The 57671-nt window shown below is 54.6% G+C and carries 53 protein-coding genes and 1 tRNA gene (1 of these 54 running past the window's edge); 38 read left to right on the top strand and 16 right to left on the bottom strand.

Annotated elements, in window-relative coordinates:
* Window positions 1-173: 173 nt before the first annotated feature.
* The 6 genes from groL to sigG all read right to left on the bottom strand — a co-directional run bounded on the left by groL (window position 174) and on the right by sigG (window position 6783).
* A complete protein-coding gene (groL, locus tag B5F35_RS01995; RefSeq protein WP_087237573.1) occupies window positions 174-1802 on the bottom strand; it encodes a chaperonin GroEL in 1629 nt (542 codons plus the stop codon).
* A 48-nt stretch (window positions 1803-1850) separates the two neighbouring features.
* Window positions 1851-2135, bottom strand: coding sequence for a co-chaperone GroES (locus tag B5F35_RS02000; protein ID WP_087237575.1), 285 nt, complete (start codon window positions 2133-2135; stop codon window positions 1851-1853).
* 279 nt (window positions 2136-2414) lie between these two features.
* Window positions 2415-2942 (bottom strand): HD domain-containing protein, encoded by a 528-nt coding sequence (locus B5F35_RS02005; RefSeq protein WP_242969361.1) that lies wholly within the window; start codon window positions 2940-2942, stop codon window positions 2415-2417.
* 137 nt (window positions 2943-3079) lie between these two features.
* Window positions 3080-4396 carry an alpha-amylase family glycosyl hydrolase gene (locus tag B5F35_RS02010; protein ID WP_087237577.1) on the bottom strand — a complete coding sequence of 439 codons (1317 nt, stop codon included), beginning with the start codon at window positions 4394-4396 and terminating at the stop codon, window positions 3080-3082.
* An 81-nt stretch (window positions 4397-4477) separates the two neighbouring features.
* Window positions 4478-5809, bottom strand: coding sequence for a CCA tRNA nucleotidyltransferase (locus B5F35_RS02015; RefSeq protein WP_087237579.1), 1332 nt, complete (start codon window positions 5807-5809; stop codon window positions 4478-4480).
* 191 nt (window positions 5810-6000) lie between these two features.
* Window positions 6001-6783 (bottom strand): RNA polymerase sporulation sigma factor SigG, encoded by a 783-nt coding sequence (gene sigG / locus B5F35_RS02020; RefSeq protein ID WP_087237581.1) that lies wholly within the window; start codon window positions 6781-6783, stop codon window positions 6001-6003.
* 143 nt (window positions 6784-6926) lie between these two features.
* Here sigG and B5F35_RS02025 point away from each other — a divergent pair, with 143 nt between their 5' ends.
* From B5F35_RS02025 to tsf, 3 genes are all read left to right on the top strand, one after another.
* A complete protein-coding gene (locus B5F35_RS02025) occupies window positions 6927-7220 on the top strand; it encodes a YlmC/YmxH family sporulation protein (RefSeq protein ID WP_087237847.1) in 294 nt (97 codons plus the stop codon).
* A gap of 212 nt (window positions 7221-7432) precedes the next feature.
* Entirely contained in the window at window positions 7433-8176 is a 744-nt protein-coding gene (rpsB, locus tag B5F35_RS02030) for a 30S ribosomal protein S2 (RefSeq protein WP_087237583.1), read from the top strand.
* Between the two features lie 88 nt (window positions 8177-8264).
* Window positions 8265-9173, top strand: coding sequence for a translation elongation factor Ts (tsf, locus tag B5F35_RS02035; RefSeq protein ID WP_087237585.1), 909 nt, complete (start codon window positions 8265-8267; stop codon window positions 9171-9173).
* Window positions 9174-9274: 101 nt separating this feature from the next.
* Here the strand turns inward: tsf and B5F35_RS02040 are convergent, their stop codons facing one another.
* Complete coding sequence (locus B5F35_RS02040; protein WP_087237587.1) at window positions 9275-10192, bottom strand: SufB/SufD family protein; 918 nt, start codon at window positions 10190-10192, stop codon at window positions 9275-9277.
* Entirely contained in the window at window positions 10189-10923 is a 735-nt protein-coding gene (locus tag B5F35_RS02045) for an ABC transporter ATP-binding protein (protein WP_087237589.1), read from the bottom strand. The genes B5F35_RS02040 and B5F35_RS02045 overlap by 4 nt, the downstream gene beginning before the upstream one ends.
* Before the next feature lie 196 nt (window positions 10924-11119).
* Here B5F35_RS02045 and B5F35_RS02050 point away from each other — a divergent pair, with 196 nt between their 5' ends.
* From B5F35_RS02050 to B5F35_RS18975, 14 genes are all read left to right on the top strand, one after another.
* A complete protein-coding gene (locus tag B5F35_RS02050; protein ID WP_087237591.1) occupies window positions 11120-11908 on the top strand; it encodes an ADP-ribosylglycohydrolase family protein in 789 nt (262 codons plus the stop codon).
* Window positions 11909-11921: 13 nt separating this feature from the next.
* Entirely contained in the window at window positions 11922-12434 is a 513-nt protein-coding gene (locus B5F35_RS02055) for a hypothetical protein (RefSeq protein WP_087237593.1), read from the top strand.
* Window positions 12435-12446: 12 nt separating this feature from the next.
* Window positions 12447-13142, top strand: a complete 696-nt coding sequence (ispD, locus tag B5F35_RS02060; RefSeq protein ID WP_087237595.1) for a 2-C-methyl-D-erythritol 4-phosphate cytidylyltransferase — start codon at window positions 12447-12449, stop codon at window positions 13140-13142.
* Window positions 13139-13615, top strand: coding sequence for a 2-C-methyl-D-erythritol 2,4-cyclodiphosphate synthase (gene ispF / locus B5F35_RS02065; RefSeq protein ID WP_087237597.1), 477 nt, complete (start codon window positions 13139-13141; stop codon window positions 13613-13615). The genes ispD and ispF overlap by 4 nt, the downstream gene beginning before the upstream one ends.
* Window positions 13616-13727: 112 nt before the next feature.
* The gene (locus B5F35_RS02070) at window positions 13728-13949 is read left to right on the top strand and encodes a putative Se/S carrier protein (RefSeq protein WP_087237599.1); all 222 of its coding nucleotides are present in this window, start codon (window positions 13728-13730) and stop codon (window positions 13947-13949) included.
* Window positions 13946-15115 (top strand): aminotransferase class V-fold PLP-dependent enzyme, encoded by a 1170-nt coding sequence (locus tag B5F35_RS02075; RefSeq protein ID WP_087237601.1) that lies wholly within the window; start codon window positions 13946-13948, stop codon window positions 15113-15115. The genes B5F35_RS02070 and B5F35_RS02075 overlap by 4 nt, the downstream gene beginning before the upstream one ends.
* A gap of 180 nt (window positions 15116-15295) precedes the next feature.
* Window positions 15296-16201, top strand: a complete 906-nt coding sequence (gene cdaA / locus B5F35_RS02080; RefSeq protein WP_087237603.1) for a diadenylate cyclase CdaA — start codon at window positions 15296-15298, stop codon at window positions 16199-16201.
* Window positions 16194-17486, top strand: a complete 1293-nt coding sequence (locus tag B5F35_RS02085; protein WP_087237605.1) for a CdaR family protein — start codon at window positions 16194-16196, stop codon at window positions 17484-17486. The genes cdaA and B5F35_RS02085 overlap by 8 nt, the downstream gene beginning before the upstream one ends.
* Window positions 17487-17672: 186 nt before the next feature.
* Window positions 17673-19712 (top strand): single-stranded-DNA-specific exonuclease RecJ, encoded by a 2040-nt coding sequence (recJ, locus tag B5F35_RS02090; RefSeq protein ID WP_087237849.1) that lies wholly within the window; start codon window positions 17673-17675, stop codon window positions 19710-19712.
* A gap of 10 nt (window positions 19713-19722) precedes the next feature.
* Window positions 19723-21954: a RelA/SpoT family protein gene (locus B5F35_RS02095; protein ID WP_242969362.1), complete on the top strand. Its 2232-nt coding sequence runs from the start codon at window positions 19723-19725 to the stop codon at window positions 21952-21954.
* Window positions 21955-21973: 19 nt separating this feature from the next.
* Complete coding sequence (locus B5F35_RS02100; protein ID WP_087237607.1) at window positions 21974-22597, top strand: MBL fold metallo-hydrolase; 624 nt, start codon at window positions 21974-21976, stop codon at window positions 22595-22597.
* A gap of 169 nt (window positions 22598-22766) precedes the next feature.
* The gene (hemZ, locus tag B5F35_RS02105; RefSeq protein WP_087237609.1) at window positions 22767-24251 is read left to right on the top strand and encodes a coproporphyrinogen dehydrogenase HemZ; all 1485 of its coding nucleotides are present in this window, start codon (window positions 22767-22769) and stop codon (window positions 24249-24251) included.
* Complete coding sequence (locus B5F35_RS02110; RefSeq protein WP_087237611.1) at window positions 24214-25158, top strand: uridine kinase family protein; 945 nt, start codon at window positions 24214-24216, stop codon at window positions 25156-25158. Before hemZ ends, B5F35_RS02110 begins: the two co-directional genes overlap by 38 nt.
* Before the next feature lie 90 nt (window positions 25159-25248).
* A complete protein-coding gene (locus B5F35_RS18975) occupies window positions 25249-25704 on the top strand; it encodes a zinc ribbon domain-containing protein (protein ID WP_206423993.1) in 456 nt (151 codons plus the stop codon).
* 83 nt (window positions 25705-25787) lie between these two features.
* Here the strand turns inward: B5F35_RS18975 and B5F35_RS02120 are convergent, their stop codons facing one another.
* From B5F35_RS02120 to B5F35_RS02140, 5 genes are all read right to left on the bottom strand, one after another.
* Window positions 25788-26219: an ACT domain-containing protein gene (locus tag B5F35_RS02120; RefSeq protein WP_087237613.1), complete on the bottom strand. Its 432-nt coding sequence runs from the start codon at window positions 26217-26219 to the stop codon at window positions 25788-25790.
* Between the two features lie 82 nt (window positions 26220-26301).
* On the bottom strand, window positions 26302-27606 hold the full coding sequence (locus tag B5F35_RS02125) for a phenylacetate--CoA ligase family protein (RefSeq protein WP_087237615.1): 1305 nt from the start codon (window positions 27604-27606) through the stop codon (window positions 26302-26304).
* A gap of 30 nt (window positions 27607-27636) precedes the next feature.
* Window positions 27637-28218 carry an indolepyruvate oxidoreductase subunit beta gene (locus tag B5F35_RS02130; protein ID WP_087237617.1) on the bottom strand — a complete coding sequence of 194 codons (582 nt, stop codon included), beginning with the start codon at window positions 28216-28218 and terminating at the stop codon, window positions 27637-27639.
* Window positions 28215-29957 (bottom strand): indolepyruvate ferredoxin oxidoreductase subunit alpha, encoded by a 1743-nt coding sequence (gene iorA, locus B5F35_RS02135; RefSeq protein ID WP_087237619.1) that lies wholly within the window; start codon window positions 29955-29957, stop codon window positions 28215-28217. The genes B5F35_RS02130 and iorA overlap by 4 nt, the downstream gene beginning before the upstream one ends.
* A gap of 35 nt (window positions 29958-29992) precedes the next feature.
* Window positions 29993-31306 (bottom strand): phenylacetate--CoA ligase family protein, encoded by a 1314-nt coding sequence (locus tag B5F35_RS02140; RefSeq protein ID WP_087237621.1) that lies wholly within the window; start codon window positions 31304-31306, stop codon window positions 29993-29995.
* 376 nt (window positions 31307-31682) lie between these two features.
* Between B5F35_RS02140 and murD the strand changes: the two genes are divergently transcribed.
* From murD to B5F35_RS02205, 13 genes are all read left to right on the top strand, one after another.
* The gene (murD, locus tag B5F35_RS02145) at window positions 31683-33092 is read left to right on the top strand and encodes a UDP-N-acetylmuramoyl-L-alanine--D-glutamate ligase (RefSeq protein ID WP_087237623.1); all 1410 of its coding nucleotides are present in this window, start codon (window positions 31683-31685) and stop codon (window positions 33090-33092) included.
* Window positions 33093-33125: 33 nt separating this feature from the next.
* Window positions 33126-34127, top strand: coding sequence for a zinc-binding metallopeptidase family protein (locus B5F35_RS02150; protein ID WP_087237625.1), 1002 nt, complete (start codon window positions 33126-33128; stop codon window positions 34125-34127).
* Complete coding sequence (locus tag B5F35_RS02155; RefSeq protein WP_087237627.1) at window positions 34124-35152, top strand: M42 family metallopeptidase; 1029 nt, start codon at window positions 34124-34126, stop codon at window positions 35150-35152. Before B5F35_RS02150 ends, B5F35_RS02155 begins: the two co-directional genes overlap by 4 nt.
* A gap of 49 nt (window positions 35153-35201) precedes the next feature.
* Entirely contained in the window at window positions 35202-35942 is a 741-nt protein-coding gene (locus B5F35_RS02160) for a GNAT family N-acetyltransferase (RefSeq protein ID WP_162611300.1), read from the top strand.
* Window positions 35943-36007: 65 nt separating this feature from the next.
* Window positions 36008-37282, top strand: a complete 1275-nt coding sequence (locus B5F35_RS02165; RefSeq protein WP_087237631.1) for a methionine gamma-lyase family protein — start codon at window positions 36008-36010, stop codon at window positions 37280-37282.
* A 76-nt stretch (window positions 37283-37358) separates the two neighbouring features.
* A tRNA-Leu gene (locus tag B5F35_RS02170) sits at window positions 37359-37441 on the top strand.
* A gap of 243 nt (window positions 37442-37684) precedes the next feature.
* Window positions 37685-38623: a DUF1848 domain-containing protein gene (locus tag B5F35_RS02175; protein WP_087237633.1), complete on the top strand. Its 939-nt coding sequence runs from the start codon at window positions 37685-37687 to the stop codon at window positions 38621-38623.
* Window positions 38624-38845: 222 nt separating this feature from the next.
* Complete coding sequence (locus tag B5F35_RS02180) at window positions 38846-39706, top strand: metallophosphoesterase (RefSeq protein WP_242969363.1); 861 nt, start codon at window positions 38846-38848, stop codon at window positions 39704-39706.
* Window positions 39707-39987: 281 nt separating this feature from the next.
* Window positions 39988-41691, top strand: a complete 1704-nt coding sequence (locus tag B5F35_RS02185; RefSeq protein WP_442856418.1) for an ABC transporter ATP-binding protein/permease — start codon at window positions 39988-39990, stop codon at window positions 41689-41691.
* Window positions 41688-43328, top strand: coding sequence for an amino acid ABC transporter ATP-binding/permease protein (locus B5F35_RS02190; protein WP_206423994.1), 1641 nt, complete (start codon window positions 41688-41690; stop codon window positions 43326-43328). Before B5F35_RS02185 ends, B5F35_RS02190 begins: the two co-directional genes overlap by 4 nt.
* Before the next feature lie 83 nt (window positions 43329-43411).
* Window positions 43412-43741 (top strand): nitrous oxide-stimulated promoter family protein, encoded by a 330-nt coding sequence (locus tag B5F35_RS02195; RefSeq protein WP_087237639.1) that lies wholly within the window; start codon window positions 43412-43414, stop codon window positions 43739-43741.
* Window positions 43738-44136, top strand: coding sequence for a YbaN family protein (locus B5F35_RS02200; protein ID WP_087237641.1), 399 nt, complete (start codon window positions 43738-43740; stop codon window positions 44134-44136). Before B5F35_RS02195 ends, B5F35_RS02200 begins: the two co-directional genes overlap by 4 nt.
* Entirely contained in the window at window positions 44133-44528 is a 396-nt protein-coding gene (locus B5F35_RS02205) for a heme transporter CcmB (RefSeq protein WP_242969364.1), read from the top strand. The genes B5F35_RS02200 and B5F35_RS02205 overlap by 4 nt, the downstream gene beginning before the upstream one ends.
* A 30-nt stretch (window positions 44529-44558) precedes the next feature.
* Here the strand turns inward: B5F35_RS02205 and B5F35_RS02210 are convergent, their stop codons facing one another.
* Window positions 44559-45236 carry a Crp/Fnr family transcriptional regulator gene (locus tag B5F35_RS02210; protein WP_087237643.1) on the bottom strand — a complete coding sequence of 226 codons (678 nt, stop codon included), beginning with the start codon at window positions 45234-45236 and terminating at the stop codon, window positions 44559-44561.
* A 174-nt stretch (window positions 45237-45410) separates the two neighbouring features.
* Between B5F35_RS02210 and B5F35_RS02215 the strand changes: the two genes are divergently transcribed.
* Complete coding sequence (locus B5F35_RS02215; protein ID WP_087237644.1) at window positions 45411-45743, top strand: cupin domain-containing protein; 333 nt, start codon at window positions 45411-45413, stop codon at window positions 45741-45743.
* Between the two features lie 42 nt (window positions 45744-45785).
* A complete protein-coding gene (hcp, locus tag B5F35_RS02220; RefSeq protein ID WP_087237646.1) occupies window positions 45786-47426 on the top strand; it encodes a hydroxylamine reductase in 1641 nt (546 codons plus the stop codon).
* A gap of 240 nt (window positions 47427-47666) precedes the next feature.
* On the opposite strand, the gene B5F35_RS02225 is transcribed toward hcp, so the two are convergent.
* Both B5F35_RS02225 and B5F35_RS02230 read right to left on the bottom strand, forming a co-directional pair.
* On the bottom strand, window positions 47667-48419 hold the full coding sequence (locus tag B5F35_RS02225) for an IclR family transcriptional regulator (protein ID WP_087237647.1): 753 nt from the start codon (window positions 48417-48419) through the stop codon (window positions 47667-47669).
* A 109-nt stretch (window positions 48420-48528) separates the two neighbouring features.
* The gene (locus B5F35_RS02230; RefSeq protein WP_162611301.1) at window positions 48529-49551 is read right to left on the bottom strand and encodes an aldose epimerase family protein; all 1023 of its coding nucleotides are present in this window, start codon (window positions 49549-49551) and stop codon (window positions 48529-48531) included.
* A gap of 176 nt (window positions 49552-49727) precedes the next feature.
* On the opposite strand from B5F35_RS02230, the gene B5F35_RS02235 reads away from it, so the two are divergent.
* The 6 genes from B5F35_RS02235 to B5F35_RS02260 form a co-directional block, all read left to right on the top strand.
* The gene (locus B5F35_RS02235; RefSeq protein WP_087237651.1) at window positions 49728-50762 is read left to right on the top strand and encodes a zinc-dependent alcohol dehydrogenase; all 1035 of its coding nucleotides are present in this window, start codon (window positions 49728-49730) and stop codon (window positions 50760-50762) included.
* Between the two features lie 165 nt (window positions 50763-50927).
* The gene (locus tag B5F35_RS02240; RefSeq protein WP_140401124.1) at window positions 50928-52613 is read left to right on the top strand and encodes a sensor histidine kinase; all 1686 of its coding nucleotides are present in this window, start codon (window positions 50928-50930) and stop codon (window positions 52611-52613) included.
* Window positions 52607-53977 (top strand): response regulator transcription factor, encoded by a 1371-nt coding sequence (locus tag B5F35_RS02245; RefSeq protein ID WP_162611302.1) that lies wholly within the window; start codon window positions 52607-52609, stop codon window positions 53975-53977. Before B5F35_RS02240 ends, B5F35_RS02245 begins: the two co-directional genes overlap by 7 nt.
* Window positions 53978-54189: 212 nt before the next feature.
* Window positions 54190-55461, top strand: a complete 1272-nt coding sequence (locus B5F35_RS02250) for an extracellular solute-binding protein (protein ID WP_087237657.1) — start codon at window positions 54190-54192, stop codon at window positions 55459-55461.
* 121 nt (window positions 55462-55582) lie between these two features.
* Window positions 55583-56857: an MFS transporter gene (locus B5F35_RS02255; protein ID WP_087237659.1), complete on the top strand. Its 1275-nt coding sequence runs from the start codon at window positions 55583-55585 to the stop codon at window positions 56855-56857.
* A gap of 234 nt (window positions 56858-57091) precedes the next feature.
* Window positions 57092-57671: the 5' portion of a DMT family transporter gene (locus B5F35_RS02260; protein WP_087237661.1), read on the top strand. It continues 341 nt past the right edge of the window; only the first 580 of its 921 coding nucleotides appear in the window; the start codon lies at window positions 57092-57094; the stop codon falls past the right edge of the window.

Raw genomic sequence — 57671 nt, forward strand, 5'->3', positions numbered from 1 at the left:
TCTGCATTCTTTACCAGCATTTTTATCACCCCAAACTCATTATACCGCATTTTCTCCCTTTATACGAGAAAAAGGCCACCAATCGGTGACCTTTTTCGACAGGCTGAGGACCGATACTTTCACAAGTATCGGTCCTTTTTATCTTATTTTATTGCTTGTTCCAAGCTTTTCGCTTAGTACATGCCGCCCATGTCCGGAGCAGCCGGAGCAGCCGGAGGAGTGGGCTCCTTCTTGTCAGCGACAAGGCTCTCGGTGGTCAGAACCATCTGAGCAACGGAAGCAGCGTTCTGCAGAGCGGAACGGGTTACCTTCGTCGGGTCCACAACACCGAAGGAAATCATATCGCCATACTCCTTGGTCAAAGCGTTGTAGCCATAGCCAAGCTTATCCGCATTCTTGATGTTCTCCACGATAACGGAGCCTTCGACGCCCGCGTTCGCGGCGATCTGGCGGATGGGCTCCTCCAGAGCCTTGAGCACGATCTGCACGCCGGTCTTTTCGTCGCCCTCGACGCTGCTCAGCAGCTTCTCCACCTCAGGCAGGGTGTTGATGAGCGCGACGCCGCCGCCGGGAACAATGCCCTCTTCGACAGCAGCCTTCGTGGCAGCCAGAGCGTCCTCAATGCGCAGCTTCTTTTCCTTCATCTCGACCTCGGTAGCAGCGCCAACCTTAATGACGGCAACACCGCCGGCCAGCTTTGCAAGACGCTCCTGGAGCTTCTCGCGGTCGAAATCGGAGGTAGTGGTCTCAATCTGGTTGCGGATCTGGCCGACGCGGGACTTGATCTCCTCGCTGTCGCCGTAACCGCCGACAATGATGGTGTTCTCCTTGTCCACCTTCACCTGACGGGCATGGCCCAGCTGGCTCATGTCGGTGTCCTTCAGCTCAAGGCCGAGGTCAGAGGAGATTACCTGGCCGCCAGTCAGAACAGCGATATCCTGAAGCATCTCCTTGCGGCGATCGCCGAAACCGGGAGCCTTGACGGCAACGCAGTTGAAGGTGCCGCGCAGCTTGTTCAGAATCAGGGTGGTCAGAGCCTCGCCCTCAACATCCTCAGCAATGATGACGAGCTTCTTGCCGGACTGGACAATCTTCTCCAGCAGCGGCAGGATCTCCTGGATATTGGAAATCTTCTTATCGGTGATCAGGATGTAAGCGTCGTCCATGACAGCTTCCATCTTGTCGGTGTCGGTCGCCATGTAGGGGCTGATATAGCCGCGGTCGAACATCATGCCTTCGACAACCTCGGAGTATGTCTCGGAGGTCTTGCTCTCCTCAACGGTGATGACGCCGTCAGCGGTAACCTTCTCCATCGCCTCAGCGATCAGCTTGCCGATCTCCTCGTTGGAAGCGGAAACAGTCGCAACGCGGGCGATATCCTCGGAGCAGGTAACCTTCTTGGAGTGGTCATGCAGAGCCTTGACGGAAGCGTCAACAGCCTTCTGGATGCCCTGACGGACGACCATCGGGTTCGCACCAGCGGTGACGTTCTTCATGCCCTCACGGACGATGGCCTGAGCCAGCAGGGTAGCGGTCGTGGTGCCGTCGCCTGCGACGTCGTTCGTCTTGACGGAAACCTCTTTGACGAGCTGCGCGCCCATGTTCTCAAAGGGATCGTCGAGCTCGATTTCCTTGGCAATGGTCACACCGTCGTTCGTGATGAGCGGAGCGCCGAACTTCTTGTCCAGCACAACGTTGCGGCCCTTGGGGCCCAGGGTGATTTTAACGGTATCAGCGAGCTGGTTCACGCCGCTCATAAGAGCCTTTCTGGCGTCCTCGCCATAGATAATCTGCTTAGCCATGATACATTCCTCCAATTACAGATGATAATCGTTGTTTACCAGTGTGGTTTATTCCACAACCGCGAGAATATCGCTCTGGCGAACGATGGTGTATTCCTCGCCGTCGATCTTGACCTCGGTGCCGGAATATTTGCTGGTGATCACACGATCGCCGACCTTCACGTTCATCACGACTTCCTTGCCGTCCACAACGCCGCCGGGGCCAACCGCGATAACGTCGGCAATCTGGGGCTTCTCTTTTGCGGAGCCGGCCAGCACGATGCCGCTCTTGGTGGTCTCCTCAGCTTCCTCCATCTTGATCAGAACTCTGTCGCTCAAAGGTTTAACCGTCATTTCAAGATTCCTCCTTAGAAATATAACAGTTGAGAATTTACTTTATCAGTTAGCACTCTTTCTTTCTGAGTGCTAAGACTATTTTAGCCACTGTCCGCGCAAAAATCAAGAGGTTTTTGAAGAATTCTTCTGATTTCACAAAATATTTACAAATCGCCAGGATACCGGCGAAACGAAAAAGCCTGCGGCGGAAACAGCGCCAGGAAAGGGAAGTCAAGGAGAAAACAAAAAGGATCCGCTCCCTCACAAGGGAACGGATCCTTACCTAACGAAAGATTTTCAGCCCTCACGCAGTTCAGAACCGGGCCGGAACAGGTGCACCGCCCGGCTTAGACGGGATTCCATATGCATGGCGTGATAGAGGTGGAAAAATTCCGCCACGGCACAGATTTTGTCTGCGGTGCTGACCACAAGCGATTCCCGGTAGCGGGGATAGCTGCGAAGCGTGAGCGGCCACATGTGCTTGGCGATAATATCCTTTTCCATGTCGCTGAGCTCACACAGCTGGGAAGCGTTGCGCAGAGCCGCCTGCGGGTGGGTGAAGCCGTGCAGGCCGCTGTGGCTTCCCTTTACACGCCAGTCATACAGGAACAGATCGTGAAGCAGGCCGCCGCGTGCCGCCGCCGTAAAATCCAGGTGGAAAAAGCGGCACATCCGAAAGCTCAGATATGCGACAAAGATGGAATGGAACAGGCAGCTGATATCTTCGACATGCTGCGGCACACTGTCCATGGATAACACCTCGGGTGTACCAATCAGGTCGGAGATGCAGGCGAAAAATTCATCGGATTGCTTTAATGGAAGCATGGATCGCAGCTTCTCTCCTTTTCATCAGAATTCCGGAAGATACTTTCCTCCGGACTATTTCTATCCTATCACCGAATTGTGAATAATTCGTGAATAACAGGAGAGAAAGGCGGCGGAAATTCCTGACAGAAAGCGCCTTATTCCGTCAGCCAGAAATAGGCGCTGTAGGGCGGCAGCTCGCTTCCGCCGCCAAAATCATGCGCTTTGCCGGAAATGAGGTCGACCGCGCGTCCGGCGTTTGCGTTAAAGTGCGCTGTATATGGCGCACTGTCCGCGTTCACCGCCACCAGAACGCGCTCGCCGTCGCAGGAGCGCTCAAAGATCAGCTGGCGGTTTGTCATAACGAGGATGGTGAAATCACCGTTGCACAAAGCTTTGCTGCCGGTCCGTGCTCCGGCAAGCTTGCCGATCCATTCTGTCAGTTCATTTTCCTGCGGAGCGTCAAAGCAGGGGCGCAGCGCGTCGTCGCCATCCTCCTTGCGGCCCTGAGCGCCCCACTCGCTGCCGTAGTAGACGCAGGGAATCCCGGGCATGCCGAACAGCAGCGCATAAAGGGGAGGAAGGTGCTCTTTCTGTGTCAGAATGGTGGCCGCGCGGGTCACGTCGTGGTTGTCAACAAAGCTCAGAAGATGCTTGCCGCGATAGAGGCACCATTGCTCCTTTCCAAACTGACGCTGAAGCGAATGGCCGATTTCAAACAGGTTCATCGAGTTCAGGCTGGAATACAGGCCCTTGCGGCATTCGTAGTTTGTAGCGCTGTGGCACATGCCGTCGTTCATAATCTGGTTGTAATCGCCGCCAATCATTTCTCCCACCAGGAAGAAATCCTTTTTCAGGCCGTCGCAGAAGGAGCGCAGGCGGGAAAGGAAACCGCGATCGAGGCAGTAGGCCACATCGAGACGCAGGCCGTCAATGTCAAATTCACGCACCCAGCCTTCAATGCAGGAGAAAATGTGGCGCACCACATCCTCATTGTTCAGGTTCAGCTTGACAAGCTCAAAATGTCCTTCCCAGCCCTCGTACCAAAGGCCGTCATTATAGCCGTTGTTCCCGCCGAAGTTGATATGGAACCAGTCCCGGTAGGGGGAGGATTCCCGGTTTTTCAGCACATCCTGGAAGGCCCAGAAGCCGCGCCCCACATGGTTGAACACGCCGTCGAGCACAACGCGGATGCCGTTCTTATGCAGCTTGGCGCACAGGGCGGCAAAGCTTTCGTTGGTGCCCAGGCGGCGGTCGATTACGCGGTAATCGCGCGTATCGTAGCCATGGCGATCGCTCTCGAAGATGGGGCAGAAATAAACCGCGTTCATACCCAGATTGAGCAGGTGCGGGATCCACTCCGCAAAACGTGAAAGACCAGGCTCTGCCGGTGCGGAGCTGCCATCGTTGTCTTTCGGCGCGCCGCAGAAGCCAAGCGGATAAATCTGATAAAAATTGCTTTCATATGCCCACATGGATAAGTTCCTCCTCCAAAATTTGGTATATAAAAATCCGGCGGCAAAAAACCTTGCGTTTGCACGGCCTGTGCCGGATGCTCAGCCGGACAGTTGAGAAGCAAGCCGGACGGCGAGAGCTATCAGCGCATCATGGTCGTTGGGGCAATCTCCGTCAATCACCGCGTCAAGCAGGCGGTGCAGCAGCTTCCCCAAAGCGGGGCCCTGCGCGTAGGCGGCAAGATCGCGTCCGTTGACGGCCAGCTGGTCGAGGGACCAGCACTGCCCTTCGCGTTCGATGCGTTCCAGATCCTCCTCCGCCTGATCCAGAATGGGGAGACGGCGGAAGGCGGGGGAGGCGTGCGCCAGCGTGTCCGCGCGGTTGACATCCAGCAGCTTTCGGTAAAGCGGTACGCCCAGCCGGTTGAGCCAGCGGCGGACATTGGCTTCCCCGCAGGCAACGGAAAAATCATGATAGCGCACCAGAGATGATACATGCTCCGTCGTCTGACGGCTCAGGCGCAGGCGCTCGCAGACGCGCTTCGCAATCGCGGCCCCCGCTTCCTGATGGCCCCGAAAATGGCAGCCGCCGTTGGCATCAACACTTTTGCACAAAGGTTTCCCGATATCGTGCAGCAGAACGGCCAGCCGCAGCTCAGGATCGTTCGCTGTATGTTCCAGAGCGTGAAGCGTATGCTCCCAGACGTCGTATTGATGGTATGGACTGTGCTGATCCAGCCCGGCCAATGGGGCGAGCTCCGGCAGAAAGACTTCAAACACCGGACGGTACCGGCGAAGAATGTCCGGAGCGTCTCTGCCGCAGAGCAGCCGGATAAATTCCTCTCCGATTCGTTCCGCTGCAATGTTTCCAAGCAGATCGCGGCACTCCAGAACAGCGGCGGCGGTTGCTTCCTCAAGAGAAAAAGAGAGGCAGGAGGCAAAGCGAAGCGCCCGCAGAATCCGCAGGCTGTCCTCCTCGAATCGATCCTTAGGCGGCCCCACACAGCGGATCCGGCGCAGAGACAGATCGCGCTCACCATCAAAAAGATCAATTAATTCCCGGTTCCATGCCATCGCGTTGATGGTAAAATCGCGTCTTGCCAAATCTTCCCGCAGGCTTCTGGAGAAGTGTACAGCTTCCGGCCGGCGGTGGTCGGCGTATGGGCCATCCACCCGGAAGGTGGTGATTTCCAGCGGAAGGCCGGGAAAGAGGACCAGAATGGTCCCGTGTTTTTCTCCCTGGCGGACGAGGGGGAGAGAAGAAAAGAGACGGGCGGTCTCCTCCGGCAGGGCGGAGGTGGTAATATCCCAGTCGTGCGGGGTAAGCCCCAGAAGGCTGTCGCGCACACACCCACCCACTAGATATGCTTCAAAGCCTGCGCGCTGCAGTGTTTGCAGCGCTTCTTCAGCTTGTGCCGGGATCTGTAGCTCCATCTGTCTCCACCTCCTTGATCTGGAATGACAGCCGGCTGCTTCCTTACCTCCTTTCACCGCGTGATTTTCCGACAGGATTGCTAAAATTATCAGAAAAAAGAGGAATATCAGCGGGGAGAAAGGAAAAAATAACCAACAAACCTTTCTCAGTATATCGGATTATACAGAAAAGTGCAAGGGCTTCTTTTGTTTCACAGCTCCCGTTTGATTTTTTCCAGCGCACCTTTTTCCAAACGCGACACCTGCGCCTGGCTGATGTGGATTTCCGAAGCAACCTCCATCTGCGTTTTTCCCTGGAAAAAGCGCATGGTCAGAATTTTCTTTTCCCGATCGTTGAGATCGTTAATCGCTTCCCGCAGAGCGATCTCCTCCAGCCAGTCGCTGTCACCTCCGCGGTTGTCTCCCACCTGATCCATCACATAAATGGTATCGCCGCCGTCGTTGAATACAGGTTCATAAAGGGAAACAGGCTCAACAATGGATTCCAGAGCGAGCACCACGTCCTCACGAGGCAGATCCAGCTCCTTGGCGATCTGTTCGATCGTAGGCTCCCGGTTGTCACGTGATTGCAGCTTCTCCTTGACCTGCATCGCTTTATAGGCCGTATCGCGCAGGGAACGGCTGACGCGGATGCTGTTGTTGTCCCGCAGGTAGCGCCGGATTTCCCCGATGATCATGGGAACGCCGTAGGTGGAAAATTTCACCTGCAAATCCGGATTGAAGTTATCGATGGCCTTCATCAGGCCGATACAGCCTACCTGGAACAGATCGTCGAGGTTTTCGCCCCGGTTGGTAAAGCGCTGGATCACACTCAGCACCAGCTTGAGGTTGCCGTTAATCATTTCCTCACGGGCCTGCTCACGTTCAGCCGGCGTTCCGTGACGGATTTTTTGCAGCAGGGTTCTTTTTTCCGCCTCCGTCAGCACTTTGAGACGGGAGGTGTTGACCCCGCAGATTTCCACTTTATTATACATGGCCGTTTCCCCCTTCTTCCTTTTCAGTATTGCCGCTTTTTTCCGGCCGCATACAAAAAGGGAAAAAATTAGAAGCAGGCAAAAAAGCGCGGGCGGATGAATATATTAAGGAAAAGAGTATGGAGGAAAAGGAGGAAGGCTGTATGACATGCAGAATCGCGGAGCTGCGCCGCAAGGAAGTGATCAGTGTGAAGGACGGGACAAGAATCGGATCGGTCTGCGATGCGGAAATGGACATCGAAAGCGCCCGTCTGACGTCAATCGTGGTGTACGGCAGGCCAAAGCTGTTCGGCCTGCTGGGACGGGAGGAGGACATCGTGATCCGCTGGCCGGATATCCAGGTGGTGGGTGAGGATACGATCCTGGTCAATTATCAGGAAAGAGTTCGTGTCCGGCGCAAAAGGGGTCTGTTGTCCATTTTGTTCGGAGACGAGTAGACAACAGAAGAGATTCGCGCCGTCTCTTGTGACGTCTGACGGAAAAAAAGGGGAAATTTGAGCAAAATAGGGTAGTTTGTTTCTTGCAATCCCAAAACCTTTATGCTATAATAGTTCGCGCAAAACACACGCCGACCCCGGCGAACCGGTGCCCGCAAGGGTTCTGCGCCAACAGGAGGAGCGGCGGAGGAACAACCAAGGAGGAATAAAAAATGGCAGTAGTATCTATGAAGCAGCTTCTGGAAGCCGGCGTCCATTTCGGCCACCAGACCAGAAGATGGAACCCGAAGATGGCGGAGTACATCTTCACCGAGCGCAACGGTATCTACATCATCGATCTGCAGAAGACCGTGCGCAAGCTCGAAGACGCTTACAATTTTGTGCGTCAGCTCTCCATGGAGGGCAAGAGCGTCCTGTTTGTCGGCACGAAGAAGCAGGCTCAGGATTCCGTTCGTGACGAGGCGCAGCGCGCCGGTGCCTACTATGTGAACGCCCGCTGGCTCGGCGGTATGCTCACCAACTTCCGCACCATCCGCCGCCGCATCGACCGTCTGAACCAGCTCAAGACCATGGAGTCCGACGGCACGTTTGATATGCTCCCGAAGAAGGAAGTCGTCAAGCTGAACCTTGAGATTGAGAAGCTCGAGAAGTTCCTGGGCGGCATCAAGGAGATGAAGCAGCTCCCCGGCGCTCTGTTCATCGTGGATCCCCGCAAGGAGCGCATCGCTGTGGCTGAGGCCAAGAAGCTGGGTATCCCGATCGTCGCTATCGTCGACACCAACTGCGATCCGGACGAGATCGATTATGTTATCCCGGGCAACGACGACGCTATCCGCGCTGTCAAGCTGATCTCCGGCACGATTGCCAACGCAATTGTCGAGGGCAAGGAAGGCCAGATGGGCGCCGCTGAGGCGGAGGCCAAGGAGAATGAGACCGACGAGGCTGCCGCCGAATAAGCGCAACCAAAACGAAGGTACGGCACGGCACGCCAGCATCCCTGGCGTGCTGTGCTTGGTTATAGACTGATAAATTGGAGGAATTAACATGGCATTTACAGCAAAGGACGTCGCGGCCCTGCGTGAGAAGACCGGCTGCGGCATGATGGATTGCAAAAAGGCACTGACCGCTTCCAACGGCGACATGGACGCCGCAGTGGACTATCTGCGCGAAAAGGGCCTTGCTGCCGCTACCAAGAAGGCTGGCCGCATCGCTGCCGAGGGTATGGCTTATGCTTATGTTGACGGAAACGTGGGCGTTGCCATTGAGGTGAACGCGGAGACCGACTTCGTGGCCAAGAACGCTGATTTCCAGGCTTTTGTCAAGACGGTTGCGGAGACGGTTGCCTCTGTGAACCCGGCTGATATGGACGCGCTTCTCGCGGCTCAGGCTGCCGGCCAGTCCGTCAGCGTGGAGGATCTGCGCAAGGAGAAGGTTCTGACCATCGGTGAGAACATCAAGATCCGCCGCTTCCAGCGCTATGAGGGCGCTGTCACCGCCTATATCCACATGGGCGGCAAGATTGCCGTTCTGGTGCGCTTCGACACCTCCGCGGAGATTGCCGCGAAGGCTGAATTCCAGGAGTATGCGAAGAACATCGCGATGCAGATCGCCGCTGTCAACCCGCTCTACCTCAACAGCAGCGTGGTTCCGGCCGACGTGATCGAGCACGAGCGCAAGATCGCGACCGAGCAGGCTTCCACCAGCGGCAAGCCCGCCAACGTCATCGAGAAGATGGTCGACGGCAAGATCAAGAAGTATTTCAAGGAAGTCTGCCTGGTGGAGCAGGAGTATGTCAAGGACAGCAAGCTCTCCATCCAGCAGTACACGGATTCCGTCGCCAAGGAGCTGGGCGGTTCCATCCAGATCGCCGAGTATGTCCGCTTTGAGAAGGGCGAGGGTCTTGAGAAGCGTGAGGACAACTTCGCTGACGAAGTTGCCAGCATGGTGAAATAAAAGAAAATTCTCAGGGGCGCGTTTGCGCCGGAGGATTTGCCTAAACAGAAGAACCGGCGGGAAAATTTTTCCCGCCGGTTCTTTTTTACTTTGCTATTTTGTTATCGCAAGAATCCTTGGATGATGCGTTCCTCTGCTTCCTGCTGTGTCAGACCAAGTGTGCGCAGTTTGAGGATCTGTTCGCCGGCGATTTTGCCGATAGCAGCCTCGTGGATGAGGGCAGCGTCAACGTGGGCGGCTTCCAGTGACGGGGAGGCAATGACACTTCCCGATTCCGCCAGAATAGCGTCGCATTCCGAGTGGCCGCTGCACCGGTTTTTGCCGCGCAGGCAGGAATTGAATTCCTGCCGGGAATTGCCGCGCGCCACGGAACGGGAGATCAGATCCACACCGGAATCCTCGCCCTCCAGCGTGACGTCGAAGTCGCTTCTGGCCCATTCGCTGCCAGTGGTCATCAGACGTTCACGCACAACAAGGCGTGCTCCGGCGGCCAGTACGGCGGTTGTTTTGCGCATGGTGCTGTCCACTCCGCCGAGCTGTACGGTGTCCATTTCCAGGTAGGAATTTTCCGCCATGGTAATGTCCGTCACCGGATCGATCCGGCGTGCGCCCGCGCCTTTGCCGGTACCGAGATGCTTTTCCCGGTAGACAACGCGCGCGCCTTTTTCCAGAAAGAAACGATGGATGCCGTTGTGGCGGGCCTCCGTGTTTTCCTCGTTGTGCACGCCGCAGCCCGCGATAACCAGGACATCCGCGCCTTCTCCGATATAGAAGTCGTTGTAAACCAGATCGTCAATGCCGCCGTGGGTGACGCAGGCCGGGATGTAGACCGTTTCCCCTTTTGTGCCGGGCAGCACATGGATCACAAGGCCGGGGCCTTCCTTTTTGGACTCGATTTTGATATGCTCACTTGACTGGCGGCCGGCACACTCACCGTCCTCGCGCACATTGTAGGCGCCCTGAAAGGAGCCGCCGAATTCGGAAACGGCGCGAAGCAGGGATTCTGTGATTTTGTTCATACGCGCGCACTCTCCTTTCCAAGCGGGCAGCGGGGTGATTTCTCGTCGGCCAGCAGGGTGGGAAGAATTTCTTCTCTGGGGCCGGCGGAACGCACATAGCCGTCCGCGATTACAATAATATCATCCGCAATGCTCAGGATCCGCTCCTGATGGGAAATGATCAGCAGGGTGCCTGCTTTCTGGCGGCGGACCTCCTCAAAGGTTTCGACCAGACGGGCAAAGCTCCACAGGTCGATTCCGGCTTCAGGCTCATCGAAAATGGAGAGTCTGGCGCGGCGTGCCAGCACGGAAGCGATCTCGATGCGCTTGATCTCTCCGCCGGATAAGCTTGCGTTGAGCTCGCGATCCACATACTCGTTGGCGCACAGGCCGACTTTTCCGAGAAGGTCGCACAGATGGGCGTCATCCAGCTCCCGGCCGGAGGCAAGTTCGAGCATGTCGCGGACGGTCAGCCCTTTGAAGCGGACCGGCTGCTGGAAAGCATAGGCAATTCCCAGCTTTGCCCGCTCCGTGATATCCATGTCGGTGATTTCCCGGCCGTCAAAGAACAGATGGCCGGAGGAAGGCTTTTCGATTCCGGCGATCAGCTTGGCCAGCGTGGTTTTTCCTCCGCCGTTCGGGCCGGTGACTACAATCAGCCTGCCGTCCTGCACGGAGAGATCGATGTCCTTTATGATTCCCGCCCCGTCGGGCAGATCCCAGGCGAGGTGTTCCAGCTTTAAAAGTTCCATGTCATTTATCCTTTCCAGAGGGCTGTCTGCCCTCCTTCTTTATGCTAGGGTACTTTTTCCTCCTTGTCAAGAATCCAGCTATAAATTTCCACATTTTTAGTGGAAAAAATGCAAGCAAAAGAAAGATAAAAACTGGAAAAAAGGTGAAAAGTATAGTATAGTAAGATTCCAGAGAAGAAGAAAAGGGGGATTCACCATGTTCGGCGCGATTTTGGGTGATATTGCCGGTTCCCGCTTTGAATTCAGCCGGCCGGAAAAGTTCAATTACAAAAAGGAACCCTTTTTTACAGACAACTGTTTTTTTACCGATGACACCGTGATGACGGTGGCCACCAAATACGCGGTGCTCAACGGCACCTCATATCGGGGGGCATATCTTCAGTTTGGACGGAAATATCCTCTTGTGGGATATGGGACCATGTTCAAGCGCTGGCTGGAGGAGGGCGGCTGCGCCGCTTACCGCAGCTATGGAAACGGCTCCGCAATGCGGGTGAGCTTTATCGGAGAGTATTTCCCGACACTGGAGCGTGTGCGGGAGAATGCGCAGAAAAGCGCTTTGTGTACACACAGCCACCCGGAAGGGATTAAAGGCGCGGAGGCAACGGCTGTCTGCGTTTATCTGGCGAGGACGGAAAACTCAAAACGGGAGATTAAACGATATATTGAAAAAAATTACGGCTATGATTTGGGAAAGCCGCTGCTTTTGCAGCGCCCGTTTTCCAAGGTGGATATGAGCTGCCAGGTGTCCGTCCCGCTGGCGATCCGCTGTTTTCTGGAAAGCCATTCCTGGGAAAGCTGTATGCGCAACGTGTACAGTGTGAAATGTGATACCGATACGGTCGGCTGCATTGCGGGCAGTATCGCGGAGGCCTACTATCACGGCACGGGACAGAATGATTTGGAGCTGATCCGCAAATATCTTGCCATTCCGGATTCCTCCGGCCGGTGTGATATGACGCTGTTTAACTGGGCTACGATGAATTAAAGGAGGAACTTTCGTGTTTCGTTTGTTTGAAAAAAGTGAAGAGGATGGGTGCTATAATCTCACCTCCTATCAGTCTACGCAGGTACTTGATATCCTGCTCGCCAATCAGGTGTACCGGGCTTACAAAAGCATTACCTTTGCCAAGGGGTATCAGGCGCTGATTGATATTCTCGGGCTGGACTGTGTCTGCCCGATTTTTGCCTGTGTGATGGGCAAGCCCTCCTGCGCGGACGGCCGTGTTTCGAGCAGTGTCCTGCTTACCCTGCGCGTCCCGAAAGAAAAGGTGCGGCTGACGGAATTCAGCGACTGGGCGGATCTGCTCTATGTCATGAAAAGCTTAAAGTCGGATTATACCGGAATCGGCGCGCTTCAGGCCCGATCGGATATTGATACCCGCCAGCTTCAGCGGTCCATTGAGTCGCTGAAGGTACAAAAGCCGCTGTCTCAATATAAGGTGCCGCAGGCGGTATTGGAGGAGATTCAGCCGGAATGGCTGGTCAAGTATAAAAAGCTTTCGGTCAAGTAAAGGGGGAGCTGTATGGAGCGAAGCTGCTGTGCTGTGATTGTGGCGGCGGGGGGATCGACACGCATGGGATGCCCCAAACAGACTCTTGTTCTCGAAGGAGTTCCCGTCATTGCCTGGACGCTGCGCGCCTTTGAGGAAGCCGGGTCGGTTTCTTCCATCGTGCTGGTCATCCGGGAGGAGGACAAAGCGGCCATGGAGGATATGGTCGCCCGCTATGGCATCTCCAAGCCTGTTTTCTTTGCGGCAGGAGGCAGGGAGCGCCAGCTTTCCGTGTATCATGGCCTGCTTGCTGTGCCGTCTGATGCGGAATATGTGGCGGTGCATGACGGCGCGCGGTTTTTGGTGACGCCGGAGGAGATTGATATGGTGATAAACGCGGCTGGCCCTGAAATGGGGACAGCTCTCGCGGTTTGTGTGAAAGACACCATCAAAGAGGTGGACGCGGAAGGGATTGTGGTTTCCACACCGGCACGCGAAACCTTGCGGGCGGTGCAGACGCCCCAGGTGTTCCCGTTTGCCCGTTTTTTGGGGGAAATGGAACAGGCCGTGGCGGAAGAACGATATTATACCGACGATTGCCAGCTTTGGGAGCACGCCGGACTGCCGGTGCGCCTGTGTGAAGGCAGTTATGAAAATCTCAAGCTGACAACGCCGGAGGATCGGCTGATGGCCGAGGCCATTTTGAGAAAAAGGGGGAAGCGGCTGTGAGAATTGGGCATGGATACGACGTTCACCGTCTGGTGGAGGGGCGCAAGCTGATTTTGGGCGGGGTGGAGATTCCATATGAAAAGGGCCTGCTTGGCCATTCAGATGCGGATGTGCTGACTCACGCCGTGATGGACTCCCTTTTGGGAGCCGCGGCGCTGGGAGATATCGGCAAATGGTTCCCAGACAGCGATTCGGCTTACCAGGGCGCAGACAGCATCGATCTTTTGTGCCGTGTGAGAGAGCTTCTCGCCCGCGAGGGCTGGCGTGTCGGCAATTTGGATACAACGGTTCTGGCGCAGGCGCCGAAGCTGGCTCCCCATCTTTCTCAGATGCGGGAGCGGCTTGCCGCAGCCTGCGGCGTGCCGGTTTCGCAGATCAGCGTGAAGGCTACCACGGAGGAAGGGCTTGGCTTCACCGGATCCGGGGAAGGGATAGCCGCCCACGCGGTCTGCCTGCTGGAACCGGCGGGATAACGGCCGCACTATCCCTACGCCCTTTTCATATTCTGTAAAAGCCTTCCTTTTGCCCGGAACAGAAGCTGTTCGGCAGGGCGGGGGAGGGCAAATCACGAAAAGGGTGATCGACATGGGAAAACCTTTGCTTACGGTAAGCTCGATCACACGTGCCATGCGGGCGCGCGATTTGCTGCGCAGGCATGGGATCGAGGCTTATGTAGAGCGGGTGCCGCATATTCCCGGCGTGGGATGCGGCTACGGCGTGTTTGTCCCCAGCCGTGCGGAGGAGGCGCTTTCCCTGCTGCGCGGGGCCGGCTTCGCTTTTCCCGGCGGGAAGGACGGCACACGATGATTTATTTGGATAATGCCGCGACGACGTATCCCAAGCCGCCGCAGGTTCAGAACGCGGTGGCTTCGGCCATCTACCGTTTTGGGGCGAACCCTGGGCGGGGCGGCCACGCCATGAGTATGGCTACCGCGGAAGAGATTTACCGGACGCGCGCAGCCGTGTCCGATTTTTTTCATGCGCCGGGTCCTGAGTGTGTGGCATTCACGATGAACTGCACACACGCGCTGAACGCGGTTCTGAAAGGGCTTCTCAAGCCGGGCGACCACGTGGTGGTCTCCTGCCTGGAGCATAACGCCGTGATGCGGCCCCTGCACAAGCTGGAGGGGCAGGGCGTGACGGTGACGTCTGTGCACGTGACGCCGGGGGATAATGACGCCACTGTCGATGCGTTCCGCCATGCTTTGCGGGAGGAAACACGGCTGATTGTCTGCACACATGTTTCCAACGTGTGGGGAATCCGTCTGCCGATCGGCCGCATTACGGCGATGGCCCACCAGTACGGCATTCCCGTGTGTGTGGACGCTGCGCAGTCGGCGGGAATCTTCCCGGTGTTTCTGGAGGAGGACGGGATCGACTATGTGTGCGCCGCCCCGCACAAGGGCTTGTATGGCCCGATGGGAACGGGGCTTTTGATTACCGCCTGCGGAAGCGGGCTGGACACCATTCTGGAGGGAGGGACGGGAACAAACTCCCTCTCGCTTTCCCAGCCGGAGGAGATGCCGGAGCGGATGGAGAGCGGTACGGTCAATGTGCCCGGTATTGCGGGCCTGCGCGCCGGGCTTGCTTTTGTACGGGAGAAGGGGACGGATCGGATCCTGCGCCATGAGCTGGAGGTGACACGTGCCATTTACCGCGCGCTTCGCCATTTGGACAGTGTGGAGCTTTTTACCGGTGAACCGGACGGGGCTGCATTTGCTCCTGTCTTTTCCTTCCGGGTGCGCGGCTTTCCCAGTGAGGATACCGCGGCGGCTCTGGCGCAGCAGGGAGTCGCGGTGCGGGCAGGGCTGCATTGCGCCCCGGCTGCCCACTCGTTTATGGGAACGCTGGAAACCGGTGCGGTGCGGGTCTGCCCGTCCGCGTTTACAAGCGGCCGGGATGTTCAGGGGTTTGTAACGGCACTGCAGCGTGTTTTGAGGAATTCACAGGCCGTTCATAAAGAAAAGCTTTGAATCCGTTCCGGGATATGGTAAAATAAGTCTGTGATATGGGCGTTCCCGTCCGGGAGACGTTCCGCCGGTGCGGAACGCCGTGTGGGGGACGCCCTGCGCAGATGCGGCAGAAAATGCTGCGGCTGTCCGCTCTTGGGCGCGGCAGCGGGATTGAGTAAGCAACGGGAAGGATGAGAGCACATGGAGCTGTTGGCGGAATTCTGGGCGCAGTGCACCGGGTTCCTCTCCAATTTGTGGAGTCAGTTTGTCAGCCTCGTCTCCTCTTTTACAATCTCTTCCATGCTGGACGTTTTGTTGATCTCCTTCATCATTTTCAGCTTTATCAAGCTGGTGCGGGAGACACGTGCCGAACAGCTTGTCAAGGGTATTTTTCTTTTGCTGGGCGTGTGGCTGGTGGCCAATGTGCTCCAGCTTCGCATGATGCAGAGCATTCTGAATTACTTTTTCAATTTCAGCGTGATCGCGCTGCTGATCGTCTTTCAGCCGGAGGTGCGCCGGGCCTTGGAGCAGATGGGGCGCAGCAATCTGGGACGGAATCTGGGACTGCTCAGCTCAAAGGAAGAGGAGGCTCTGGAGGCCCAGAAGCGCAAATGCATTGTCGCGGTGTCTGACGCCGCGGCCAGCCTTCAGAAATCGCGCACGGGAGCTTTGATGGTTTTTGAACGCCAAACCAAGCTGGGAGATATCATCGATACCGGCACAGTGGTGGATGCGATTCCATCGCCGCCGATTATCGGCAATATTTTCTTCAACAAAGCGCCGCTGCATGATGGAGCGATGGTTCTGCGCGACGGCATGGTATACGCCGCCGGGTGCATTCTGCCGCTGACAAAAAGCGATAATGTGAGTATCGATCTGGGGACACGCCATCGCGCCGCCATCGGTATGAGTGAAAATTCGGATGCCGTTGTGGTGGTGGTTTCCGAGGAAACAGGCCAGATTTCGATTGCCTGCAACGGTGTGCTGACGCGCAATTACACAAGGGATACCCTGAAAGCTGCGCTGGAAGGCTTCCTGCTCAAGGAAGAGCCGGAGCATCCCCAGCGCCGGATCCCTTCGCTCAGAAGGGGGAAAAAGCATGAGTGACAAGAAAAAGGCTCCGGAAAAGAAACGCTTTTCCATTGGTGCTCTCTTTTACAACAACAAGTTTGTCGCTGTGTTTTCGCTTCTGTCGGCGCTGGTTCTCTGGTTTTCCATGGCTTTTACAAACACGGAAGAGTTTCCCGTACCGATTTACGATGTTCCGGTGACGATTAAAATTCCGGAGGCGGCGCAGGCGGACGGCCTGAAATGCTTCAGTCCCCAGACGCTCAAGGTAACGGTCTATATCAAGGGAAACAGCCTCTCGGTCCATAATGTCACAGCCGATGATATCGGGCTGGAAACGCAGATCACAGAGACGGTGTCGGGAGCGAAAACATATCTGGCGACGATTGCTTCCTCCAAAAAGGGATATGTGACAGACTATGAGATTGATCGCATTGAGCCGTCCATTGTACAGCTGACTTTGGATTATTCCGAGGAAAAATCCTTTGTGATCGGGACGGGTGGAGTGAGTGCTTCTGCTGCGGAGGGACACTTTGTCGGAAGTGTGGCTGCCACTCCGGAGTCTGTGACGATCTCCGGGCCGAAATCGGTGGTGGACAGCATATCGGCGGTGACGGTCGGAGAAAAGGATCTGGGAGAGCTGGATCAGACGGCGCGCTTCACAGCGGATTTGATTTTACTTGATGCAAACGGCAATACACTGAGCAAAGATAAATACGACCAGCTTTCACTGAGCGCTCATTCCGCGGACATTACGGTTCCGGTGCTGGTGCGAAGGACCGTGCCGTTTACCGCAAACTTTACCAACGCGCCATCCGGTCTGAAATTGGATTCCTCGTTTGTAACGCTCTCTCCAAGTACGGTGGAGCTGGCAGGAACAGCGGAGGACTTTGAATCGTACAAGAGCATTCAGTTGGATCCGATTGATTTTTCACAAATCAGCCCCAGCACGAATGTGTTTGATATCCCGGTATCGCTGCCCTCATCCTTCCGAAATCTCCAGCAGATCAATCAGGTAACGGTTCGCCTGAATCTGTCCGGATACACCACAAAAACCATCACAGCCCGTAATTTCAAGGTGAATAACCTTGGGCACGAGTATGAAGCCAGTGTGACGACTTCCTCGCTGGATATTGTGGTGGTAGGGCCGGAGGAGGAGCTGGCAAACCTGACGGAGAGCAATCTGGTGGTTCAGGTTGACATGTCGCAGAACAACGGCTTTACCGGCCATACGGAAATGCCGGCGACTGTCAGTATTTCCGGCAGCTCAAAGCGCTGGGCGTATGGCAGCTATAAAGTGAATCTTTCCGTGAAAGAGCGGTAAAAACAATGGCTGGACGCGGCCGGGCAAGGAAAAGCCCGGCCGCGTCCGGCGTTATGGAGAAAAAAATCTTGAATAAGCTAGGGCGCAATGGTACAATAAATAATTATGAACTGTCAAAAATCGCCCAAAAGAGAAGGTTTCTGAGTGGGATGGGCGAAACAGGTGCAGGAAAGAGGAGCGGCAGGCATGAAGCAATGGAAAACAAAAGCGGAAAACAGCCAAGCAGAACAAAGGCTGCGGCAGGAGGCGGGAGTTTCCCCGGTGTTTGCGCGGCTGCTGGCGGCGCGCGGCTTTACCGGAGCTGAAGAAGCACAGGCTTTTTTGCAGGGGACCGGTGCGTTTTCCCCGTTTTCCTTTGCCGGGATGCGGGAGGCCGCAGAGCGGATTCTCAGCGCTGTGGATTCCTTTGAAATGATCGCGGTTTATGGCGACTATGACGCAGACGGTGTGACGGCCACAGCGATGCTGTACTCGTATCTCGAATCCTGCGGAGCAAATGTGACATACTATATTCCGGATCGGGAAGCGGAGGGCTACGGTCTGAACCGTGGGGCCATTGACACGCTGCATGAGAGAGAGGTCACGCTGATTATTACAGTGGACAACGGGATTTCCTCCATTGACGAAGTCACTTACGCTGCCTCCCTTGGAATTGATGTGGTGGTCACAGACCATCACCGGCCCCGTCCGGAGCTGCCCGCTGCCTGCGCGGTGGTGGATCCGCACCGTGAGGATTGCCCGGGCGGCAGCCGGGTGCTTTCCGGCGTGGGCGTGGCGTTTGAGCTGATTCTGGCGCTGGAGGGCGAGGGTTGCGACGTGCAGGGCCTTCTGGACAATTACGCCGATCTGGTCTGTATCGGGACCATCGGGGATGTGGTGCCGCTTGTGGAGGAAAACAGGACGTTTGTGCGGGAGGGCCTGCGCCTTCTCTCGCAGACGGATCGTCTGGGCCTTCGCGCTTTACTGGAGCATGCCGGGATGGAAGACCGGGAACTGACGGCGACCAACGTGGCGTTTACCCTGGTTCCCCGCATCAACGCCACAGGACGGATGGGATCGCCGGATCGGGCGGTGCGGCTTCTTCTTTCGGAATATCCGGACGAGGCTGAAGAGCTTGCGGAGGAAATCTGTACGGATAACGACAACCGCCGCCGGATGGAAAGCGAGATTTTTGAAGGGGTTCTCGCTTTATTCACGCGTGAACCGGAACGGCTGCTGGATCGGGTGCTGGTGGCGGAAGGCGAGGACTGGCATCATGGGGTCATCGGGATTGTGGCTTCCCGGATTACGGAACGTTTCGGCAAACCCTGCTTTATTATCTCCCGATGCGGTGAAGAGGCGAAGGGATCCGGGCGCAGTGTGGAGGGTTTTGATCTGTTTGCGGCTGTTTGCGCATGCGCCGATCTTCTCACAAAATACGGAGGCCATCCGATGGCAGCGGGCCTGAGTTTGCCGTCGGATCAGCTGGAAGCGTTCCGGAAAGCGATCAACCGCTATGCGGCGTCTCTCCCTCCGGTGTTTCCGGTGGTTTCCATCGACTGTGCGGTTGCTCCGCATGAGCTGACACTGGAGGTGCCGCGGGAAGTGGCATTGCTGGAGCCCTTTGGTACAGGAAACCCCGCGCCGCTCTTCGGTTTGTTTGGCGTGACGCTTACGGAGGTTTCCCCGATTGGCGGCGGAAAGCATCTGCGGCTGGCCGTTTCCGGTGCGGATGGGACTGTGGTGCGCTGTCTGCGCTTTGGCGTGACGCCCGATGAATTTCCGTATCGGGCGGGAGACAAGCTGGATCTCGCTGTCGCTGTAGAGGAACGGGAGTATATGGGAACGCCTTCGCTCTCAGTCTATGTGCGGGAGCTGCGGCCGGCGAGCCTGGATACGGGAGTTCTTCTGCAAAGCCGGCAGCGCTATGAGGCGGCCCGGCGCGGGGAACCGCTTTCCGCTCCGGCATGGACGGAGCTTGTTCCGACGAGAGAGGATTTTGCACTTCTCTACCGCTTTTTGCGGGAGGGAGGCGGCTTCTGCGGCGATGTGGGCGTCTTGTGGATGCGCTTGGGCGGCAAGCTTTCTTTGGGAAAGCTTTTGCTGTGTCTGGATGTATTGGCGGAACATCGTCTGATCCGGCTGGATTCGCTGGGGGATTTCCTGCGTGCCGCTCTTTTGCCGGCGTCGGGAAAGGTGGATCTGTTTTCCTCCAGGCTGCTTGAGAGCCTGAGAAAATCGGAGTGAGGGGAAGAAAATGACTGAGAGCGCTCATATGAAGGAATTGTTTGATCCGCGCCCGCCGAAGGAGACGCTGAAAACATATGACGATCTTCTTGGGCTGATCTGTGCTTCGGAGCGCGAATACGATTTGCCGCTGATTGAAAAGGCTTATCAGCTGGCGGAAGCGCAGCACCACGATCAGCGCCGTCTCTCCGGCGCACCCTATATTTCTCATCCGCTGGCGGTAGCCTGTATTCTGGTGGAACTGGGCATGGATACCGAATCGGTGGTGGCCGGCATCCTGCACGATGTGGTGGAGGATACGCCTGTCACACTGGAACAGGTGAAAAAGCTGTTCGGCACGGAAATTGCAGGCCTGATTGATGGTGTGACCAAGCTGGGCCGCATCCCGTATTCCTCGCGTGAGGAGCAGCAGGCGGAAAATATCCGCAAAATGCTGATCGCCATGAGCGAGGATATCCGCGTCATTATCATCAAGCTGGCGGACCGCCTGCACAATATGCGCACGGCGGCCTTCTGGAAGCCGCAGAAGCAGCGTGATAAGGCGCTGGAAAACATGGAGGTTTACGCGCCGATTGCGCACCGTCTCGGCATCCGGGCCGTGAAGGAGGAGTTGGAGGATCGCTCCCTGCGCTTTCTGGATCCCGTTGCCTATGAGGAGATCGAGCAGGGGCTGGCTCTGCGCAGCGAAGAGCGGAAGTCTTTCATTGAGCTGACAAAGGAACGCATCCGCGAGCGTGTCGCTCCGGTGATCCCAAACGTGTTCCTCAGCGGCCGTGTGAAAAGTATCAACAGCATTTACCGCAAAATGTTCATCCAGGGAAAAAACATGGATGAAATCTACGATATTTATGCAGTGCGCGTGATCGTCGATACGGTGGAGGATTGCTACAATGTGCTGGGCATTGTGCATGATATGTTCCGTCCGCTGCCGAACCGCTTCAAGGATTATATTTCCACCCCAAAACCCAATATGTATCAGTCGCTTCATACTACGGTCATCGGCAAGGAAGGTATCCCCTTTGAGGTGCAGATCCGCACCTGGGAGATGCATCACACGGCGGAATACGGCATTGCGGCACACTGGAAATACAAGCTGGGCCTTTCCTCCCCGAATGGGGGAGACTCCCTGGAGAAGCGGCTGGCCTGGATCCGGCAGATGCTGGAAAATCAGAAGGACAGCGGCGACGCCACGGATCTGATCCGTACTATCAAATCCGATCTGGCTCCGGAGGAGGTTTTTGTCTTTACGCCGAAAGGGGACGTTATCAGCCTGCCCTCCGGTTCAACTGTCATCGACTTTGCCTACGCGATCCACAGTGCCGTCGGCAACCGTATGGTGGGCGCGAAGGTCGACAAACGCATTGTTCCGATTGACTACAAGGTGAAAACAGGCGAGATCGTGGAGATCATGACGACCAAGGAGGTCGGCAAGGGCCCCAGCCGCGACTGGCTCAAGATTGTCAAAACGAGCGAGGCCAGGAACAAGATCCGCCAGTGGTTCAAAAAGGAAAAGCGCGAGGAAAATATCATTGAGGGACGCGCGGAGCTGGAACGGGAACTCAAGCGTGCCAATATTGAATTTACCGACGAGGAAATGCAGGAGTTCCTGGAGAACATCGGCAGAAAGCAGAATTGCCAGAATGTGGACGATGTCTATTCCGCCATCGGTTACGGCGGCATTCAGCTTTGGAAAATCATGCCGAAGATCAAGGAGGACTACCTCAAAAGCCGGAAGCAGGCGGATTTGCATGAGCTTCCGCCGCCCAAGCCGCCGGTACAGCAGAAAAAACCGGCAAGCGGTGTCATGGTGGACGGCATGGATAACTGCCTGATTAAGTTTTCCCGCTGCTGCAGCCCGCTGCCCGGCGATGAGATCATCGGCTTTATTACGCGCGGCTTCGGCGTTTCCATTCACAAGAGAAGCTGCAGCAACGTGCCGCAGGATATTGCCTCGGCTCCCGAGCCGGAGCGCTGGATTCAGGCGCATTGGGTGGGCGAGGTGAAGGAGGAGTTCAAGATTACGCTTGAAATCCTTGCCAATGACCGCAGCGGCCTTCTGGCAGACGTGACACAGCAGCTGTTCAATATGCACGTGCCTATTCATACACTCAATTCCAGAGAGACAAAGGACGGCCGCGCGGCCATCAATGTTTCCATCACCATCAATGGGCGGGATCACCTGCAAAGCGTGATTGACCGCATGTCCCGCATCGAGGGAATTTCCTCTGTGCGCCGCCCGTAACAGAAAAGGAGAAAACCTTATGACAGAGATAACAAGCCTGGTGCTTGGCCCGCTTGAGACAAACTGCTATTTCCTGCGGGACACGGAAACCGGTGATCTGGTAATTTTCGATCCCGCATGGTACGAGCCTGCCTTGGAACAGGCGGTACAAAAGGCGGGGAAGGGCGCTGTGAAGGGCATTGTGCTGACGCACTGCCATTTTGATCATATGATGGGCGCGGCCCAGCTGAAGAAGCTCACGGGCGCGCCGATCTGGCTGCCGGTGCAGGAAAGCGGCTTTCCCGCAGATCCCACTCTAACGCTTGCCTACATGGTGCCGGGTGGCTTGGAGCCCTTTGAGGCGGACGGCTTGATTTCAGAGGGGAAACCGCTTTCGTTTGGGAGCCTTTCCCTGCGGCCGATCCATACGCCGGGCCATACGATCGGCAGCCATTGCTTTTTGATTGATGATATTCTGGTTGCGGGCGATACGCTGTTCTGCGGCAGTGTCGGACGCACCGATCATCCCACAGGAAATACGGCGATGATCATGCAGTCGGTGCGCCGTCTGGCGGCTCTGCCGGGCGATTACCGCGTGTTCCCGGGACACGGTCCCGAGACCACGCTGGAACGTGAGCGCCGTTTCAATCCCTATCTGCAATGAACAGCTGACGGTAAAACAGATGCCATTGCCAGCGCGAGGGGCAAGGCAAAAGAAAAAGCTGAGCTCAGGACACGAATTGCGGTGAGGCTCCCCGGTATGGGGAAGCGCATTTGCATCAACCAGAGCGGCAGCGGAACCCCAGGCCCAGCCTGGAGAAAGGCGGAGTATTTTGAAGCTGTTCCTGTATGGTCATTCGTTTCATTATGAGATGGAAAACCTCTGCCGTCTTTTTTTTCACCGGCAGAAAATAGAAGTCTTTGAAGACTGCCGGGAATTTGACGGCCCGGATGCCGCTTTGACGCTTGTGGAGCGGGAAGGGGAGACCCTGCACCTGCTTGTGAAAACGGCTGTCGGGGCTTATCGCGGGGAAGGACGGGACACGGTTTCCGTTGAAACGCCCCCGCAGGAGGTGGAGCGCCGCCTGGCGGTTCTGCTCTTCCGGCAGCTCACAGAGGCTTGCGGGATCTGTCCGCGCTGGGGAATTCTCACAGGGGTGCGGCCTGTCAAGTTCTTCCGTTCTCTTGTGGAAAAGCACGGGGAGGACGAAGCCGTCCGCATTTTTCGGGAGGATTACCTGGTTACGGAGGAAAAGCTGGAGCTCAGCCGCGTGACCATGCGCAACGAGGGCGCGCTGCTGGCTCGCTCACAGCCCGATTCGTGCAGTCTCTATGTCTCAATCCCCTTCTGTCCGACGCGCTGTGCCTACTGCTCGTTTGTCTCTTCCACAGTGGAAAAGACCGTCAAGCTGATCCCGGACTATGTGGAGCTGCTCTGCCGTGAACTGGAAAAAACAGCGGAAGTGGTGCGTGACTGCGGCCTGCGCGTGGAATCCGTCTATTTCGGAGGCGGCACCCCCACCGCAATCTCCGCGGAGCAGCTTGCTTTGCTGCTGGACACGGTCAACACACAGTTCGATCTTTCACACAGCCGGGAGTTTACCGTGGAAGCCGGACGGCCCGACACCGTGACGCGCGAGAAGCTGGAGGTGCTGCAAAACAGCGGTGTGACGCGGATCAGCATCAATCCGCAGACGCTTTCCGATCAGGTGCTCCGGCGCATCGGCCGCCGCCATACGACGCAGCAGACGCTCGACGCGTTTCATCTGGCCCGCGCCTGCGGGATGAACAACATCAACATGGATTTGATCGCGGGTCTTCCGGGGGATACGGTGGAAGGCTTTCACGCAACGCTTGACGGTGTGCTCGCCCTTTCGCCGGAAAGCGTTACGGTGCATACGCTTTCCCTCAAGCGTTCGGATCAGTTGTTTCAGGATGGCGCGGGGGAGCCCGAGGGCGAGACGGCGGCACAGATGCTCGATTATGCCCAGCACCGTTTGACTGAAGAAGGCTATCTGCCTTATTATCTGTACCGGCAAAGCCGGATGGTGGGCAATCTCGAGAACATCGGATGGTGTCTCCCCGGCTGTGAAAGCCCCTATAATGTGTACATCATGGACGAAACTCACACCATTCTGGCCTGCGGTGCGGGTGCTGCCACCAAGGTAAAGCGCCCGGGAGTGGATGAATTGGAACGCATTTTCAACTTCAAATTCCCATATGAATATATCAACCGCTTCCAGGAGGTGCTGGAGAGAAAGAACAGGGTGAAGCAGTGCTATGAGCAATTCCAAGGAACAGTATGTCCATTTTCATAATTCCCTGACAGAGATTAACCGGTGTGCCAGAGAGGAACCGCAGGCGTTTGCGCAAACCTCGGAGCAGGCGTACCAGACGGAGCTGCGGCGCATCGCGGAGCAGGCGGCCAGGGAAACAAGGGACTGCCGCATTGTGCTTCTGGCAGGTCCCTCTGCCAGCGGGAAAACCACCACAGCCTCGCTGCTTTCCGCTTGTTTGCAGCAAGAGGGTGTTTCCTCATTTGTTTTTTCCCTGGACAATTTTTATCTGCCCGAGGAGCAGTCTCCCCGGCATCCCGACGGTGTGCCGGATTTTGAATCCGTCCATGCCCTCGATATCGAACAGATCCGATCGTGCCTGCTCTCCCTGATCCGGACACGATCCTGCCGTATGCCGGTCTTTGACTTTGAAACGCACCGCCCCCGCCCCGAAAAACAGGAGGTGGAGCTGCCCGCTCATTCGCTGGTGATCATGGAAGGCCTTCACGCGCTCAATCCTCTTTTGTCCGAGGGCCTTCCAAAGGAATATCTCCTGCATGCTTATCTGAGCGTCAAGCAAGGGGTGGAGCAGGGAGGGGAAATCCTGCTCTCCCCAAATGATATGCGTCTGGTGCGCCGTCTGGTGCGGGATGCGCGCTTCCGTGCCTGTACGGCGGAGCGCACGCTTGGTATGTGGCCTTCCGTGATGCAGGGAGAGTATCGCTATATCAAACCCTTCCGGGAGCAAGCGGATATCACGATCAATACGTTCCTGGGCTACGAAATTTGTGTTCTGCGCGATGAGGCCCTGAAGCTTTTGGAGAGCGTTCCTGCCGGCAGCCCATATTTTGCGGAAGCCTCCCGCGTGGCCGCCGCCCTGGAGCATGTGGTTCCTCTGCCGCATACGCTTGTTCCGCCGGATTCCATTCTTCATGAGTTTTTGGGATAATGCGGCAAAAAACAAGAGTTTACAAATCGTTTCTTGTATTTTCTTCCGATAGATGCTATAATTGAGAAAATCCGATAAGGAGTGAGAGAAATGGGCCTGTTAGAGGATGTTGTGGTGAATGCCAAATCGGCCGTGAACGTAGTGGGAAAGACGGCTGGAAAGATTGTAGATATTTCCAAGCTGCGCATCAGCGCGGGGGAATTGAACAGTGAGATTTCCAAACGGTATGAGTCCCTTGGCCGCATGGTGTACGATGCCCAAAAGACGGACAATGACGCCACAGACCTGATCAAGGAGTGTGTTGCCGCGATCGATGATCTGTATGAGCAGCTTGACGCAGTCAACGAGCAGATCTCCGCTATGCGCAACCGTACTATCTGCAAGGGGTGCGGCGCAGAAAATCCGCAAAGCGCCAATTATTGCAGCAAGTGCGGAAAAAAGCTTGAAGAGCCTGCCCCCGAAGAGCCGGAGGTCTATGACGCGGTGCCTGTTCAGGAGCAGGAGCCGCAGCCAGAGGCAGAGACAGAGGAACCGAAGGACGAATAATTTTCGTGCTTTCATGAGAAAAAAGAGCCGGGATTCCATGTGGAATCCCGGCTCTTCTCTATCTATGGAGATGAGTTTTGATGTTACATGCCGTAAATTTCTTCTGCGTCCAGCAGGCTGATGCCGCTTGCCTTCAGGCATTCCACCGCCTTGTCGCTTTCGAGGACGCGAAGGATGACATAGGCTTTGCCTTTGTCCCGGCTGATAAAGGCGTACATGTATTCCACGCCGATCTCACCGTCCGCCAGAACGCGCATTGCCTTGGCGAATTCACCGGGCTTGTCGTCAATGCCCACCGCGATCACGCTGGTGAGCGAAACCGTCAGATTGGCGGCACGCAGAGCCTCGACAGCCTCCTTCGGCTTGTCAACAATCAGGCGAAGGATACCGAAGTCACTGGTGTCCGCGACAGAGATGGCACGGATGTCCACTCCGGCCGTTCCCAGGATCTCCGTGATCTCTGCAAGGCGGCCGGATTTGTTTTCCACAAAAATGGAAAGCTGCTGAATCTGCATAATGGTTCCCCTTTCGTTGGAATGATATCAGAATGGATTTTGGAAACCGAAACGCGCTTTGAAGCGGGCAAACGCCGTCTGTTTATACTTTGCGCTTGTCAATCACACGCTTGGCCTTGCCCTCGGAACGTGGAATGGACTTCGGTTCCAGCAGGCGGATCCTGGCCACAATATTCAGGGTGGATTGCAGTGCGTTCGCAATCCGGTGTTCAATGCTTTCCAGATTGCGGACGGTGTCGCTGAACATGCCTTCGGTCATTTCGATCTGCACCTCAAGCGTATCCAGGTTGTTGATCCGGTCAACCACAAGCTGGTAGTTCGGATCCATGCCCAGCTCGAGCAGAACGCTCTCGATCTGAGACGGGAATACGTTGATACCGCGGATAATCAGCATGTCGTCCGTGCGTCCGCGCGGCTTGCTCATGCGCACCAGCGTGCGTCCGCATTCGCAGGGCGTATGGTCCAGAGAGCAGATGTCGCGTGTGCGGTAGCGCATCAGCGGGAGAGCTTCCTTGCCGATGCAGGTAAAGACCAGCTCACCGTAAACGCCGTCGGGCAGCGTTTCGCCCGTGTCGGGGTCGATGATTTCAGGATAGAACATATCCTCGTTGATGTGCAGGCCGTTTTGAAGCTGGCATTCACAGGCAACGCCGGGGCCGGCAATTTCCGAAAGGCCGTAAATGTCAAAAGCACGGATGGCGAGCAGCCGCTCGATCTCCTTGCGCATCTGCTCCGTCCAGGGCTCCGCACCGAAAATACCGGCGCGCACCGGAAGCGTCGTGGGGTCGATGCCCATATCGCGCACCGTCTCGCCGATATACATCGCGTACGACGGTGTGCAGCACAGAATGTCGGAGCCATAGTCCTGCAAAATCTGTACCTGGCGCTTGGTGTTGCCGGAGGAGACGGGGATCGCCGTTGCTCCCAGCTTTTCCGCGCCATAGTGCAGGCCAAGGCCGCCGGTGAACAGGCCGTAGCCGTAGGAAACGTGCACAAAATCCTCCTTTGTGCCACCTACCATCACAATGCTGCGCGCCGCGCCGGTTGCCCAGGCGTCAATATCCGCCTTGGTGTAGCCGACGACTGTTTGCTTGCCGGTGGTGCCGGACGAAGCATGAATGCGGGCCAGCTGTGCCTTCGGAACCGCGAACAGTCCAAAGGGATAGTTATCGCGCAGATCTGTTTTTGTTGTGAAGGGAAGCTTTCGGACATCCTCAATTTCCTTGATATCGCCCGGAAGAACCCCCATTTCATCCATGCGCTTTCTGTAAACCGGGACATTCTGATAGCAGCGTTCCACCAGTCTGCGCAGACGCTTGGACTGGATATAGTGCATCACTTCCCGGGAGGCGCATTCAATTTCCGGTTGAAAATAGTTCCCCTGCATGGCAATCCTCTCCGATCCTCTGTTTTTCGCTTATTCTCCCGCCTCGTAACCCAGCGTAAAGGCTTTCTTGTTCATCTCCACAAATTTGGGCGGGACGGTTTTTTCGATGGTTTTCAGCCAGATCTCCTTTTCCGTGCCGAGCGACTTGGCCATCGCGCCGATCAGCACGACGTTCACAGCCTTGACGGAACCGGCCTGCTCCGCGAGGGAGAGCGCGTCAAGAGCCAACAGGCGCGCGCCCTGGCCTTCGATCGCTTCCAGCAGCCCCTGCGGATACTGTGCCGCGCCGGTGACGACGGGCATGGGGTCGATCTTCTGTGTGTTGGTCACCACAACGCCGCCCTTTTTCAGGAAGGGCAGGAAGCGGGCGGCCTCCAGTTGTTCAAAGGCGAGCACGATATCGGCCTCGCCCGGATCAATGACGGGAGAGTACACCTTTTCTCCATAGCGCACATACGTCTCCACAGAGCCGCCGCGCTGGCTCATGCCGTGAACCTCGGAAACCTTGACGTCATATCCGAGATCCATCATGGCGCTTCCCAAAAGGCGGCTGGCCAGCAGAGTACCCTGCCCGCCGACGCCTACAATCAATACACTTTTTACACTGTTCATTGAGCCGCCTCCTGTGCTGTAATGGCATGCTTGGGGCACAGCCCCTCACAGACGCCGCAGCCGACGCACTGCGTGTAGTCGATCACGGCTTTTTTGTCATGAATGCTGATAGCCGGGCAGCCGATGGCGAGACAGCCCTTGCATCCGATGCAGCGCTCCGTCTCCACGTGCAGCGGTGCACTGTGCTTGACATATTTCAGCAGAGCGCACGGACGGCGGCAGATCACCACAGAGGGCTCCTCCGCCGCAAGCTCCTCACGGATCACAGCTTCCGTTTCCTTGAGGTTATAAGGATCGCAGACACGCACGCGGTTGATGCCCACGGAATGGCACAGCGCTTCCAGATTGACCGCCGACGTGGGATCGCCTTTGATGGTGTAGCCCGTGGTGGGGTTCTGCTGGTGGCCGGTCATGCCGGTGATCGAGTTGTCGAGCACAATCACAACGGAATTGCTCTTGTTGTATGCGATGTCAATCAGGCCGGTGATGCCCGAATGGATAAAGGTGGAGTCTCCGATCACGGCGACAGCCTTCTTTTCGGCATCCGCGCCGATAGCCTTATTGTATCCGTGCAGGGCGGAAACAGATGCGCCCATGCAGACACAGGTGTCCATGGCGCTCAGCGGGGCGGTCGCGCCCAGGGTATAGCAGCCGATATCGCCGCTGACATATACGCCCAGCTTCTTGAGCGTGTAGAAAACGCCGCGGTGCGGACATCCACAGCACATGACAGGCGGACGGGGGGGAATGGGGGCGTCTACCTTCATGACTTCCGGTTCTGTGCCGAGAACACATTTGCGCACCACGCTCTGCGAGTATTCGCCGCAGCGCGGGAAAACGTCTTTGCCGATAACCTCCACACCGATTTTGCGGCAAAAGTTTTCAATGATGGGATCCAGCTCTTCAATTACATAGAGCTTTTTCACCTTGCCGGCAAAGGTACGGATCAGCTTTTCCGGCAGGGGATTGACCATGCCGAGCTTTAAGTAGGAAACGCTGTCGCCCAGCGCTTCGCGGGCATATTGGTAAACGGAACCGGCGGCAATCACGCCGACCTCGCTGCCGTTATCCTCGATGCGGTTGATGGGACTGGTTTCCGCCCATGCGGTAAGCTCGTCGGTGCGCTCCTCCACCGCCACATGCTTTTTCGTGGCGAACACGGGAAGCATGACGTTTTTCGCGGGATTCTTTTCATAGGGCTTGAGAGGAAGGTTTTCGCGCTCCTTCAGCTCCACAATGCTGCGGGAATGGGAAATGCGCGTGCTCAGGCGCAGAAGCACCGGCGTGTCAAACTGCTCAGAAAGTTCATAGGCCAGCTTGGTGAAATCGCGGCATTCCGCGGAATCAGCAGGCTCTACCATAGGCAGCTTCGCGGCGATTGCGTAATTGCGGGAGTCCTGCTCGTTCTGCGAGGAATGCATTCCCGGATCGTCCGCCACGCCGAGGACCATTCCTCCGTTTACGCCGATGTAGCTCATCGTGAAGAGCGGATCGGCGGCAACGTTCAGGCCGACGTGCTTCATACCGCAGAAGGAACGTGCACCGCCGAAGGACGCGCCCGCGGCAACCTCCGCCGCGACCTTCTCGTTCGGCGCCCATTCACAGTAAATTTCGTCATAGGCAGCGGCTGCCTCGGTGATCTCTGTGCTCGGTGTGCCCGGATAACTCGAAACCACCCGCACGCCCGATTCATACAGGCCGCGTGCAACTGCTTCGTTGCCCAGTAATAATTCTTTCATCTTTGCCTCCCAAAATATGGATTTCCATGTTTGCTTTATTTTGTCTCGCTGCCTTCGTTGCGCAGATCCAAAATCCGCTTGGCTTTCCCCTGGAATCGCTCAAGCGATTTCGGCTCGACCAGCGTGACCTTTGTTTCCAGGCCAAGCACACTCTTGAGCCTGTCATGCAGGCCGCGCTGGAGGGCTTTCAGCTCTCCGTAGCTTTCCAGCAGCTCTGTGCTGACAAGCTCCACCTTCACTTCGAGATTATCCATGAAGTTCTGGCGGCGGACAACAAGCTGATAATGCGGCCCGATTCCCTGTGTGCTGACCAGTACACTCTCAATCTGAGAAGGGAACACGTTCACGCCCTTGATAATCATCATATCATCCGTGCGTCCCGTCACCTTGTCCATGCGCACATGGGTGCGCCCGCAGCGGCACGGCTCGTAGTTCAGGCGGGTGATGTCCTTGGTGCGGTAGCGCAGCACCGGCATCCCTTCGCGCAGCAGCGTTGTCACAACGAGCTCTCCCGATTCGCCCGGAGCCTTGCGCTCGCCGGTGGCACTGTCAATGATCTCCGGCAGGAAAGCATCCTCTGCGAAGTGCAGGCCGCAGCGGTATTCGCATTCGCCGGAAACGCCGGGACCGGTCAGTTCCGTCAAGCCATAGTTGTCGGTGACGAAAATGCCAAGGTTCTTTTCAATCTGATGCCGCATTTCCTCTGTGCAGCCCTCGGATCCCAAAAGGCCCAAACGAAGCTTGTAGGCTTCGCGGGGGTACCCGGATTCCCGCACCATTTCGCTCAGATAGAGCGCGTAAGAGGGAGTAGCCACCAGGCCGGTCACCCCGAAATCCCGGAACATCATCAGCTGTTTAGCTGTGTTGCCGGAGGAGGCTGGAATCACGGTTGCGCCGATTTTTTCCAGACCATAGTGCAGGCCCAGCGCACCGGTAAACAGACCGTAGCCAAAGGAAATCTGGAAAATATCATCCTCCGTTGCTCCCGCGGCGACCGCGACGCGCGCCACCTGATCCGACCAGTTGTCAAGATCCTGCTTGGTGTATGCTCCCACCGTCGGCTTTCCCGTTGTGCCGGAAGAAGCGTGGATGCGCACAATCTTTTTCATGGGCTGAGCCAGCATGCGAAAAGGATAATTGTCGCGGATATCATCCTTGGTGGTAAACGGGATGTACTGGATATCGGAAAGCGTCTTGATCTTATCTCCGGTTACGCCGGCCTTTTCCAGCTTTTCATGATAGAAGGGGATGTTCTCATAGCAGTAATCCACCATCCGCTTGAGGCGTTCCAGCTGGAGCGCTTCTATTTCAGGGCGGCTCATGGTTTCAATTTCTTTTTGGAAAAACATTCCAACACCTCCGTGCAGCTCCCCATGCTGCAATGGTTTTGCTTTCTCGTGATAGCTTGCTAAATCGCTGGTGTTTTAAATTCAGAAAACACTCTTGTATATCATACCGCAAATTCTGCCGGAATGCAATCCCGGTTTTCGGTAATTCTGCATTGCTTTTGTCTGAAAAGGAAGGGAAAAGCAATTTTTCGTCGGATAAAACAAAAAGTATAGGGCATCTTTGACAGATCGGCGTAAATCCGGCGTTCTCCGGCGGCAATGGCTTGATATTCTTTCCAATATCACATATAATAGAAAAGAAATTTGGTCAGGGCGGGCTTTGGCCCGCCCTGCTTGCGCGGCGGAGCGTTCTCCGCCGGGGAAGGCAGGGACAGCAATGAAGCAATATGCGAATGAAAAGGCAGAGGCCTTCTACCGTTCTCTGAGAGGGAAGCAGGTGGCGTTCTGTGGTATCGGAGGAAGCAATCTTCCGCTGATCCGCAGCTTTCCGGAGAAAGGAGCGATTGTGACGGCGCGCGACAAGCGCACGCGGGAGCAGCTCGATTCGCTGGCAGGCGAGCTGGAGGCTCTTGGGGTCCGTCTGGTACTGGGAGAAGGTTATCTTGAAAATCTGACAGAGGATATTGTGTTCCGTACACCCGGAATGCGTTTTACGCAGCCGGAACTGGCGGCGGCCCGTGCGCGCGGCAGCGCCGTTACCAGCGAGATGGAGCTTTTCTTTGATCTCTGCCCCTGCCCCATCTGGGCTGTTACGGGGAGCGACGGCAAAACAACGACGACCACTATCATTTCCGAGCTCCTGAAAGCGGCGGGAAAGCGAGTGCATCTCGGCGGCAATATCGGACGCCCGCTGCTGCCGGAGATTGATGCGATTTCCCCGGATGACGCGGCAGTGGTGGAGCTTTCCAGCTTCCAGCTGATTTCCATGCGCCGCAGCCCGGAGGTTGCCGTGGTGACGAACCTTTCTCCCAATCATCTCGATATTCATAAGGATATGCGGGAGTATATTGACGCAAAGAAAAATATTTTCCTGCACCAGAATGCGTTCGGGCGCGCTGTATTTAACGCGGACAATGAGATTACCGCTTCCTTTGTTCCGGAGGCGCGCGGGGATGTGCTCCTGTTCAGCCGCATGCAGTCATGCGAGCGCGGCGTATGGGTATCCCAGGAAGGATGGATTACCGTTTCGGAAAACGGGAAGATCACACCTGTTTTGCGCACGGATGAAATCCGGATCCCCGGCCTGCACAACGTGGAAAATTACCTGGCAGCCATTGCGGCTGTGTGGGGGACCGTGGATGCGGAAAAAATCCGGGAGGTGGCCCGCACCTTTGCAGGTGTGGCTCATCGAAATGAGCTGGTCCGGGAGCGGCACGGCGTGCGCTGGTACAACGATTCCATCGGCACCAGCCCGACGCGGACGATGCGCGGCACGCTCTCGCTTTATTCCGATAAAATCATTTTGATTGCGGGCGGCTATGACAAACACCTGTCTTATGAAGAGTTGGGCGCGCGCATTCCGGAGACGGTGAAAAGCCTTATCCTGATGGGAGCGACAGCCGATAAAATTGAGGCTGCTGTGCGGGCCGCCGCTTCTTATCGCGAGGGAAATCCTGCCATTTATCGTGTTGCTTCCATGGAGGAGGCGGTTTCCCTTTGCGACAAACTTGCGAAGGAAGGGGATATCGTCACGCTGTCCCCAGCCTCGGCCAGCTTTGATCTGTACCGCAATTTTGAGGAGCGAGGGGACCATTTCAAGCGTCTGGTGCAGGAGCTTCCCGAATAAACAAGGTGCCCAGCGGGGCGGAAAGGAATCCGGATGGAAAAGCTCAGGGAATTGGTGTTTCGTCTTTGCGGCGAACCGGGACTGCCCGGCGAAGAACACAGCGCCGCCGCGCTGCTCGCGCGTGAAATCGCGCCGTTTGCGGATCGTGTGGAGGCGGATGCAAACGGGAACGTTTTCGCGTGGCTTGGACAACAGGGGGCGAAGGAGCGTGTGCTGCTGGATGCGCACATGGATCAGGTTGGCCTGATTGTCACAAGACTGGAAAAGAACGGCCTGGTGGCGGTGGATCGCTGCGGCGGGGTAGATCGGCGTGTCCTGCCGGGTACGCCGGTGCTGGTGCATGGGGCAAAGGAACTTGCCGGCGTGGTTGCTTTGACGGAGCATCCGGAAAAGGAACAATCCGATCGCCTGTGGGTGGATTGCGGACAAAGCGGGGAGGAACTCGGAAGGTTGGTTTCTCCCGGTGACCGTATCACACTCTGGCAGCGCCCGGTCTCCCTTTTGGGAGATCGGATCAGCTGTGCGGCGCTGGACGATCGCAGCGGCTGTGCTGTCTTGATCCGCTGTGCCGAACTGCTGGAAGAGGAGCCGCTGTCCTGCGAGGTGGTAATCCAGTTCAGCACACTGGAGGAGATTGGCTGTCAGGGTGCGGGTGTGGGTGCTTACCGTGTACAGCCGACGCGCGCTGTGGCGGTCGATGTCAGCTTTGCTTCCCAGCCTGGTGTACCGCCTGAAAAGTGCGGGACACTTGGCGGCGGGCCGATGATTGGATTTTCCCCCGTTCTGGACGGGGAAATGAGCCGCCGGATGGTATCGCTGGCCCAGCATAATGGAATCCCGTATTCCTGCGAAATAATGGGCGGGGAAACGTCCACCAACGGAGATCGCATTGCGGTTTCCCGTTCGGGTGTGCCGACCGCGCTGCTGTCGGTTCCTTTGAGGAATATGCACACAGCGGCAGAGGTCGTTGATTTGCGGGATGTGGAGCGTACCGCGCAGCTGCTGGCATCCTATCTCAAGGAGGTGCGGGAATGATCAACTGGAATTTTTTACAGGAGCTCTGTTCCATTCCCGGCGTTTCAGGAGAAGAGAAGGGTGTGCGTGATCGGATTTTCTGTGAATTGCAGCCGTTTGAAGATGTCTCCCTTCACATAACTCCGCTTGGCTGTTTGGCTGCTAAAAAGAAGGGGAAACAGAGGGCGGCTGTCTCTGTGCTGCTTTGTGCGCCGATGGATGAACCAGGATTTTTGGTGTCGCGAATCTGCGATGATGGAACGGTGAAACTGACTCCTGTGGGAAGCATATCCGGGCAGGCTCTGTGCGGCCGTCCTGTGACGGTCTGTACAGCGGACGGGGAGCTGCCCGGTGTTCTGGGGGCAAAGCCGGTGCATCTGCTGACGGCGGAGGAACGGGGAAAGCCGGTTCCCGCCGGAGATTTGTATTTGGATATCGGCGCCCTTAACAAAGAAGAAGCGGGCAGGGCAGTGTGTCCCGGCGACAGAGTTGTGTTTGCTTCCCCCTGGAATTTATCCGCTGATATGGCGTTTGGCCGTTCTTTGGCCAGCCGGGCTGCTTGTGCGGCGTTGACAGCTCTTTTGAGCAGGGATCTGGATTTTGATCTGACAGCCGCTTTCACCGCGCAGGGAGAAACAGGGGGAGGCGGACTGATGACCGTTGTGCATGATATTCAGCCGGATGTGGTGATCTGTGTCGGAGGGGTGAAGGCATCTCTCCCGGACGAGGAGGACGGAGGCTGTATGCTGGGAAAAGGCCCTTCCGTTCATTTTATGGATAGTCGTATGATATATGACTCCCGCTTGTTTCGAGGGGTTCTGGAAACAGCCCGCCGTCTGGGAATTCCCTGCCAGGAGCGTACAGCGGTAAACGGTAACGGTTCCGCAGGACGTGCGGCGGCTCAGACAGGAGCGCGCACTTTGGCGTTGGGGATCCCGGTTCGCTATCCGGGGGTCCCCGTTTCCATGATGGCCAAGCAGGATCTGGAAAGCACTGTGCGGCTTTTGGAGGCCGTTTGCCGGGAGATTGCCGGCGGCAGCTTTTAATTTATGACAGCACGGTGTTGTCGATATGAGTAAGGGTAAGGACAAAAAAATGATAAGAAGAATTCAGGATGAAAGCAGGCTTCTGCCCTGGGCAGAGGATCCGATCGGGCTGCGCGCCTGCGCTGCCGCCGCTGCTTATGGCTTGGACGGGCATATTTGCCAGTTCTGGCTGCAAAACGAGGATACGCTCCTCTGCCGTATGGACGATACAATGATGCTTTGTGCGGGTGAGCATGTGGATTGGGAGGAAATCAAGGGGTTTCTGCCTCTGACAGGCGCGCGTGTGCTGCTGTGCCGGGAGGAAGAGGCGGAGCATCTGCAGCTTCCCGTATTGGTTTCGGGCTGGGTCATGCTTCGTGAGAATGTAAACCGTGATCCGGCTCCCTTCTGTCAGGCGGAGGAAAATCCAAGCCTGCGTGAGCTTCATGCGCTGCTGACACAGTGTGAAACGGAGTCGTTCCGTGCCCCGGAATTTGAACCGTTCTATCTGGATCTTTCGCATCGCACCCGCCATGGAGAAGCGGTGAGCATGGGGCTTCGACGCGGAGGGCGGCTGATAGCAGCAGCTTTCTGCACAGCCAAAACGGAGATGATGGCTATTCTTTCCGGTGTGGCTGTGCTGCCGGAACTGCGGGGGAACGGCTTTGGATCCGCAGTTGTGAGGGCTTTGCAGGAAAAGCTGTGCCAGCCGAAACAGTGCGTGTACCGTGCACAGAGTGAGAATCAGGCATTTTATGAGGCGCTTGGATTTCAGGACGCTTTTCCCTTCCGGGAACTCAGTCTGGAATAAAAGGAAAGTACATAGGGGCTGTCCGGGATTTTCGGCTCAGCCATGGAACAGGAGAGACTATTTCAATGATTATCTACCCTTCTTTTGCGATCGATCCCTCGATTCAGGAAGCTGGAAAGCGTGCGATGGATCGCATTGCACCGGTACTGGCGGGAATTGATGAGACAGCGGATTACAACCAGCAGAAAATGATAGCGGCCTTTTCCGCCGCGCATGTCAGCGAAAGTCATTTTGCTGCTTCCACGGGCTATGGTTACGGAGACCGGGGACGGGAAGCGCTCGATCAGGTGTATGCCTACGCTCTTGGCGCGGAGGATGCGCTGGTACGGCATAATTTTGTTTGCGGCACGCATGCCCTGACGGTGGCGCTTTTTGGTGTGCTGCGCCCGGGAGACACTATGCTGAGTGTAACCGGTGTCCCATACGACACACTGCAAGGTGTAATTGGTCTTACAGGTGATGGAAATGGTTCTCTGCGGGAGTTTGGCATTCGTTATGAACAGGTGGATCTCAAACCCGACGGCACTCCTGATTATGAGGAAATTGCCCGCCGTGTGAAGCCTGGGTTAAAGATGGCTTACCTTCAGCGCTCACGCGGATACAGCCTGCGTCCATCCCTGTTTGTGGAGGAGATCGGAAAGATTGCAAAGCTGGTCAAGGAAAAAGCGCCGGATTGCATTGTGATGGTTGACAACTGCTATGGCGAATTTGTGCAGCGGGAGGAGCCGCTGGCATATGGGGCGGATCTGATGGCCGGTTCCCTGATCAAGAATCCAGGCGGCGGCGTGGCCCCCACAGGAGGATATATCGCGGGGCGGCGCGATCTGGTGGAAAGCTGTGCGTACCGTTTGACCACACCTGGAACAGGGCGTGAGGTGGGAGCTACGCTGGGGACAAACCGAGAGCTGTTCATGGGAGCTTTCCATGCCCCGCATGTGACAGGGGAGGCGCTTAAAACGGCAGCGTTTACTGCTGCTCTGTTTAGTGAGTTTGGTTATGATGTGACTCCACGTCCTGATGAGCCGCGCGCTGATATCATCCAGACGATGATGCTGCGGCGTGAAGAGGCTCTGGTGGCTTTTTGCCGTGGGGTGCAAAAGGGTGCGCCGGTTGATTCCTTTGTCACGCCAGAACCGTGGGATATGCCCGGCTACGATTCCCAGGTGATTATGGCAGCCGGAGCCTTTACGCTGGGGGCTTCCATTGAGCTTTCCGCGGATGCTCCTCTGCGTGAGCCGTATGCGGCATGGATGCAGGGGGGGCTGAATTTCCACAGCGGCAGGCTGGGTGCTATGCTGGCCGCGCAGTCCATGCTGGAAGAAGGGCTTTTGGGAAAATAATCGTTGCATTTTTTTCAATGATTCTTTATAATATTTTTTGTTATTCCATTAGGGGCGGTCTTTTCGCCCCTGATATGCGGGTATGGCGGAATTGGCAGACGCGCTGGATTTAGGTTCCAGTGGGTAACCGTGTGGGTTCGAGTCCCACTACCCGTACCAAAAATAGCAAGCTGCATTTTGTCATACAAAGACGAAATGTAGCTTTTTGCTTTAGTGGACAGTTAGATATTGAAACAGATAGAATAGTGATGTCTCAATGCTTGGGAGAGTGGTTGACAGTTTGAAAGATGAATCGGTTCGTCTGGCATAGGTTATAGTTACAATCGCAAATACCGTGAGGACAATTGCAAGCAAAGACTCAGTGAGTGGACAATATTTGAGTTCAGGAAAGAGGTGTGATTTGTGATTATAAGCGCCAGCCGGCGGACAGACATTCCAACATACTATTCCAATTGGTTTTTTAATCGGATTATGAATGGCTATGTACTGGTTCGAAACCCCATAAATACACACCAAATAAGCAAGATACCGCTGAATCCTGATGTTGTGGATGGGATTGTTTTTTGGACCAAAAATCCAATTCCCATGCTCGATCGATTCAATGTTTTACGCGAGTATATGTATTACTTTCAGTTTACACTGAATTCGTATGCACAGGATGTTGAGACACATGTTCCTAATAAGCAGAAACATATCATCCCTGCATTTAAAAAACTATCGGATATGATTGGCCCTGATCGTGTTATCTGGAGATATGACCCCATTTTTCTAAATGACACATACACCCCGGAATACCATATCCAGTATTTCGAAAAAATCGCAAAAGAATTAAGCCCATATACCAAAAAGTGTACCATCAGCTTTATCGACTTCTATCGGAACACCTCAAAAAATGTTTCTGACTTATCTCTGCATGATTTTCCAGAAGAAGCCCAAAAGGATCTTGCGAAGGAGTTGGCTGCCATTGCCCATAGCTACGGCCTGCTGATTGATACTTGCGCAGAAGGTATTGAATTACAGGAATACGGTATAGGACATGCAAGATGTATAGACGATCGCTTGCTAAGCAAACTGTTAGATTGTCCTCTCGACATAAGGAAAGATAAAAGTCAACGCCTTGCGTGCGGTTGCGTGGAGAGCATTGACATCGGAGCATATGATACATGCCGTAATGGCTGTAAGTATTGTTACGCAAATTATAGTGAAAAAACAGTATGTTCAAATTTCGCCAGACACATTCCCGACTCCCCCCTACTTTTTGGGGAAGTGGGCCCCAATGATAAAATAACGGAACGAAAGGTTATGAGTTGTAAGGTAAATCAAATTAGATTTGATATGTGATTCTCTTATCGTGCAGCTGCTTATCCCGGCACTGGCGATGAAGAAACTGGCGGCAGATCAGGAGGCAGGAGGCAAGTTCCCTGTGAGCAATGACTGCGCAGAAACTTACCGCTGCGGTCTGCCGCGCTGTGGGGGAGTAGTATGGAGATAGAGTGCATCAGGCTTTTTGAAAGGGTGCATCGGTTGGAGTGAAGAACGTCCATGTTTACGGAAGTGGCCAGATTGAAGAAAGTACGAAAGAAATGGATTGCATTGGCGGGAGCCGCGGTATTCGCAGTTGTTTTGGCAGGATGGCTTGTTTGGAGCAATGTAACGGTTGAGATGACGCGCTACAGCGTTGCAAGCAGCAGACTTCCTGCATCGTTTGACCACAGCAGAATTGTTGTGGTATCGGATTTGCATAACGCTGAGTTTGGGGAAGATAATTGCCAGCTTATCCGCTTGATCGAGCAAGAAAGCCCGGATATGATTGCGATCACGGGGGATCTCGTGGATTCCAGTAAAACCAATATGGAGACGGCGGAGAGCTTGATCCATCATCTCACCAGCATCGCCCCTTGTTACTATGTGACGGGAAACCATGAGGCGTGGCTGGGAGAACAATATCAGGAATTGGAAAAAATGCTTCTAAAGGAAGCGGTTGTAATTCTGCATAATACATCTGTACCATGGAAAAAAGGACAGGATAGCATTCAGCTCGCAGGTCTGGATGATCCGGATTTTACGGATAGAGATTCTTCTGTTCAGCAGAGTATTTTGGAGACCAGACTTCATGAAATGGATCTGACAGATGATTATTGCATCCTGCTTTCTCACAGGCCGGAAGCCTTCGAGGCATATCTGTCCGAAGGAGTCGATCTGGTTTTGAGTGGTCATGCGCACGGAGGACAGTTTCGTTTGCCCCTGATTGGCGGAATTATTGCACCCAATCAGGGATGGTTTCCCAAATATGATGCCGGGAGCTATTCGCAGCAGAATACCACAATGATCGTCAGCAGAGGAATTGGAAACAGTATCATTCCCATGCGGATCAACAACAGACCTGAAATTGTCAGTGTGGAGTTGATTTGCGAAGTATACTGAACCTGTCAGATGCCATTTCTGGAAGAGCAGAAGGAAGAAATGGATAATGAGCTTCATCTTGTGGTTCTGGGCGCAGCCATAGGGGAGAATGATGCCGGCGATATAGATTAATCATCAGGATTAAACTGCAAATATATTGACATCGGTATGAATTTCTGTTACAATGCCAACAGTTAGATATAGCTAACCGCACGGTGGTTAGCTATTATTATGATTGGAAGTTAGTCTATGCTACTGGAAAGAGGTTTGAACCGATGATCAGTAAACGGCTGATACACATCATGGACAAGAGCAAAAAATATGTGTCAGCACAGGTGCTTTTTCAGTGGATTTCTTTGCTTTGCAATATTATATTGATGTCCGGAATCGCGCTTTTTTTGAGTCAGCTTTCTGCCGGGCTCAACCCAAAAGTGTGGGGGAAATTCATATGGATTCTTCTGTCTGCCTTAGTCATACGGTACGTGTGCACAACTTTGGCAAGTCGGATGAGCCATCGTGCCGCAAAGCAGGTGAAAGAACAGCTGCGCACCATGATTTATGAAAAGCTGCTGCATCTGGGACTGGCGTATCAGCAAAAAGCCCGAACCTCTGAAGTGGTTCAGCTGGCGGTAGAGGGGGTGGATCAGCTGGAGGTGTATTTTGGGTCATATCTCCCCCAGCTGTATTATTCGCTTCTCGCGCCCTTGACACTGTTTGTTGTTTTGAGCTTTGTCAGCCTGCCCTGTGCAGTCATCTTATTTCTCTGTGTCCCACTGATCCCCATTACTATCGTGGCAGTACAGCGTTTTGCAAAGAAGCTTCTGGGAAAATACTGGGGAGAGTATACCTCCTTGGGCGATTCATTTCTGGAAAACCTGCAGGGGCTTACGACCCTCAAAATTTATCAGGCAGACGCCCACCGGCACCAGGTGATGAACGAGCAGTCCGAACGCTTCCGCAAAATTACCATGAAAGTGCTTTCCATGCAGTTGAACTCCATCATTGTCATGGATTTTATCGCCTACGGCGGAGCCGCTTTTGGGATTGTCCTGGCGGCATGGCAATTCCATGCAGGTCACTTGTCCCTGTTCGGTGTGTTGTTGGTGATCCTGCTGGCGGCAGAATTTTTCCTGCCCATGCGGCTTTTGGGATCGTTTTTTCACATCGCCATGAATGGCATGGCGGCAGCGGATAAGCTCTTCGCTCTGCTGGATCTTCCTGATGCGCAAACTGGAAGCCGCGCCTTTCCCAACGATTGTACAGTGGTTTGCAAGGATCTGCGGTTCGGCTATGAAGAAGGGCGGGAGATTTTGAATGACATCCACTTTTCTGCATCACCCGGCCGTTTTGTTGCGCTGGTGGGCGAGAGCGGATGCGGTAAATCCACCCTCGCCGCCATCCTGATGGGGCGCATACGGGGATTTCAGGGAGAGCTTACCATTGGCGGGGTTCCTGTGCCGGACATTGCGGAGAGCTCCTTGATGGCAAACATCACCTATGTGGGGCATCAAAGCTATTTGTTCCGCGGCAGCGTCAAAGATACACTGAGAATGGGCAATCCCGAGGCGACGGATGCTGATTTCTGGCGTGTGCTGGAGCAGGTAAAGCTGGCAGACTTTTTGCGGGAGCAGCAGGGGCTGGACACGGAGCTGGAGGAGAACGGTATCAATTTTTCCGGCGGACAGCGCCAGCGTTTGGCAGTTGCCCGGGCGCTGCTCCACAACACGCCCATCTACATCTTTGATGAGGCCACTTCCAACATCGATAGAGAAAGCGAAAATGCCATTATGGAACAAATCAAAGAGCTTGCACGGAATAAAACCGTACTTTTAATCTCTCACCGGCTGGCCAATGTAGCTAACACCGATCAAATTTATGTGCTGCGGCAAGGCGTCATTTCCGAAGAAGGAACCCACAAGGAACTGCTTTCCCAGCGGGGTGAGTATGCCCGGTTGTGGAACGCCCAGCAGCAGTTGGAAGCTTACGGAAAGGCGGCGGCAAGATGAAACGATCTGGGATTCGGGTGATGGCAAGCCTGGTTGGCCTGGTGAAACCTCTGACCGGGTATATGAGCCTGGCTGTCCTTCTGGGACTGCTGGGACAGCTTTGTGCCACTGCCATCACGGTGTTGGGCGGGTTTGCGGTATTGCATGCGCTGGGTATGGAACAGAGTGTTTCCCTCCCGGCATGGTTCCTCCTGATTGGCCTTTGCGCCCTGCTGAGGGGCGTACTGCGCTACGGCGAACAGACCTGCAACCATTTTATCGCCTTCAAGCTGCTGGCCTTGCTGCGGGATCGTGTCTTTGCTGTCCTTCGCCGTCTGTGCCCGGCGAAACTGGAGGGTAAGAATAAGGGAAACCTTATCAGCGTCATCACCTCGGACATTGAGCTGCTGGAGGTGTTCTACGCCCACACCATCTCACCTATTTGCATTGCGGTGCTGTATACGGTGACAGCGGCTGCCTTCGTATCCCTCTACCATCCGATATTAGGCGGCATTACGCTTCTTGCACACGGCACGGTAGGGATCTTGATTCCCTGGATGACCTCCCGCTGGAGCGGGGATGTGGGACAGCAGGTCCGTGACCAAAGCGGTCAGCTTTCCGGTTTTGTTCTGGACAGTCTGCGTGGGCTGTCTGAAACTCTGCAATACGGACAAGGACAAAATCGCCGGCAGGAGCTGAAACAGAGGGGAACACAGCTGTCCTTGCAGGAGGAGAAGGCCAAGCGTATCGCAGGCCGCAACAGCGCAATTACCAACACCGTGATCCTGTTGTTCGATTTTGTCATGCTGTATGCGGCAGCTATGCTTTGCGGATTTTCGCCCGCGCTCATTGCCACCCTTACCTTGATGAGTTCCTTCGGACCCAGCGTTGCACTGGCCGCTTTGGGCGCCACTTTACAGAACACCTTTGCCGCAGGCAATCGGGTACTGGATCTTCTGGAGGAGCAGCCGGTGGTGGAAGACATTCATGGCTATGCGCCGGTGGCATTTGACGGAGCCGCTGTAAAAGACCTCAGCTTTTCCTACAGCGAGGAAGAGATTCTCTCTCACATCGATCTGGAACTTCCCAAGGGGAAAATCGTGGGCATCTTAGGGCGAAGCGGCAGCGGAAAATCCACTCTGCTCAAGCTGCTCATGCGCTTCTGGCAGGCAGAGCGAGGGGAGATCCGTATCTCGGATCGTCCCATTCAGAATATCAATACTGATAATCTGCGCAGCATGGAGAGCTATGTTACCCAGGAAACCTATTTGTTTCACGACACCATCGCCAATAATCTGAGAATTGCCAAGCTGGATGCCACCCAAGCAGAACTGGAGACAGCGTGCCGCAAAGCATCTGTACACGACTTCATCATCTCGCTTCCCCAGGGCTACGATACTCCGGTGGCCGAACTGGGAGATTCCCTGTCCGGTGGAGAACGCCAGCGATTGGGGCTTGCCCGGGCATTTTTGCACCAGGCGCCGCTTCTGCTGTTGGACGAGCCTACCAGCAATCTTGACAGTTTGAATGAAGCTGTGATTTTACGATCTCTCCAACAAGTACAGGGGGAGCAAACCGTTGTACTGGTATCCCACCGGCAGTCTACTATGGGAATTGTGGAGCAGCTTTATTCTGTGGAACAGGGCCGCATGAGCTGAACAAATTGCCCTTTGTGCAAGGGCAATTTGTTTTGAATGCTGATTAGTGAAAACTAACCACAAAAACGCAAGGAGGTTCCACCATGCAATCCACTGATTCCAAGCGGGAGAAGGAAAAACGGGTCGTTGCGCAGATGATCCGGCTCTTCTGTAAAAGACAGCATCATCAGGCTGATTTATGTCCGGACTGCCGGGAAGTTTTGTCTTATGCCATGGATCGCTCTGACCACTGTCCGTTTATGGAGAGCAAAACCTTTTGCTCAAGCTGCAAAGTACATTGCTATCGGCCGGAGATGAGAGAAAAAATCCGGGATATTATGCGCTTTTCCGGCCCCAGGATGCTTCTTTATCATCCTGCTCTGGCGGTGTCCCATATGCTTTTAGCCGTAAAGGAAAGGATGAACAAAACATGAGCGGTAAAAAGATTTTGTATCTCTCTTTAGGCATTTTGGGTCTTGGGCTGGGAGCTTTGGGGGCGGTACTGCCTTTGTTGCCGGCATTTCCTTTTTTAATGCTGGCTGCCTTTTGTTTTGGCAGAAGCTCTGAAAAACTGGATCGCTGGTTTAAAAGCACAAAATTGTATCAAAACAATCTGGAAACCTATGTTAAGGGGCAGGGCATGACTTGGAAAACAAAAATCCGTGTAATGGTAATCGTCACCCTCCTTATGGTTTTTGGCTTCCTGATCATGTTTCAAAAAGCATTGTATATCCCTTGTGCAATCCTTGGCGCAGTATGGCTGTTCCATATTCTTTACTTTTGCTTTGGGGTGAAAAACTATGTAATCAAGGAGGAATCTGCAAAGTGAAAAAAGTCTTGAACCTCCTTTTGCTGATCAGCTTTGTTTTGACGCTTTTGGTACCCCTTACCGGTATTCACGTTCACAAATTAGCATCGGTGCTGTTTCTTCTGTTCTGTCTGGTACATACTGGCTTGCACCGGAAAAAGATGGATGGGCGAAGAGTGGTTGTTCTTGGATTGATATTTACATCGTTTCTGACGGGTCTGTTTGGACTGATTTTTGAAGAAATTCCAATTATTCTTGCTCTGCATAAAGTAATGTCGATTGGGGTAGTTTTCTTCCTGGCAATTCATATTTTTGTGTTTATCAGTAAGATTTTCCCAAGAAGAAAAAAGACAAATCATCCGGGGGATAACCGTGACAAATTTAGGATAAGAGCCGCAGGCGACTACCGTTGAGGTGGTAGCCTGTGGCTCTTTCTTTACTCTTTAATCATTCGGATCGATTTGCTTCAGACAAAACCAAGAGCCCTTTGTATCCAGCAGCCCTGCTTTTTTTAGTTTGCTGATTTCTGCCGACATAGCGGTACGCTCTACCCCCAAATAATCCGCTAAGGCCTGTCGTTCACAGGGGATGACAAACTCTGCGCTTCCTTGCTGCTTTGCCTGATCCAGGAGGTAGGCCAGCAGCTTTTCTTTTGTGGTCTTTTGAGACATATACCGCACCTTTTGTGTGAATGCCAAATTTTTTTGCGCCAATCCCTTTAAGATGTTTTGAATCAACAGACTGTGAAAGTGGCAGGTATGGGAGCACATAGTCAGGATTCTCCGGCAGTTCAGGAGAAGTACCTCGCTGTCCTTGCCTGCAAACACACTGACAGGCATGCTTTCCAAACCGGCGCAGGAAAAGGCTTCTCCAAAGGATTCCCCAGGCTGCAAAATAGATAACACACTTCGGTTTCCATAGTAATCATCCTGAACTACCTGCACATTGCCGGAGAGAATAACACCTACCAGCTGCGCAGGATCTCCCTCCAAAAAGACAGGATCGCCTTTGGGAACCGCTATCAATTTCGCGCCAAGGCATGCCATCATTGCTTTGAGGTCTTCCTGCCCAATTCCATGAAACAGAGGGCATTGAAACAGGATCGAAAAATATTTTTCCATAAATGCCTCCAGTGTTGGATTTCCCACAACTGCTTTTTTCTGATTATAGTAAAATGAAAGCGTAAGGTCAAGCATGCCGGCTTTAATGGGGGCAAAGTTGTGCGAGACCTTGTTTGCGGTGAATAAATCTCAGGAAAGTGTATGAAACTGAAATACAGACAAGGAGGCATCACCATGAATGTGAAGATGAAAAACATCAGCCAGGCAGAGGTTCTGGTTTTGAAAGATCAGATCGCCTATCAGGAAGGCCAGGTGGTCAGCAAGACGCTGGCCCAGAACGATGCTTTGAGCATCACCCTGTTTTCCTTTGCCAAAGGTGAGGAGATCAGTACCCATGAGTCCGGCGGCGATGCTTTTGTTACCTGCCTGGACGGCGTGGGTAAAATAACCATTGATGGTGTGGATTATCTTCTGCATGAAGGTGAGTCCATCGTCATGCCCGCTGGGCATCCTCACGCAGTGTATGGGGAAGAGGCATTTAAGATGCTGCTGGTTGTTGTATTTTAAGAATTGGAACAAGCAACAGAAAACACCACGAAGGAGTATAACATGGAAAATAAAATGTTTTGTTATCAGTGTCAGGAAACTGCCGGGTGCAAGGGCTGCACCATGGTGGGTGTGTGCGGCAAGAAGCCGGATGTAGCTGCCATGCAGGATTTGCTGGTGTATGTGAGCAAAGGGATCTCCGCTGTTACCACCGCCCTGCGCAGGGAGGGCAAGCCTGTCGCTGCTGAGATCAATCATCTGATCACCCTCAACCTGTTTACCACCATTACCAACGCAAATTTTGACAAGGAGAGCATTGAAGCTCGCATCCGTGCCACGCTGGATATTAAGAAAGATTTGCTCTTCCAGCTGAGCAGCACCGCAAACCTGCCTGAAGCCGCTTTGTGGGACGGTTCTGGGGATTGGGAGGAGAAGGCCAAAACTGTGGGCGTATTGTCCACCAAAAATGAGGATATTCGCTCTCTCCGTGAGCTGATCACCTACGGCCTGAAGGGGTTGTCCGCCTACTCCAAGCACGCAAATGTGCTGCTTCAGGACGATGAGGAAGTGGACGCCTTCCTGCAGCGCGCCCTGGCTGCCACTTTGGACGATACTCTCAGCGTGGACGATCTGGTTTCCCTGACTTTGGAGACCGGCAAGTATGGTGTTTCCGGCATGGCGCTGCTGGACAAGGCCAACACAACAGCCTACGGCAATCCTGAGATCACCAAGGTAAACATTGGCGTGGGCAAGAATCCTGGTATTCTGGTTTCCGGCCATGACCTGCGGGATCTGGAGATGCTGCTGGAGCAGACCCAGGGTACCGGAGTGGATGTGTACACTCACTCCGAGATGCTTCCTGCCCACTACTATCCCGCCTTCAAGAAGTATTCCAATTTTGTGGGCAATTATGGCAATGCCTGGTGGAAGCAGAAGGAGGAGTTCGAGTCCTTCAATGGTCCCATCCTCATGACTACCAACTGCATTGTGCCTCCTAAGGACAGCTACAAGGAACGTCTGTATACCACCGGCGCTGCAGGTTATCCCGGCTGTAAGCACATCCCAGGTGAGATTGGAGAGCAGAAGGACTTCTCCGCTCTCATTGCGCATGCCCAAAAATGTGCGCCCCCCACCGAAATCGAAACCGGAGAAATCATTGGCGGCTTCGCCCACGCTCAGGTGTTTGCTCTGGCCGATAAAGTCGTGGAGGCTGTAAAGGCCGGCGCAATCAAGAAATTTGTGGTGATGGGCGGCTGTGACGGCAGGGCCAAGAGCCGCGACTACTACACCGAATTTGCCAAGGCCCTGCCCAAGGACGCGGTCATCCTTACCGCCGGCTGCGCGAAGTACAAGTACAACAAGCTGCCTCTGGGGGACATTGGCGGCATTCCCCGGGTGCTGGACGCAGGCCAGTGCAACGACTCCTATTCTCTGGCGGTTATCGCGCTGAAACTGAAAGAGATCCTTGGCCTGGATGACATCAACGACCTGCCCATCGTCTACAACATCGCTTGGTATGAGCAGAAGGCTGTTATTGTACTGCTGGCTCTGTTGTATCTGGGCGTCAAGAATATTCATCTCGGTCCTACTCTGCCCGCTTTCCTCAGCCCTAATGTGGCAAAGGTTCTCGTTGAAAATTTTGGCATCGCCGGTATCGGTACAGTGGAGGACGATCTGAAGCAATTCTTCGGTGAGAACGCCTGATAATGATACGGCCCGATCTTTCTATCTGGTAAACTGCACGAGAAAGCAAAAAACAAAGCCGGTTCTCTTTGCGCTTGACAGGCGCAAAGAGAACCGGCTTTCCTTTGTCCCGGCGGATAGAGAAAATTGCATGTAATTGACTTTTAAAGCGGAAATTTTCCTGGAATAAAATGGAAATACCAGCGTGCTATTTTCTGAATCAGGAGACGATGTGAACTGCGGGGGATCCGCAGGCTCGTGTTACAGCACTCGCTCCAGCCTTCTCCGGGCTTCAAGCAGAGGTTGTTTCACCTGCTCCAAGTCAAAATCTACGCGCAGCGTCGGCACGGAAATGCTGATTCCCAGGCATACCTCTCCCGTGCTGTTGCGTACCGGCACAGCAATACAGCGGATTCCCAGAGTTGACTCCTCGCACTCGTAGGCAAAGCCGGAAGTACGAATTTGCGTAAGCTGGCGAAGCAGCTCCTCCACAGTGCTGATGCTGTTATCCGTCATCCGTTCCAGTTCCCTGTTGTGGTACAGGGTTTGGATTTCCTCATCGCTTTTGCCGGAGAGAAGGGCCTTCCCGAGCGCTGTCACATGGGCCGGCACGCGCTTTCCCACGCTTGATACCATGCGTACCACATGAGAGCAATCGAATTTGCTCAGGTATACAACATCGGTTCCTTCCAGAACGGCCAAATGCGCGGTTTCGTTCGTTACACGCACCAATTCCTCCAGCACATCGCGTGAATAGAGATAGAAGTCGTTGTTTTCCACAAACCGTGAGCCAATCTCAAAAGCTCTCAGGCCAATCACAAAGCGATTGTGCGGGTTTTTGGCGATATAGCCGAAATGCAAGAACGTCATCAAAAGAGAGTAGGCACTGCTCTTGGCAATGTCCAGTGTGGCGCACACATCCGTCAGCGAAGCGCCATCCGGGCAGGAGGCAACATATTCGAGAATATGCAGTGCTTTTTCCAGCATTCTGTGGTTTTTGGTTTCCGATTCCATACGATTTCCGTCTCCTTTTTCCGATATAAAACCGTGGTGCAGAATAAGGAACCTGTTTGTTTTCTTTCATTATACTTGGATCAGGGAAAAAATCAACTTGTTTCTTCGTTTATACCGTATCGAAGCGGTAGACGGTTGTGCTCGTCTCTGTCTCCCCGGGCAGTAAAAAGCGGGCGGGAAATCCCCTGTGGTGCAGGAAATCAACAGCATACTGTGTTTCCAGGCATACGGCATGATGTGCTTCGTCTAAAACCCCATCCCGCAGTATCAGCCCTTCCCGTGCAAAATTGGAGGTATATAGCTGCAAGGCAGGCAGATCGGAAAGTACAGTCAGACGGCGGCCGGATCGGGGCGACCAAACACAGGCCACCGGACGCAGACCGGATCCGTCCGGCAGGTAGGTGTGATCGTAGCCGTGCGCGGCGGCAAGCTCGGGAAGGGACAGAGCACCGATGGGACGCGGCCGGCGAAAATCGAAAACGGTATTTTCTACCGGCAGAATCTGTCCCGTGGGACGGCAGCTGTCCGAAAGCTCCAGCATGCGGGCGGCATGGATTTGCAGGTGATAACCGGACACATCCCGCCGGAAATCGCCGTCAAGATTGAAATAGGAGTGATTGGTGAAGCTCACCGGCGTTTTTTTGGTGCTCATGGCGTCCCAGCGGATTTCCAGAGCATTGTCCGGTGTAAGCAGGTAGGAAACAGAGACAGACAGCGTTCCCGGATATCCATCCAGTCCGTCCGGGAACTGGTGGGTGAATGTGACAGCGTTTTCGCAGACTTTTTCTATCTCCCACACGACGCAGGAAAAACCATGTATCCCTCCATGCAGATGCTGGGGCGGATCGTTAACAGAGAGGGGATAGGTTTTCCCGTCCATCTCAAAGCAAGCCCCTTCGATCAGGTTGGCAACACGGCCGACAGCCGCTCCGGCATATTTGTCATCTGTCTCGTATGCGGCAAGTGAATCGTAGCCAAGCACAACGTTTTCCATCCGTCCAGCCCGATCCGGTGCAATCAGGCACAGGATCCGGCAGCCATAGCTGGAGACGGTCATAGAGAGGCCGCCTTGTCCCTGCAAATGCAGAAGCAGAGCCTTTTCTCCGCTGTGTGTGGTTCCCCAGATTTCCATGAGCAGATACCTCCCTTTCTGCAAAACAGAATTCATTATACCGCTTTGCAGCCAAAAAGCAAGAGGAAATACAGCTTGACAGACCTTTGGGAAAGCGCTACAATGTGTTTGTATATAAAATATAAGTTCTTAAATAAGAACTAAAACGAGCTTTGACGATAGGGAGGAGCAGAAGCATGAAGGCAGCCGTGTGGAAGGATTATCATGTGGTGGAGGTACAAGAGGTTCCCGATCCGCAGATCAGCGAGCATGAGGTCTTGATCAAAGTGTGGGCGGCCGGCGTATGCGCCACGGATCTGGAAGTGATCTCCGGGCGTTTCATATACGGCGCCCCGCCGCATGTGCTGGGCCATGAGATTGCCGGAGAGATTGTGCAAACAGGCAGCGCTGTGACGACACGGCGCGTAGGTGAGCGTGTGGTGGTGGAAACCTCGGTGGGATGCGGACATTGTGAGTTCTGCCGCAGAGGGGACAGGCACCTGTGCCCGGAGATGACCGAGATCGGTTTCACGCCGCACTGGGGTGGTTACGCCCAGTATGTGAAGGCTCCGGCAGAAAATTTGTTTGTGATCCCAGATAACATCAGCTATGACGAAGCGGGAATTCTCGAGAGCACCGTCTGTCCCGTGGGCGGGCTGATGCGGCTGGGTGTGCATTTTGGGGAAACCGTTCTGGTTTATGGCGTAGGTCCGGCGGGAATCGCCTTTATCCAGGGCGCAAAGGCTATGGGAGCGGGACGTGTCATTGCGGTAGCCCGCAGCGAGGAGCGGCTGCGCCGCGCGGCCGGTTTTGGTGCGGACTATCTGATCTGCTCCAAAACAGAGGATGTGCGCGCTAAGGTGCTGGAATATACGGACGGTAAGGGCGCAGATCTCGTGTGCGAAGCAGCCGGCAGTCCCGAAACCATTTTGTCCGCGTGTGCCTGTGCACGCAGATCGGGGCGCATTATCCTCTACGGTATTCCGGATCGTGACAAGCCGCTGACGCTGCCATATACGGACATCATTATGAACCAGCTTGAAATGTACGGCGTGGTTGGAAATCCACATGTGTGGGAGCCGCTTTTGCAGCTGGCGTCTTCCGGCCGTTTCAACCTGCGGGATATGGTGACGGCAGCCTTCCCGTTGGATCGGATTGGTGACGCAATGCGTCTGATGGAAGATCCCGTCCATAAGCCTATCAAGGTGGTTGTACATCCGTGGGAATCCTGAGAATGGTGGCTGCCGCTTGACACCAATTTGGTGTGTGAGTATACTTTTAGAAAAAGCAGCGAATACCGTCAGCCGGAAGCGTATGGTTTCCCCGACAAGAGGAAACGCTGCTTCCGGCTGTTGTTTGCCTCCGGCAAAGCGGGGAGGAAATGGAAGGAGGGTCCGGTGAAAAAACCGAGTCTGAATTTAAAGCAGCGGATTTCCCTGGTGTTTATCTGCTGCCTGCTGCTGATTTTCGGCGGAATAATGTCCATCTCCAACTATTCCATCCAGTCTATTCTGGAAAACAAAATCGAGACGGGCTATGAGAACACAGCCAATCAGCTTTGCCTGATGATGGAGAACACCATCTCCAACATGAATCATGTGTCACAGCTCCTGGTGGTAGGCAGCGCCGCGGAATATCTGGAGGGATACTTTCATGCGGAGCCAGGCTATGACAAGATCCGGTACAGCGATTCCGTTCGGGAACAGATGGCGGTGCTCACGTTTACCAATCCCACCATCGGGCTGACGGCGTATCTGTCACCGGGGGAGGATAAGCCTCTGTTTACCACAGGAACCATCCGGGATAAGGTGGATCTCGATCAGATGCCCTTGCTGATGGAATCCGGCACCATCCGGTATTACGGACCGATGCAGAGCCTTTCCCAGGCCACGGACCGTACAGTTCTGGCCGCCGTGCGTTCCGTGCAGCTCTCGGATGGCCAGGAACTCCTGCTGTATGTGGAATCTGCTTTTCATGTGGTGGACGATATTTTGGAAGCCAATCAGGGCCAGGAACGCTTTCCCATCCTGTTTCTTGATCCGCAGGGGACCATCACCTACTCAGAATCCGAAAGCTTCGCCACAGGGATCCCCTTCAGCGAGGAGGATCTGACCGGCTTTTATCCGTTCCGAGTGAAGGCCAATCAAGGCTGGGAGGTTGTCATGCTGGTGCCCGAGGGGATCTACATGCAGGAGCGCAACCAGTGGATTGAAAGTCTGGCGGTTTTCTGTGTGGTGATCGTTATCTTCTGCGCCGTGATGGTGTGGATGCTGTGGCGAATGATTTACCGGCCTCTGGGCATTTTTGAAAGAAGAATGTCCACTGTTCTCGAGGAGGCTCCGGCTTCCGGCGGAGAAAAAACGAACATCGCCGAATACGATGAGCTGCTTGAAAAATTTGAAGAGATGCGCGGGGAAATCCGCCGGATGATCCAGGAGATTTCTGTTGCTGAGCAGCGCCGGGCCGATCTCGAGGTGGAAAAGCTTCGCTATCAAATCAATCCTCATTTTCTGATGAACACACTGAACACAGTGCACTGGATGGCGCTGATGAATAACCAGGACGATATCGATCACACCGTGCAAAGCCTGAACCGGCTTCTCCTGTATAATCTGAACAAGCAAAACCGTGAGGCTACGCTGGCCGATGAGGTGATGGCGATCCGGGAATATCTGGCTCTGCAGCAGGTGCGGTATGATTTCAGCTTTGTCTGCACGCAGGAGCCGCCGGACGATCCGCTTGCATATGCCTGTCCGAAGTTTATCCTGCAGCCGTTGGTGGAGAACGCGCTCTATCATGGTTACAGCAAAGACATGACGGTTTCCCTGCGGATCCGTGTGACGGATCGCATTGAAGTGACGGTGGCGGATAATGGGAATGGTATGACGCCGGAGCAGCTCGAAAAAATGTGCAGCCTGAAGGAAGACAGCCCGGAGGAAGGGCTTGGCATCGGATTCAGCTATGTCATTCGCTCGATTCACCGCCGGTATCATGGGAAAGCAGACTGGTCTGTGGAAAGCCGTTTGGGAGAGGGGACGGCTGTGCATCTGTATTTGCCAAAGGAGGTGGCGAAGTCGTGCTGAAGGTGCTGATTGTAGACGATGACAAGCTGACCCTGAAGGGTCTGATAGCCTCAATGCCGTGGGCAGACTACGCGATGGAGGTTGTGGGCGAAGCTTCCAACGGAATAGAAGCACTCCGCTTTTTGGAGGAGCACACCGCCGATCTGGTGCTGTGTGATCTGGATAAGCCGCTGATGTCCGGGCTTGAACTGATCCGCAAAGCCACAGTTCTGTATCCGGATCTGGCGTTTGCCGTACTGACGATCCACAGCGACTTTGAGTGTATTCAGCAGGCGCTGCGTCTGGGGGCGATCGATTATGTGGCGAAGGTGCAGCTTGACCGCGAGAATTTTTCCTCCCTGCTTGAACGGATCAGCAACCGTCTGCGCAAGAACGTGCAGGAACGATCCAGCCAGGCGGGGCACTGGGAGGACTGTGTCTGCCATGAGGATACCATTTCGCTTCTGATTGCCTTATCGGAAGAAGACGCCGAAGGTCCTGCCCGTGGAGAAAAAGAATACATTTCCACGGGACGCGGCGTGTGGTTTCTGAACCAGGGGAGCGCGGAACCGGAAAGCGTGAAGCGGTATCTTGAGGGACGCTTTCTGCTGTTGGAAATCCAGCACGTTCTCGGCATGAAATACGGTGAAGTGTTCCGCTGTGCAGACCGGTATCGCCGCCGTGCCCTGTTCTATGAGTACCGCAGGGAGGACAAGCATATTTCACACAGCGTCAAGGAGCTGGAAAAACGGGAGGAAAGCGTCTCGCCGGAACAGTTCACCGCCCTCAAGCAGCATTGGCTTTCGATGGAGTGGCTGCATGACGAGACGGCGTTCCAGTCGGCGCTGCAGGAGCTCAGTCAATCGCGGCTTACAAAGGAACAGCTGCTGCATATTGTTCTGGCTGTGGAGCACGCTTGGAACCGTTCTTACAGCGAGCCGCTGGAACTCGAAATCGTCGCGCCTTCGGATTTTCTCTGCTGGCAGGAGATCGAAGACTGGCTGGAGGACATCCGCCAAAAGAGTGCCCTGCTCAGCGGAAAATACCGTTTTTCCCGGGAGGTTACGGAAAGCATCTTTCGGGCACGCCGTATGATTGAGGAGGAGTATGCACAGCATTTATATTCGGATGAAATTGCGCGCCGTGTCAACATGAGCCGCAGTTATTTCAGTCAGTGCTTCCATGAAATCTGCGGATGTTCGTTTGTTGACTATCTGCGCCGTGTCCGCGTGGAGAAGGCCAAGGAATATCTGAGCCATACCAGCCTTTCCCTGCAGCAGATTGCCGAACAGACAGGGTATGACGATGAAAAATATTTCAACCGCGTGTTCCGTAAGAGCACAGGCATGCTGCCCAGCGAATACCGCAAGCAGCATCGTATCTGATTTTTCCACAAAAGGGCCGCTCTCACAGGAGAGCGGCCCTTTTGTGGAAAACAGGTGGACTTTTGTCCAGAAATTTGGGTACAATTGTTTTGTTATCAGAAACTTTATACAAAAGTCACCTCTTTTCCGAAAAAAGGTTAGTTGTTTATATTCACAATTTCGTTATAATTAGGGTACAATTTTTAATCACAATACCAAACGGAGGGAAAGTCATGAAAAAGCGTGCACAGGCAATGATTATGGCAGCATTGATGATTGCGGCACTGGCTACTTCCTGCAGCCAGCCGGCGCAGGAGGGAGCCTCCTCCGCCGCGGGTGAAGCATCCGGCGATTCTTCGACGGCGTCGCAGGCTGTCGAGACTCCGGAAGATCCTATGGCTCCCTATGAGGAGACTGTTGTCATTCGTGTAGGCAGCGTCATCGATGCAAACACCGTTTTCCCGGAGGGTGAGACCGCCGAGGACAACCGTTACACACAGCTGATTAAAGAGAAGCTAAACATTGAATTTGAGACGATGTGGCAGGTTGGCAGCAGCGCAGATTTCAACCAGAAGATGAATCTGTCGATTGCCTCCAACGACCTGCCCGATGCAACAGTTGTCAATAAGGTGCAGTTCCGCACTATGGCCCGTTCCCAGCAGCTTGAGGAGCTTGGCCCGGTCATCGATGCTTATGCATCCGATGCCATGAAGGCTTTCTTTGATACGACGGACGGCGACGCGATTGCAGCTGCAACCTATGACGGCAAGGTTCAGGGCCTGCCCAACGTGCAGGCGGACGCAGATGGCTATCATTTGCTGTGGATTCGCAAGGATTGGCTCGATGAGCTGGGGCTTGACGTTCCGCAGACGGTGCAGGATGTGTATGATGTAGCCAAGGCATTCGTGGACAATGACATGTCCGGTACGGGGAATACCATTGGCCTTTCCGGTCCGCAGAGCGGCGGTGCGTTATATGCCACTTTCCTGGCCTCGAGCAACAATGTGTATGGCTTTGACCCGATCTTCTCCGCGATGGGTTCCTACCCGGGCTATTGGATCGAGAAAGACGGCGCTGTAACCTACGGTTCCATTGAGCCTGAGACCAAGGAAGCTCTCGAGTTCCTGCAGAAGATGTACAAAGGCGGCCTGATTGACCCGGAGATGAGCGTGCGCGCAAATTCCGAGGAAACCGTTGTCAGCGGACAGTCCGGCATGTTCTTCGGCCCCTGGTGGATGGGTTATTCCCCGATTCCGGATGCCATCCGCAACGATCCGGAAGCCGATTGGCAGGCCTATGCGGTGCCGCTTAACGAGGAAGGAGAATGGACTCCCCACGTTTCCGCAACGACTGGACAGTTTACCGTTGTTCGCAAAGGCTACGAGCATCCGGAGGCCATTGTGAAGCTGGCCAACCTGGCGATTGTTTCCGAGCCTGTGATGGATACGGCAACCTTGAGCTTTGATTTCTGGCCGCTGCGTAATGTGCAGAACACAATAGCATGAGTTGCGAACATTGTCACTGAAAATAGAAATAAGGGGAAAAATCCTGTAAAAAGCCCCTTCCCGTTTGCATGGAAGTGTGGTAGAATAGGCGGGAAATTGAAAAGAAGCAGGGTTGTTTTCTATGAATCTGAAAGCAAAAATAAGAGGTCTGAAAGAGCATCCGCTTGTCCAGGTTTTGGCCAACAATGGGGGAAACCCGCGCACGTTGGTTCTGATTGAACCGCTGTGGGGAATTCCTTATAATCTGATCGCACCGTTTGCTACTTTATATATGTATACACAGGGCGTGACAGATGTGCAGATCGGCCTGATTCTTTCCGTCACCATGGTGGTGCAGGTGTTTTTCTCCTTTTTCGGAGGTATTTTAGCCGATAAGCTGGGGCGGAAATTCACCACCATGATGGGCGACTTTTTCGGATGGGCGATGGCCTGTTTGGTGTGGTCTGTTTCCCATAACTTTTGGTTGTTTTTGGCTGCTGCCGTTCTCAATTGCTTCGAGCAGATCAACCAGACGGCATGGTATTGTCTGCTCATAGAGGACGCCCGTCCAAAGGATCTGGTGGGACTTTATACCTGGGTGAATATCGGCGGGCTGGTGGCTATCTTTTTCGCGCCGCTTTCCGGTCTGTTTGTCAACTCCTATTCGGTCGTGCCAGTCGTTCGGGTGCTGTATCTCGTCTTTTCACTGACCATGATTGCGAAAACAATCATCACCTTCAAATTCTGTCATGAAACCAGGCAGGGAAAGATCCGCAGGGCGGAGACACGAAATGTGTCCGTTTTTCAGATGCTGGGGGAATACCGCCACCTGATCCCCAGTCTCCTGCACAGCAGAGGGGTGCTGAAGGCGGTGGCTGTCTCGGTAATCCTGTATATTGTCAATATCGTGAACACCAATTTTTTCAGCCTGTATGTGACGCAGCGACTGGGGCTTTCTGAAAATCTTCTGGCCGTGTTTCCGATTTTAAATGCTGCTGTGATGCTGATTTTTATGGTGGGCATCCAGCATCGCATCAGTGTGACCAAATTTCGTGTCCCGCTGTGGATTGGTCTGGCGCTGTACGGTGTGGCGGCTCTGCTGCTGATTTTCTCTCCTGCGAACAGCGTGGGCTTTGTATTCCTCTATGTCTTTGTTTCCGCTGTGGCGGCCGCGCTGGTAAATCCCCGCAAGGACGCGCTGCTCCAGCTCAATATCAATCCGCAGGAAAGGGCGCGTCTGAACGCTCTGATTATGGCTTCGACCATCGCGCTTTCCTCGCCCTTCGGCTATTTGGCCGGATGGCTTTCCAGTGTGGATCGCCGCCTGCCCTTTGCGGTCACTCTGGTGCTGTTTGTCATCGCCATGCTGGTGATCTGCCGTGTTCAGGAGCCGCAGGTGGAGGAAAAGGATGCCTGAGAAATGAGATAAACTTATCTTGCGCCAATACAATATCAAGTCCGGGATCTTTTGAGCTGCCATAACTCAAAAAGATCCCGGATTTCTGTTTGATAGGATAGGCCTTTACATGGGAGCCGTTGTCGTGTAGGATGATAGGGGCAAATTTTGGAAGGGCCGCCATAGGAAAAGCGGCTTGCAGCCGATCTTTGCTTCTTGACGCACAGAAAGATTTTAGGAAAAGGGGATACTGTCTTGACGGAAAAAAGTCAGAAAAAAGCGGTATGGATGGCAGACATTCTTTGCCTTTTGGTGGCAGCAATCTGGGGATCCGGCTTTATTGCCAGCCAAGCGGCGATCGACGCACAGATGAGCGCTCCGCTGATTATGGCCCTGCGATTCACTGTGGCGGCAGTGGTGATGCTGTTGGTGTGCCTGCCGAAGCTGAAACAAATACGGTTAACGGATCTGAAAAGGGGAGGGCTTGCGGGGCTCTTTCTGTTTGGCGCGTTTTATACGCAGATTGTTGGCCAGCAGAATACGACTGTATCGCACTGCGCGTTTTTAACCGCCACCAATGTGGTTATGGTGCCGTTCCTTGTGTGGGCCGTCAGCCGCCGGCGTCCGCAGGCAAAAACGTTTGTCCTGGCGCTGACCACACTGGTGGGGATTGGCGTGCTGAGCATTCAGCCCGGGAGTTTTGAGGTGAGCTTCCATTATGGAGACGCGATGACCCTGCTGTGCGCGGTGCTTTTCGCGCTCCATATCACCACGCTGGGCTGGGCGGTCAAAGAGACGGATGTGATGCGGATTAATTTGATCCAACTTTCCACAG

It is taken from the genome of Anaeromassilibacillus sp. An200 (assembly GCF_002160025.1).
Classification (GTDB): domain Bacteria; phylum Bacillota; class Clostridia; order Oscillospirales; family Acutalibacteraceae; genus Caccousia; species Caccousia stercoris.

What these genes read in the sequence shown, in the direction of transcription:
- groL (WP_087237573.1), bottom strand. Translation starts at nt 1,802, where the DNA reads ATGGCTAAGCAGATTATCTATGGCGAGGACGCCAGAAAGGCTCTTATG.
- B5F35_RS02000 (WP_087237575.1), bottom strand. Translation starts at nt 2,135, where the DNA reads ATGACGGTTAAACCTTTGAGCGACAGAGTTCTGATCAAGATGGAGGAA.
- B5F35_RS02005 (WP_242969361.1), bottom strand. Translation starts at nt 2,942, where the DNA reads ATGCTTCCATTAAAGCAATCCGATGAATTTTTCGCCTGCATCTCCGAC.
- B5F35_RS02010 (WP_087237577.1), bottom strand. Translation starts at nt 4,396, where the DNA reads ATGTGGGCATATGAAAGCAATTTTTATCAGATTTATCCGCTTGGCTTC.
- B5F35_RS02015 (WP_087237579.1), bottom strand. Translation starts at nt 5,809, where the DNA reads ATGGAGCTACAGATCCCGGCACAAGCTGAAGAAGCGCTGCAAACACTG.
- sigG (WP_087237581.1), bottom strand. Translation starts at nt 6,783, where the DNA reads ATGTATAATAAAGTGGAAATCTGCGGGGTCAACACCTCCCGTCTCAAA.
- B5F35_RS02025 (WP_087237847.1), top strand. Translation starts at nt 6,927, where the DNA reads ATGACATGCAGAATCGCGGAGCTGCGCCGCAAGGAAGTGATCAGTGTG.
- rpsB (WP_087237583.1), top strand. Translation starts at nt 7,433, where the DNA reads ATGGCAGTAGTATCTATGAAGCAGCTTCTGGAAGCCGGCGTCCATTTC.
- tsf (WP_087237585.1), top strand. Translation starts at nt 8,265, where the DNA reads ATGGCATTTACAGCAAAGGACGTCGCGGCCCTGCGTGAGAAGACCGGC.
- B5F35_RS02040 (WP_087237587.1), bottom strand. Translation starts at nt 10,192, where the DNA reads ATGAACAAAATCACAGAATCCCTGCTTCGCGCCGTTTCCGAATTCGGC.
- B5F35_RS02045 (WP_087237589.1), bottom strand. Translation starts at nt 10,923, where the DNA reads ATGGAACTTTTAAAGCTGGAACACCTCGCCTGGGATCTGCCCGACGGG.
- B5F35_RS02050 (WP_087237591.1), top strand. Translation starts at nt 11,120, where the DNA reads ATGTTCGGCGCGATTTTGGGTGATATTGCCGGTTCCCGCTTTGAATTC.
- ispD (WP_087237595.1), top strand. Translation starts at nt 12,447, where the DNA reads ATGGAGCGAAGCTGCTGTGCTGTGATTGTGGCGGCGGGGGGATCGACA.
- B5F35_RS02070 (WP_087237599.1), top strand. Translation starts at nt 13,728, where the DNA reads ATGGGAAAACCTTTGCTTACGGTAAGCTCGATCACACGTGCCATGCGG.
- B5F35_RS02075 (WP_087237601.1), top strand. Translation starts at nt 13,946, where the DNA reads ATGATTTATTTGGATAATGCCGCGACGACGTATCCCAAGCCGCCGCAG.
- cdaA (WP_087237603.1), top strand. Translation starts at nt 15,296, where the DNA reads ATGGAGCTGTTGGCGGAATTCTGGGCGCAGTGCACCGGGTTCCTCTCC.
- B5F35_RS02085 (WP_087237605.1), top strand. Translation starts at nt 16,194, where the DNA reads ATGAGTGACAAGAAAAAGGCTCCGGAAAAGAAACGCTTTTCCATTGGT.
- recJ (WP_087237849.1), top strand. Translation starts at nt 17,673, where the DNA reads ATGAAGCAATGGAAAACAAAAGCGGAAAACAGCCAAGCAGAACAAAGG.
- B5F35_RS02095 (WP_242969362.1), top strand. Translation starts at nt 19,723, where the DNA reads ATGACTGAGAGCGCTCATATGAAGGAATTGTTTGATCCGCGCCCGCCG.
- B5F35_RS02100 (WP_087237607.1), top strand. Translation starts at nt 21,974, where the DNA reads ATGACAGAGATAACAAGCCTGGTGCTTGGCCCGCTTGAGACAAACTGC.
- B5F35_RS02110 (WP_087237611.1), top strand. Translation starts at nt 24,214, where the DNA reads ATGAGCAATTCCAAGGAACAGTATGTCCATTTTCATAATTCCCTGACA.
- B5F35_RS18975 (WP_206423993.1), top strand. Translation starts at nt 25,249, where the DNA reads ATGGGCCTGTTAGAGGATGTTGTGGTGAATGCCAAATCGGCCGTGAAC.
- B5F35_RS02120 (WP_087237613.1), bottom strand. Translation starts at nt 26,219, where the DNA reads ATGCAGATTCAGCAGCTTTCCATTTTTGTGGAAAACAAATCCGGCCGC.
- B5F35_RS02125 (WP_087237615.1), bottom strand. Translation starts at nt 27,606, where the DNA reads ATGCAGGGGAACTATTTTCAACCGGAAATTGAATGCGCCTCCCGGGAA.
- B5F35_RS02130 (WP_087237617.1), bottom strand. Translation starts at nt 28,218, where the DNA reads ATGAACAGTGTAAAAAGTGTATTGATTGTAGGCGTCGGCGGGCAGGGT.
- iorA (WP_087237619.1), bottom strand. Translation starts at nt 29,957, where the DNA reads ATGAAAGAATTATTACTGGGCAACGAAGCAGTTGCACGCGGCCTGTAT.
- B5F35_RS02140 (WP_087237621.1), bottom strand. Translation starts at nt 31,306, where the DNA reads ATGTTTTTCCAAAAAGAAATTGAAACCATGAGCCGCCCTGAAATAGAA.
- murD (WP_087237623.1), top strand. Translation starts at nt 31,683, where the DNA reads ATGAAGCAATATGCGAATGAAAAGGCAGAGGCCTTCTACCGTTCTCTG.
- B5F35_RS02150 (WP_087237625.1), top strand. Translation starts at nt 33,126, where the DNA reads ATGGAAAAGCTCAGGGAATTGGTGTTTCGTCTTTGCGGCGAACCGGGA.
- B5F35_RS02155 (WP_087237627.1), top strand. Translation starts at nt 34,124, where the DNA reads ATGATCAACTGGAATTTTTTACAGGAGCTCTGTTCCATTCCCGGCGTT.
- B5F35_RS02160 (WP_162611300.1), top strand. Translation starts at nt 35,202, where the DNA reads ATGATAAGAAGAATTCAGGATGAAAGCAGGCTTCTGCCCTGGGCAGAG.
- B5F35_RS02165 (WP_087237631.1), top strand. Translation starts at nt 36,008, where the DNA reads ATGATTATCTACCCTTCTTTTGCGATCGATCCCTCGATTCAGGAAGCT.
- B5F35_RS02185 (WP_442856418.1), top strand. Translation starts at nt 39,988, where the DNA reads ATGGACAAGAGCAAAAAATATGTGTCAGCACAGGTGCTTTTTCAGTGG.
- B5F35_RS02190 (WP_206423994.1), top strand. Translation starts at nt 41,688, where the DNA reads ATGAAACGATCTGGGATTCGGGTGATGGCAAGCCTGGTTGGCCTGGTG.
- B5F35_RS02195 (WP_087237639.1), top strand. Translation starts at nt 43,412, where the DNA reads ATGCAATCCACTGATTCCAAGCGGGAGAAGGAAAAACGGGTCGTTGCG.
- B5F35_RS02200 (WP_087237641.1), top strand. Translation starts at nt 43,738, where the DNA reads ATGAGCGGTAAAAAGATTTTGTATCTCTCTTTAGGCATTTTGGGTCTT.
- B5F35_RS02210 (WP_087237643.1), bottom strand. Translation starts at nt 45,236, where the DNA reads ATGGAAAAATATTTTTCGATCCTGTTTCAATGCCCTCTGTTTCATGGA.
- B5F35_RS02215 (WP_087237644.1), top strand. Translation starts at nt 45,411, where the DNA reads ATGAATGTGAAGATGAAAAACATCAGCCAGGCAGAGGTTCTGGTTTTG.
- hcp (WP_087237646.1), top strand. Translation starts at nt 45,786, where the DNA reads ATGGAAAATAAAATGTTTTGTTATCAGTGTCAGGAAACTGCCGGGTGC.
- B5F35_RS02225 (WP_087237647.1), bottom strand. Translation starts at nt 48,419, where the DNA reads ATGGAATCGGAAACCAAAAACCACAGAATGCTGGAAAAAGCACTGCAT.
- B5F35_RS02230 (WP_162611301.1), bottom strand. Translation starts at nt 49,551, where the DNA reads ATGGAAATCTGGGGAACCACACACAGCGGAGAAAAGGCTCTGCTTCTG.
- B5F35_RS02235 (WP_087237651.1), top strand. Translation starts at nt 49,728, where the DNA reads ATGAAGGCAGCCGTGTGGAAGGATTATCATGTGGTGGAGGTACAAGAG.
- B5F35_RS02250 (WP_087237657.1), top strand. Translation starts at nt 54,190, where the DNA reads ATGAAAAAGCGTGCACAGGCAATGATTATGGCAGCATTGATGATTGCG.
- B5F35_RS02255 (WP_087237659.1), top strand. Translation starts at nt 55,583, where the DNA reads ATGAATCTGAAAGCAAAAATAAGAGGTCTGAAAGAGCATCCGCTTGTC.